53 protein-coding genes (2 of these 53 running past the window's edge) are annotated in these 54,752 nt (G+C 68.6%); 30 read left to right on the forward strand and 23 right to left on the reverse strand.

Going from position 1 to position 54,752, the window contains the following annotated elements; translation table 11 throughout:
• Positions 1-284 carry the 3' portion of a VF530 family protein gene (locus tag ACS5NL_RS02320; protein ID WP_439351965.1) on the forward strand. Its footprint begins 73 nt before the window's first position, so only the last 284 of its 357 coding nucleotides appear in the window; its start codon lies beyond the left edge, outside the window; its stop codon occupies positions 282-284.
• A gap of 100 nt (positions 285-384) precedes the next feature.
• Here the strand turns inward: ACS5NL_RS02320 and ACS5NL_RS02325 are convergent, their stop codons facing one another.
• Positions 385-1,146 carry a class II glutamine amidotransferase gene (locus tag ACS5NL_RS02325; protein WP_439351966.1) on the reverse strand — a complete coding sequence of 254 codons (762 nt, stop codon included), beginning with the start codon at positions 1,144-1,146 and terminating at the stop codon, positions 385-387.
• Between the two features lie 104 nt (positions 1,147-1,250).
• Between ACS5NL_RS02325 and ACS5NL_RS02330 the strand changes: the two genes are divergently transcribed.
• Positions 1,251-2,396 (forward strand): zinc-binding metallopeptidase family protein, encoded by a 1,146-nt coding sequence (locus ACS5NL_RS02330; RefSeq protein WP_439351967.1) that lies wholly within the window; start codon positions 1,251-1,253, stop codon positions 2,394-2,396.
• Between the two features lie 9 nt (positions 2,397-2,405).
• Here the strand turns inward: ACS5NL_RS02330 and ACS5NL_RS02335 are convergent, their stop codons facing one another.
• Complete coding sequence (locus tag ACS5NL_RS02335; protein WP_439351968.1) at positions 2,406-3,890, reverse strand: MFS transporter; 1,485 nt, start codon at positions 3,888-3,890, stop codon at positions 2,406-2,408.
• 134 nt (positions 3,891-4,024) lie between these two features.
• Between ACS5NL_RS02335 and ACS5NL_RS02340 the strand changes: the two genes are divergently transcribed.
• Entirely contained in the window at positions 4,025-4,684 is a 660-nt protein-coding gene (locus tag ACS5NL_RS02340; protein WP_439352039.1) for a response regulator, read from the forward strand.
• Complete coding sequence (locus ACS5NL_RS02345) at positions 4,681-6,003, forward strand: ATP-binding protein (protein WP_439351969.1); 1,323 nt, start codon at positions 4,681-4,683, stop codon at positions 6,001-6,003. Before ACS5NL_RS02340 ends, ACS5NL_RS02345 begins: the two co-directional genes overlap by 4 nt.
• Here the strand turns inward: ACS5NL_RS02345 and ACS5NL_RS02350 are convergent, their stop codons facing one another.
• Positions 6,004-6,693 carry a DUF1345 domain-containing protein gene (locus ACS5NL_RS02350; RefSeq protein ID WP_439351970.1) on the reverse strand — a complete coding sequence of 230 codons (690 nt, stop codon included), beginning with the start codon at positions 6,691-6,693 and terminating at the stop codon, positions 6,004-6,006.
• Positions 6,694-6,790: 97 nt separating this feature from the next.
• On the opposite strand from ACS5NL_RS02350, the gene ACS5NL_RS02355 reads away from it, so the two are divergent.
• On the forward strand, positions 6,791-8,272 hold the full coding sequence (locus ACS5NL_RS02355) for a Do family serine endopeptidase (RefSeq protein WP_439351971.1): 1,482 nt from the start codon (positions 6,791-6,793) through the stop codon (positions 8,270-8,272).
• Positions 8,273-8,282: 10 nt separating this feature from the next.
• A complete protein-coding gene (locus tag ACS5NL_RS02360) occupies positions 8,283-8,621 on the forward strand; it encodes a hypothetical protein (protein WP_439351972.1) in 339 nt (112 codons plus the stop codon).
• 2 nt (positions 8,622-8,623) lie between these two features.
• Here the strand turns inward: ACS5NL_RS02360 and ACS5NL_RS02365 are convergent, their stop codons facing one another.
• Positions 8,624-8,842 (reverse strand): cysteine-rich CWC family protein, encoded by a 219-nt coding sequence (locus ACS5NL_RS02365; protein ID WP_439351973.1) that lies wholly within the window; start codon positions 8,840-8,842, stop codon positions 8,624-8,626.
• A 59-nt stretch (positions 8,843-8,901) separates the two neighbouring features.
• On the opposite strand from ACS5NL_RS02365, the gene ACS5NL_RS02370 reads away from it, so the two are divergent.
• Genes ACS5NL_RS02370 through ACS5NL_RS02380 form a run of 3 tightly spaced genes read left to right on the forward strand, consistent with a single transcriptional unit; the run spans position 8,902 to position 11,764 of the window.
• Complete coding sequence (locus ACS5NL_RS02370; RefSeq protein ID WP_439351974.1) at positions 8,902-9,633, forward strand: c-type cytochrome; 732 nt, start codon at positions 8,902-8,904, stop codon at positions 9,631-9,633.
• Positions 9,630-10,892, forward strand: coding sequence for a cytochrome c (locus ACS5NL_RS02375; RefSeq protein WP_439351975.1), 1,263 nt, complete (start codon positions 9,630-9,632; stop codon positions 10,890-10,892). Before ACS5NL_RS02370 ends, ACS5NL_RS02375 begins: the two co-directional genes overlap by 4 nt.
• A 47-nt stretch (positions 10,893-10,939) precedes the next feature.
• Positions 10,940-11,764: a crotonase/enoyl-CoA hydratase family protein gene (locus tag ACS5NL_RS02380; RefSeq protein ID WP_439351976.1), complete on the forward strand. Its 825-nt coding sequence runs from the start codon at positions 10,940-10,942 to the stop codon at positions 11,762-11,764.
• Positions 11,765-11,770: 6 nt separating this feature from the next.
• Here ACS5NL_RS02380 and ACS5NL_RS02385 read toward each other — a convergent pair whose 3' ends face one another.
• Genes ACS5NL_RS02385 through ACS5NL_RS02395 form a run of 3 tightly spaced genes read right to left on the reverse strand, consistent with a single transcriptional unit; the run spans position 11,771 to position 14,217 of the window.
• Positions 11,771-12,064 carry a hypothetical protein gene (locus ACS5NL_RS02385; RefSeq protein WP_439351977.1) on the reverse strand — a complete coding sequence of 98 codons (294 nt, stop codon included), beginning with the start codon at positions 12,062-12,064 and terminating at the stop codon, positions 11,771-11,773.
• Between the two features lie 15 nt (positions 12,065-12,079).
• On the reverse strand, positions 12,080-12,769 hold the full coding sequence (locus ACS5NL_RS02390; protein ID WP_439351978.1) for a hypothetical protein: 690 nt from the start codon (positions 12,767-12,769) through the stop codon (positions 12,080-12,082).
• A 35-nt stretch (positions 12,770-12,804) separates the two neighbouring features.
• Positions 12,805-14,217, reverse strand: coding sequence for a cytochrome P450 (locus ACS5NL_RS02395; RefSeq protein WP_439351979.1), 1,413 nt, complete (start codon positions 14,215-14,217; stop codon positions 12,805-12,807).
• 101 nt (positions 14,218-14,318) lie between these two features.
• Between ACS5NL_RS02395 and ACS5NL_RS02400 the strand changes: the two genes are divergently transcribed.
• The 5 genes from ACS5NL_RS02400 (at position 14,319) to ACS5NL_RS02420 (ending at position 23,980) form a co-directional block, all read left to right on the forward strand.
• Complete coding sequence (locus ACS5NL_RS02400; RefSeq protein WP_439351980.1) at positions 14,319-15,230, forward strand: helix-turn-helix domain-containing protein; 912 nt, start codon at positions 14,319-14,321, stop codon at positions 15,228-15,230.
• Between the two features lie 125 nt (positions 15,231-15,355).
• Entirely contained in the window at positions 15,356-18,739 is a 3,384-nt protein-coding gene (locus tag ACS5NL_RS02405) for a helicase-related protein (RefSeq protein WP_439351981.1), read from the forward strand.
• A gap of 8 nt (positions 18,740-18,747) precedes the next feature.
• Complete coding sequence (locus ACS5NL_RS02410) at positions 18,748-22,263, forward strand: Eco57I restriction-modification methylase domain-containing protein (RefSeq protein ID WP_439351982.1); 3,516 nt, start codon at positions 18,748-18,750, stop codon at positions 22,261-22,263.
• Entirely contained in the window at positions 22,260-23,390 is a 1,131-nt protein-coding gene (locus ACS5NL_RS02415) for an AAA family ATPase (protein ID WP_439351983.1), read from the forward strand. The genes ACS5NL_RS02410 and ACS5NL_RS02415 overlap by 4 nt, the downstream gene beginning before the upstream one ends.
• Positions 23,387-23,980, forward strand: coding sequence for a DUF4276 family protein (locus ACS5NL_RS02420; protein ID WP_439351984.1), 594 nt, complete (start codon positions 23,387-23,389; stop codon positions 23,978-23,980). The genes ACS5NL_RS02415 and ACS5NL_RS02420 overlap by 4 nt, the downstream gene beginning before the upstream one ends.
• A gap of 185 nt (positions 23,981-24,165) precedes the next feature.
• Here the strand turns inward: ACS5NL_RS02420 and ACS5NL_RS02425 are convergent, their stop codons facing one another.
• From ACS5NL_RS02425 to ACS5NL_RS02435, 3 genes are all read right to left on the reverse strand, one after another.
• Positions 24,166-26,373 (reverse strand): malate synthase G, encoded by a 2,208-nt coding sequence (locus tag ACS5NL_RS02425; RefSeq protein ID WP_439351985.1) that lies wholly within the window; start codon positions 26,371-26,373, stop codon positions 24,166-24,168.
• 35 nt (positions 26,374-26,408) lie between these two features.
• Positions 26,409-27,107: a haloacid dehalogenase type II gene (locus ACS5NL_RS02430; protein ID WP_439351986.1), complete on the reverse strand. Its 699-nt coding sequence runs from the start codon at positions 27,105-27,107 to the stop codon at positions 26,409-26,411.
• A 76-nt stretch (positions 27,108-27,183) separates the two neighbouring features.
• Positions 27,184-28,104: a LysR family transcriptional regulator gene (locus tag ACS5NL_RS02435; protein ID WP_439351987.1), complete on the reverse strand. Its 921-nt coding sequence runs from the start codon at positions 28,102-28,104 to the stop codon at positions 27,184-27,186.
• A gap of 123 nt (positions 28,105-28,227) precedes the next feature.
• On the opposite strand from ACS5NL_RS02435, the gene ACS5NL_RS02440 reads away from it, so the two are divergent.
• The 5 genes from ACS5NL_RS02440 (at position 28,228) to ACS5NL_RS02460 (ending at position 32,748) form a co-directional block, all read left to right on the forward strand.
• A complete protein-coding gene (locus ACS5NL_RS02440; RefSeq protein WP_439351988.1) occupies positions 28,228-29,448 on the forward strand; it encodes a CaiB/BaiF CoA transferase family protein in 1,221 nt (406 codons plus the stop codon).
• Positions 29,449-29,455: 7 nt separating this feature from the next.
• The gene (locus ACS5NL_RS02445; RefSeq protein ID WP_439351989.1) at positions 29,456-30,373 is read left to right on the forward strand and encodes a hydroxymethylglutaryl-CoA lyase; all 918 of its coding nucleotides are present in this window, start codon (positions 29,456-29,458) and stop codon (positions 30,371-30,373) included.
• Between the two features lie 113 nt (positions 30,374-30,486).
• Positions 30,487-30,873 carry a DUF4189 domain-containing protein gene (locus tag ACS5NL_RS02450; protein WP_439351990.1) on the forward strand — a complete coding sequence of 129 codons (387 nt, stop codon included), beginning with the start codon at positions 30,487-30,489 and terminating at the stop codon, positions 30,871-30,873.
• Between the two features lie 83 nt (positions 30,874-30,956).
• Entirely contained in the window at positions 30,957-31,910 is a 954-nt protein-coding gene (locus ACS5NL_RS02455) for a LysR family transcriptional regulator (RefSeq protein WP_439351991.1), read from the forward strand.
• Between the two features lie 61 nt (positions 31,911-31,971).
• Entirely contained in the window at positions 31,972-32,748 is a 777-nt protein-coding gene (locus tag ACS5NL_RS02460; RefSeq protein ID WP_439351992.1) for a S1 family peptidase, read from the forward strand.
• On the opposite strand, the gene ACS5NL_RS02465 is transcribed toward ACS5NL_RS02460, so the two are convergent.
• Genes ACS5NL_RS02465 through ACS5NL_RS02475 form a run of 3 tightly spaced genes read right to left on the reverse strand, consistent with a single transcriptional unit; the run spans position 32,739 to position 35,807 of the window.
• Positions 32,739-33,479 carry a carbon-nitrogen hydrolase family protein gene (locus ACS5NL_RS02465; protein WP_439351993.1) on the reverse strand — a complete coding sequence of 247 codons (741 nt, stop codon included), beginning with the start codon at positions 33,477-33,479 and terminating at the stop codon, positions 32,739-32,741. The two genes, ACS5NL_RS02460 and ACS5NL_RS02465, sit on opposite strands and share 10 nt — an antisense overlap.
• A 4-nt stretch (positions 33,480-33,483) precedes the next feature.
• The gene (locus ACS5NL_RS02470) at positions 33,484-35,163 is read right to left on the reverse strand and encodes a flavin monoamine oxidase family protein (protein WP_439351994.1); all 1,680 of its coding nucleotides are present in this window, start codon (positions 35,161-35,163) and stop codon (positions 33,484-33,486) included.
• A gap of 14 nt (positions 35,164-35,177) precedes the next feature.
• On the reverse strand, positions 35,178-35,807 hold the full coding sequence (locus ACS5NL_RS02475; protein WP_439351995.1) for a LysE/ArgO family amino acid transporter: 630 nt from the start codon (positions 35,805-35,807) through the stop codon (positions 35,178-35,180).
• 111 nt (positions 35,808-35,918) lie between these two features.
• Between ACS5NL_RS02475 and ACS5NL_RS02480 the strand changes: the two genes are divergently transcribed.
• A complete protein-coding gene (locus tag ACS5NL_RS02480) occupies positions 35,919-36,824 on the forward strand; it encodes an HTH-type transcriptional regulator ArgP (protein ID WP_439351996.1) in 906 nt (301 codons plus the stop codon).
• A 130-nt stretch (positions 36,825-36,954) separates the two neighbouring features.
• Here the strand turns inward: ACS5NL_RS02480 and ACS5NL_RS02485 are convergent, their stop codons facing one another.
• Positions 36,955-37,389: a PsiF family protein gene (locus ACS5NL_RS02485; RefSeq protein WP_439351997.1), complete on the reverse strand. Its 435-nt coding sequence runs from the start codon at positions 37,387-37,389 to the stop codon at positions 36,955-36,957.
• A 146-nt stretch (positions 37,390-37,535) separates the two neighbouring features.
• Between ACS5NL_RS02485 and argS the strand changes: the two genes are divergently transcribed.
• The 8 genes from argS to ACS5NL_RS02525 all read left to right on the forward strand — a co-directional run bounded on the left by argS (position 37,536) and on the right by ACS5NL_RS02525 (position 45,741).
• A complete protein-coding gene (argS, locus tag ACS5NL_RS02490) occupies positions 37,536-39,209 on the forward strand; it encodes an arginine--tRNA ligase (protein WP_439351998.1) in 1,674 nt (557 codons plus the stop codon).
• 14 nt (positions 39,210-39,223) lie between these two features.
• A complete protein-coding gene (locus tag ACS5NL_RS02495) occupies positions 39,224-39,934 on the forward strand; it encodes an SPOR domain-containing protein (protein WP_439351999.1) in 711 nt (236 codons plus the stop codon).
• A gap of 74 nt (positions 39,935-40,008) precedes the next feature.
• Positions 40,009-40,647, forward strand: a complete 639-nt coding sequence (locus ACS5NL_RS02500) for a thiol:disulfide interchange protein DsbA/DsbL (protein ID WP_439352000.1) — start codon at positions 40,009-40,011, stop codon at positions 40,645-40,647.
• A 137-nt stretch (positions 40,648-40,784) separates the two neighbouring features.
• Positions 40,785-41,435: a lipopolysaccharide transport periplasmic protein LptA gene (gene lptA, locus ACS5NL_RS02505; protein WP_439352001.1), complete on the forward strand. Its 651-nt coding sequence runs from the start codon at positions 40,785-40,787 to the stop codon at positions 41,433-41,435.
• Positions 41,432-42,214, forward strand: a complete 783-nt coding sequence (gene lptB / locus ACS5NL_RS02510; protein WP_439352002.1) for an LPS export ABC transporter ATP-binding protein — start codon at positions 41,432-41,434, stop codon at positions 42,212-42,214. Before lptA ends, lptB begins: the two co-directional genes overlap by 4 nt.
• Positions 42,215-42,226: 12 nt before the next feature.
• Positions 42,227-43,852, forward strand: a complete 1,626-nt coding sequence (locus tag ACS5NL_RS02515) for an RNA polymerase factor sigma-54 (protein ID WP_439352003.1) — start codon at positions 42,227-42,229, stop codon at positions 43,850-43,852.
• 126 nt (positions 43,853-43,978) lie between these two features.
• Positions 43,979-45,307 carry a THUMP domain-containing class I SAM-dependent RNA methyltransferase gene (locus ACS5NL_RS02520; RefSeq protein ID WP_439352004.1) on the forward strand — a complete coding sequence of 443 codons (1,329 nt, stop codon included), beginning with the start codon at positions 43,979-43,981 and terminating at the stop codon, positions 45,305-45,307.
• Positions 45,304-45,741 carry a putative toxin-antitoxin system toxin component, PIN family gene (locus ACS5NL_RS02525; protein WP_439352005.1) on the forward strand — a complete coding sequence of 146 codons (438 nt, stop codon included), beginning with the start codon at positions 45,304-45,306 and terminating at the stop codon, positions 45,739-45,741. The genes ACS5NL_RS02520 and ACS5NL_RS02525 overlap by 4 nt, the downstream gene beginning before the upstream one ends.
• On the opposite strand, the gene ACS5NL_RS02530 is transcribed toward ACS5NL_RS02525, so the two are convergent.
• Together ACS5NL_RS02530 and ACS5NL_RS02535 are read right to left on the reverse strand one after the other, a co-directional pair.
• Complete coding sequence (locus ACS5NL_RS02530; RefSeq protein ID WP_439352006.1) at positions 45,704-46,309, reverse strand: class I SAM-dependent methyltransferase; 606 nt, start codon at positions 46,307-46,309, stop codon at positions 45,704-45,706. The two genes, ACS5NL_RS02525 and ACS5NL_RS02530, sit on opposite strands and share 38 nt — an antisense overlap.
• A 39-nt stretch (positions 46,310-46,348) precedes the next feature.
• Positions 46,349-47,968 carry an FMN-binding glutamate synthase family protein gene (locus ACS5NL_RS02535; RefSeq protein WP_439352007.1) on the reverse strand — a complete coding sequence of 540 codons (1,620 nt, stop codon included), beginning with the start codon at positions 47,966-47,968 and terminating at the stop codon, positions 46,349-46,351.
• An 86-nt stretch (positions 47,969-48,054) separates the two neighbouring features.
• Here ACS5NL_RS02535 and ACS5NL_RS02540 point away from each other — a divergent pair, with 86 nt between their 5' ends.
• A complete protein-coding gene (locus ACS5NL_RS02540; RefSeq protein WP_439352008.1) occupies positions 48,055-48,810 on the forward strand; it encodes a YecA/YgfB family protein in 756 nt (251 codons plus the stop codon).
• 33 nt (positions 48,811-48,843) lie between these two features.
• On the opposite strand, the gene ACS5NL_RS02545 is transcribed toward ACS5NL_RS02540, so the two are convergent.
• The 3 genes from ACS5NL_RS02545 to ACS5NL_RS02555 all read right to left on the reverse strand — a co-directional run bounded on the left by ACS5NL_RS02545 (position 48,844) and on the right by ACS5NL_RS02555 (position 51,577).
• Entirely contained in the window at positions 48,844-49,326 is a 483-nt protein-coding gene (locus tag ACS5NL_RS02545) for a hypothetical protein (protein WP_439352009.1), read from the reverse strand.
• Between the two features lie 187 nt (positions 49,327-49,513).
• Positions 49,514-50,683, reverse strand: coding sequence for a DNA alkylation repair protein (locus tag ACS5NL_RS02550; RefSeq protein WP_439352010.1), 1,170 nt, complete (start codon positions 50,681-50,683; stop codon positions 49,514-49,516).
• Between the two features lie 12 nt (positions 50,684-50,695).
• Positions 50,696-51,577, reverse strand: coding sequence for a LysR family transcriptional regulator (locus ACS5NL_RS02555; protein WP_439352011.1), 882 nt, complete (start codon positions 51,575-51,577; stop codon positions 50,696-50,698).
• Between the two features lie 71 nt (positions 51,578-51,648).
• Between ACS5NL_RS02555 and ACS5NL_RS02560 the strand changes: the two genes are divergently transcribed.
• Positions 51,649-52,614 carry an NAD-dependent epimerase/dehydratase family protein gene (locus ACS5NL_RS02560; protein ID WP_439352012.1) on the forward strand — a complete coding sequence of 322 codons (966 nt, stop codon included), beginning with the start codon at positions 51,649-51,651 and terminating at the stop codon, positions 52,612-52,614.
• Here the strand turns inward: ACS5NL_RS02560 and ACS5NL_RS02565 are convergent.
• The 4 genes in view from ACS5NL_RS02565 to tlpB are tightly spaced (at most 8 nt apart) and all read right to left on the reverse strand, a layout consistent with a single transcriptional unit that may run on beyond the window.
• On the reverse strand, positions 52,603-53,091 hold the full coding sequence (locus ACS5NL_RS02565) for a CinA family protein (protein WP_439352013.1): 489 nt from the start codon (positions 53,089-53,091) through the stop codon (positions 52,603-52,605). The genes ACS5NL_RS02560 and ACS5NL_RS02565 overlap by 12 nt on opposite strands.
• A 2-nt stretch (positions 53,092-53,093) precedes the next feature.
• Positions 53,094-53,624, reverse strand: coding sequence for a phosphatidylglycerophosphatase A family protein (locus ACS5NL_RS02570; RefSeq protein WP_439352014.1), 531 nt, complete (start codon positions 53,622-53,624; stop codon positions 53,094-53,096).
• A gap of 8 nt (positions 53,625-53,632) precedes the next feature.
• Complete coding sequence (gene thiL, locus ACS5NL_RS02575; RefSeq protein WP_439352040.1) at positions 53,633-54,616, reverse strand: thiamine-phosphate kinase; 984 nt, start codon at positions 54,614-54,616, stop codon at positions 53,633-53,635.
• 4 nt (positions 54,617-54,620) lie between these two features.
• Positions 54,621-54,752, reverse strand: the end of a protein-coding gene (gene tlpB, locus ACS5NL_RS02580; RefSeq protein ID WP_439352015.1) for a transporter-like protein TlpB. 1,908 nt of this gene lie beyond the right edge of the window; only the last 132 of its 2,040 coding nucleotides appear in the window; the start codon falls outside the window, past its right edge; it ends in the stop codon at positions 54,621-54,623.

Consider the following 54,752-nt stretch of genomic DNA (forward strand, 5'->3'; position numbering starts at 1 on the left):
CAGCGACCCGCCAAGCGGTGGAGCGTGGGGGCCAACAAGCCCAGGCTCGCAATCCGCTGCACGGCCTGACGCTCGAAGCCATCGTCACCGCGCTGGCCGATCACTACGGCTGGGACGAACTCGGGCACCGCATTCCCATCCGCTGCTTCAACCTGGACCCGAGCGTGGGCTCCAGTCTGAAGTTCCTGCGCAAGACGCCCTGGGCGCGCGAGAAGGTGGAGGGGCTCTACCTCTTCATGCTGCGCGAACAGCAGCGAAGCGGCGGCCAGGGCGCCCGGCGATAAGTCAACGAAGGGAAGCTCGGCCAGCACACGCCGCGGAACCGGCTTTGCCGGGCCAAGGCGTGATCCCCGTGAGGGGAAGACGCGCAGCGGCGCAGGGGGGTTACGTTTCCACGCCGTCGACGAAGACCTTCAGTTCACCTGGGGCAAACGCCGTCCACTGCTCGTCGCTGGTCAGCGGCGTGGTGACGATCACCGCGGCGCGGTCGCCCGGGTGGTTCACTTCGGCGAAGTTGACGGTCCAGTCCTGGTCCATCAGCGTGGCCTTGGAGAACGGGTACTGGCGCACGACATAGTGCAGCTTGGTGCTGCAGTGCGCCCACAGCGCCTCGCCGTTGGACAGCAGGAAGTTGAAGGTGCCGTAGGGCGTGACCTGCGGGATCAGCTCGCGCAGCGTGTGCGTCAGCTCGTCGACGCTGGGCAGGCTGGCGTGCGACTTGGCCAGCTCCTGCATCAGCCAGCAGAAGGCGCGCTCGCTGTCGGTGGTGCCGACCGGCCGGAAGGCGCTGTGCAGCTTGGGGAAGTAGTCCTTGAGGTCACCGTTGTGGGCGAACACCCAGTGCCGGCCCCAGAGCTCGCGCGTGAACGGGTGGGCGTTTTCCAGCGCCACCTCGCCGATGGTGGCCTTGCGCACATGGGCGATGATGTTTTTGCTCTTGAGCGGGTAGCTCTTGAGGAACTCCGCCATGCGGGAATTGGCCGCGCTTTCCTGGTCGATGAACAGGCGCAGGCCCCGGCCCTCGAAGAAGGCGATGCCCCAGCCGTCGGCGTGGTGGTCGGTGGCCCCGCCGCGCTGGCAGAAGCCGGTGAAACTGAAGGACGCGTCGGTCGGGGTGGCGCAGTTGAGGGCGAGCAGCTGACACATGGGTGTCATCTTGTCACAAGCTGGCAAGAGTTTTCGCGTTACGGGTGGTGGTTGTGGGTGTTTTGGCCCCAACATCCGTGCGATTGTTGTCACGCGTTTTCCCGATGTCCCTTTCCCCCGCGCCGGCCTTCTCTCACCACCCCAGTACCGCCCGTGCCTACCGCTGCGTCTGTGGCGCCCAGGTTTTCTTCCGCAACAGCGCCTGCCTGCAGTGCGGCCGTGCGCTGGGTTTCGACCCCTGGCTGGGCCAGGTGCTGGCGATCGAGCCCGAGACGGAGACCGGTCTGTGGCACGCCGCCGAGGCTGGCGGTGAGTCGCGCCGCTACCGCCGGTGCGACCAGAGCGATTCGCCCTCGCTGTGCAACTGGCTGGTGGTCGACCGGCCCGAGCTGGGGCCGGCACAGGCGCCTTGTTCCTGCGCCGCCTGCCGCCTGAACCGGACCATTCCCGACCTGCGGCTGAGCCAGAACCACGAACCCTGGCGCAAGGTCGAGCTGGCGCGGCGGCGCCTGGTGTCGCAGCTGATCGGGCTGGGGCTGCCGGTCGAACCGCGCTCACCCGACGGCGGCAACGGTGGCCTGGCGTTCGACACCCTGGCCTCGATGCAGGGGCAGCCGCTGGTCATGACGGGCCATCTGATGGGCGTGGTCACGCTCAACCTGGCCGAGGCCGACGACGCCTACCGGGAGCGCATCCGCACCTCGATGAACGAGCCGTACCGGACCCTGCTGGGACATTACCGCCACGAGGTCGGTCACTACTACTGGGACCGGCTGGTGCGCTTCGACCAGAGCCTCTGGGATTTCCGGGCGCTGTTCGGCGACGAGCGCCAGGACTATGGCGCCGCGCTGCAGCGCCACTACCAGGGCGTGCAGTTCGACTGGCGGCAGAGCCACATCACCAGCTACGCCTGTTCGCACCCCTGGGAAGACTGGGCCGAGACCTGGGCCCACTACCTGCACATGCGCGACACGCTGGACACCGCGGTGAGCTTCGGCCTGTCGCCCGACCGCTTCGACGTCGACGCGGCCCAGTACGACACCGCGGTGCTGCAGGGTGGCGGTGCACCGGGCGACCCCGAGGGCTTCCTGACCATGCTCAACGCCTGGACCCGGCTGACCGGCGTGCTCAACGAGCTCTCGCGCAGCATGGGCCTGCAGGACTTCTATCCCTTCGAGCTGTCACAGACGGTGGTGCGCAAGCTGCACTTCGTGCACGCCCGCGTCGCGCCCTTCGAGCGGCAGGGCTGAGCCGCGCGCTCAGCGGGTCTCGCGCACCCGCCAGGCCGCCAGCAGGGCCAGGGCGCAGATGGCCGCCAGCAGCAGGAAGGTCTCGTTGAAAGGCGCGAGGTGGCCCGGCGCGGTGTTGCCCGGGGCCAGCGTCAGGCCGTGCGCCGCCACGCGCCACTCCAGCACGATGCCGCACAGGCTCACCCCCGCCGCGCCGCCGAGCATGCGCAGGAAGTTGATGACGCTGGCGCCCTGCGGAATCTGTGCCCGGTCCAGCCCGCGCATGGCGCCGGTGTTGAGCGAGGGCAGGATGAAGCCCAGCCCGATGCGGCCCAGGGTCGCCCAGGCCACCAGCATGGTCACCGTCAGCGCCCGGTCGGTGAGGGCGATGGTGGGCATCAGGGCGAACGAGGTCGCCAGCAGCAGCAGGCCCAGGCTGACCAGCCGGTGCGTCGGCTGCCGGTCGGACAGGCGCCCGACCCAGGCGATGGTCACGGCCAGCACCAGCCCGGCCGGCAGCAGGATGGTGCCGACGAAGGAGGGCGAGAGGCCCAGGCCCAGCTGCATGTAGACCGGCAGCAGGTAGGTCGAGCCGAACAGCGCGATGCCGTAGATGAAGGCGACGATGCTGCCCATCGCGAACCGGCGGTCGCGGAACAGCGACAGGTTCATCAGCGGGTCCACGCCCTGGTCGGGGTGGCGCCGCCGCGCCAGCAGCATGCGCCGCTGCAGCGCCACGAAGCCGACCAGCGCCAGCGTGGCCGCCAGCAGCAGCCCGCCGGCGGTCAGCGGCGTGCCGCCCTTGAGTTCGACCAGGCCGTTGAGCAGGCACAGCGAGCCGCCGCTGGCCAGCAGCAGGCCGCGCCAGTCCAGCGCCGCGCCCTGCGGGTTGGCGGCGGCGCCGCCGGGCGCGGTGGTCGGCACGAAACGCCGCGCCATCCACAGCGAGGCCAGGCAGAACGGCACCACCATGAAGAAGATCGAGCGCCAGCCGAAGGCGTCGACCAGCAGGCCGCCGATGCTGGGCCCCAGCGCCGGCGCCAGCACCACGCCCATGCCGAAGATGCCGCTGGCGCGGCCCTGCTCCTGGGGTTCGAAGGCGCGCAGGATGATGATGGCCGGGATCGGCTGCACCACGCCGGCCGCCAGGCCCTCGGCCACGCGCGCGGCCAGCACCAGGGGGAAATGCTGGGCGAACCCGCCCGCGATGCCGCCGGCCATCAGCAGCCACATGCAGCCGGTGTAGGTGCGGCGGTAGCCGTAGCGCGCCAGCAGCCAGGGCGTGGTGAGCATGGACACGGTCATGGCGGCCATGAAGCCCGAGGTGGCCCATTGCGCGCGCTCCTGGCCGAGTGCGAAGTAATGGCTCATGTCCGGAATCGCCACGTTGACGATGGTTGAGGACATCACCGATGCCATCGTGCCCATCATCACCGACAGCAGGAGCAGCCAGCGGTAGCGCGGGCCGTGGCGCGCACGCAGGGCGGTGATGGAGTGGTCGGACGGTCGGTTCATGGGGGCTGCGGCAGGCATCAACGATAACCGCCATGGACCAACCTGGTGTTCAGCGGGGCCTAAGTTGGCGCGCCGCCGCGCTGGCAGAATGGGCCGGGCGGGTGGCCGGCACCCGCGCTGACGAGGACCTGGACGTGCGATTGCTGCTGGTGGAAGACGACACGATGATCGGCGAGTCCGTGCTCGACCTGCTACGTGCCGAGCAGTACGCGGTCGACTGGGTGCGCGACGGCGAAGCCGCCGACACGGCGCTGCGCACGCAGGAGTACGACCTGGTGCTGCTCGACCTCGGCCTGCCGAAGATCGACGGCCTGACCGTGTTGCGCCAGCTGCGCGCGCGCCGCCACCGGGTGCCGGTGCTGATCGCCACCGCGCGCGACGCGCTCCGGCAGCGGGTCGAGGGGCTGGACGCCGGCGCCGACGACTATGTGCTCAAACCCTACGAGATGGACGAGCTGCTGGCGCGCATCCGCGCCCTGCTGCGCCGCGCCGCCGGCCGCGCCGAACCGGTCTACGAGCACCAGGGCGTGTGCATCAACCCGGTCACGCGCGAGGCCTCGGTGAACGGCGAGCCGGTGGTGCTCTCGGGCCGCGAGTGGGCGGTGCTGGAGCCGCTGCTGGCGCGGCCGGGCCTGGTGCTCTCGCGCGCCCAGCTGGAAGAAAAGCTCTACGACTGGAAGCACGAGATCACGTCCAACGCGGTCGAGGTCTACATCCACGGCCTGCGCAAGAAGCTCGGCGCGGACCTCATCCGCAACGTGCGCGGGGTCGGCTACATGGTGCCGAAAGAATGAAGTCGCTGCGTGCCCGGCTGCTGGTGTTCGTGCTGCTGGCGATCCTGGCGACGGCCTTGCTGCAGGCGGGGCTGGCGTGGCGGGCGGCGCGGGCGGAGGCGGATGCGCTGTTCGACTACCAGATGCGCCAGACCGCGCAGTCGCTGCGCGCCGGCCTGCCCGAGGGGCTGGCGACCGGGGTGTTGCCGGTGCCGCCACCGCAGCAGGACTTCGATTTCGTGCTGCAGATCTGGTCGGTCGACGGCTCGCTGGTGCTGCGTTCGGCCGACCGGCCCGAGCTGCCGCCGCGGGCCGTGCTGGGCTTTGCCGATGTGGCGGCGCACGGCACGACCTACCGCGTCTATTCGGTGATGACCGGCGGCCTGGTGATCCAGGTCGCGCAGGACATGGCGGTGCGCCGGCGCATGGCCGGTGAGCTGGCGCTGCGCACGGCCGCGCCGGTGCTCTGGCTGGCGCCGCTGCTGATGCTGGCCGTGGGCTGGCTGGTGCGGTCCTCGCTGGCGCCGGTGGCGCGGGTGCGGGCGCAGCTGGCCGCGCGCAGCGCCGACGACCTCGCGCCGGTGGCCGAGCAGGACCTGCCCGACGAGCTGCAGCCGCTGGTGCACGAGTTCAACGCCCTGCTCAAGCGGCTGGGGCTGGCCTTCGAGGCGCAGCAGCGCTTCGTGGCCGACGCGGCGCACGAGCTGCGCTCGCCGCTGGCGGCGCTCAAGCTGCAGGTGCAGGGCCTGCGGCGCGCGCCCGATGGCGAGACGCGCGACCGCGCGCTGCAGCGGCTGGACGGCGGCATCGACCGCGCGACCCGCCTGATCGAGCAGCTGCTGGTGCTGGCGCGCCAGCAGGCGCGGCAGGCCGAAGGCGCCCCGGCGGTGGCGCTCGATCTGGTGGCGCTGGCGCGGCAGGGCGTGTCCGAGGCGGTGGCCGACGCGCAGGCGCGCGCGCAGGACCTGGGCCTGTCGGGGCTGGACACCGCGCAGGTCTGCGGCCATGCGGACGCCCTGCGCCTGCTGCTGCGCAACCTGGTCGAGAACGCGGTCAAGTACACGCCGGACGGCGGCCGCATCGACGTCAGCGTGTCGGCCGACGGCGCTGGTGGTGGTGTGACGCTGGCGGTGGAAGACAGCGGCCCGGGCATTCCCGAGGCCGAGCGCGCCCATGTGCTCGACCGCTTCGTGCGCCTGCCCGGTGCGCCGTCGACCGGCAGCGGCCTGGGGCTGGCGATCGCGCAGGCGGTGGCGCAGCTGCACGGCACCGCGCTGCAGCTCGATGCCTCGCCCTCGCTGGGCGGGCTGCGCGTGCGATTGAGCCTGCCAGCGGCCTGATCAGCCCAGCGTGCTGGCCAGCACGTTGACCGCCAGCGCCAGCACCGTCAGGTTGAAGAAGAACGACAGCAGCCCGTGCCAGAGCGCGAGCCGGCGCATGGCGCGGTCGCGGATCGCCACGTCGGAGACCTGCGAGGTCATGCCGATCACGGCGCTGAAATAGAAAAAGTCCAGGTAGTCGGGCGCCTCGTCGCCGGGGAAGGTCAGGCCGCCGGCCGCGCCGCCGTGGTGGTCCAGCGGGCGGTAGTAGCGGCGCGCGTAGTGCAGCGCGAACACGCTCTGGATCAGCAGCCAGGCGCCCACCAGCGAGCCCACCATCAGCGCCAGGTGCGCCACGCGCGAGAGGCCCCCCAGGTGGCGGCCCGCGTCGACCGCCATCGCCACCGCACCCAGGCTGGCGACCGCCGCCAGCGTCACCAGCACGAACAGCATGGCCGCGCCCGGGTCTTCCCAGCGCGCGCGGCGCTGCGTGTCGGCGGCGTTGAGGCGGTGCACCAGATGCCCGATCAGCGCCAGATAGACCACGCAGTAGCTGAGCCAGCCGCAGAGCAGGGCGGTGCTGGCCGGCGCGCCCGCCAGACCGGCGGCGCCCAGCCCGACCGCGAGCCCCGGCAGCAGCGCGGCCAGCTGGCGCTGCAGCGCGCTGAAGCGGGCCGACCAGTGCAGGCCGTGCAGGGGATGGGTGCTCATGCGGGCAGTGTGCCATGGGGCGTGCGGCCGGATTAAGCCCGGTCTAAGGGAGTGCGCCCACATTCGTTGCCAGTCCAACTTCTTTTCAGGAGCGCACATGAACTTCCAACAGCTCACCCCCACCCGCATGGTGCTGGCCCTGGCCGCCGCTGGCGTGATCGGCGGCGCCGGGGCCACCTGGTTGCACGGCGCCCACGCCAACGCGGCGGTGCCGCCGGCGCCGGTGACCCAGACGGCAACCGCCAGCACCGCGCCGGCCAGCCTGCCCGACTTCGCCCAGATCGCCGAGCGCCATGGCGCAGCGGTGGTCAACATCAGCGTCAGCGGCACCCGCAAGGTCTCCGACAACGGGGCGGCCGGCCTGCCGGGCATCGACCCGCGCGACCCGTTCTACGAATTCTTCCGCCGCTTCCAGGGCGGTGGCGGCCAGGGCGGCACGGTCGAACAGCCGGTGCGCGGCCAGGGCTCGGGCTTCATCGTCAGCAGCGACGGCCTCATCCTGACCAATGCCCACGTGGTGCGCGACGCCAGCGAGGTGACGGTGAAGCTGACCGACCGCCGCGAGTTCCAGGCCAAGGTGCTGGGCGCCGATCCCAAGACCGATGTGGCGGTGCTGCGCATCGAGGCCAAGGGCCTGCCGACACTGCCGATGGGCAGCGCCAAGGCGTTGCGCGCGGGCGAATGGGTGCTGGCGATCGGCTCGCCCTACGGTTTCGAGAACAGCGTGACCGCCGGCGTGGTCAGCGCCAAGGGCCGCGCCCTGCCCGACGACAGCATGGTGCCGTTCATCCAGACCGACGTGGCGGTCAACCCGGGCAACTCGGGCGGCCCGCTGTTCAATGCGCGCGGCGAGGTGGTGGGCATCAACTCGCAGATCTACAGCCAGTCCGGCGGCTACCAGGGCCTGTCGTTCGCGATCCCGATCGAGATCGCGACCCAGGTCAAGGACCAGATCGTGGCGACCGGCAAGGCGCGCCACGCGCGGCTGGGTGTGACGGTGCAGGAGGTGAACCAGGCACTGGCCGATTCGTTCAAGCTCGAACGCCCCGAAGGCGCGCTGGTGTCCGGCATCGAACCCGACGGCCCGGCGGCGAAGGCGGGCCTGAAGTCGGGCGACGTGATCCTGTCGTTCAACGGCCAGCCCATCGGCGGCTCGGCCGACCTGCCGGCCCTGATCGGCCAGTCCGCGCCCGGCGAGAAGGTCGCGCTGGAGGTGGTGCGCCAGGGCAAGCGCGAAACCGTCAGCGCCCAGCTCGGCGATGCCGGCGCGAAGAAGGGCGAGCCGGTGCAGGCCGAGTCGGGTGCCGCCGCGCAGGGCAAGCTGGGCCTGGCGCTGCGACCGCTGCAGCCGCAGGAAAAGCGCGAGGCGGGCGTGGACAGCGGCCTGGTGGTCGAGGACGTGGCCGGTGCGGCCGCCCGCGCGGGCGTGCAGCCGGGCGACGTGCTGATGGCCGTCAATGGCACGCCGGTGTCCAACGTCGCGCAGGTGCGTGCGGTGGTCGGCAAGTCCGACAAGTCGGTGGCCCTGCTGATCCAGCGCAACGGCGACCGCATCTTCGTGCCGGTCAAGCTGGGTTGAGGGAGTGCCGATGGCGCGCGAGAGCGACGAAGGGATGCGGCGGGAGACGGTGGGCCGGATGCCCGGCCTGTCGGCCCACATCCTGCCGACCTCGGCCACCATGATCGGGGTCTGCCTGACGGCGCTCTACATCAGCCTGCTCGGCCCGCCCAGCGAGCACCGCCTGCTGGTCGACAAGCTGCTCGCGCTGGACGGGCTGGTGTTCCTGGCCAGTGCGCTGCTGTCCTTCGTCTCGATGCGCGTGCGGCGGGGCGGCAGCCGCTACGAGCGCCTGGGTGAGAGTGTGTTCGTCGGCGGGCTGGGCCTGCTGGCGCTGGGCGGGGTGGCGCTGGCCTTCGTGGTCAGCTGAGCTCAGCCGCCGGCGGCGAACTTCGCCACGCAGGCCGCGCAGATGCAGGCCTTGCCCTCGGCCTCCGGAGGCAGGCGCGCCAGCAGGTCTGGCGGGAAGCGGGTGTCCACGCACCAGCAAGGTCCTTGCGGCACGCCGGTCTCGCGTTCGACTTCCATCGCGCAGCGGTTGTCGGCGCCGCACAGGGGACAGCGGCCCGGATCGGGGGTGGGATGGCTCATGCCCCACATGGTATGTTCAAACGCAGCCCGGTCGGCACCGGGACTTCCGCGATGGACCCATGTCACTCCTGTTCCTGCGACATCTGATTTCCGTGGCGGCAGCGCTGCTGCTGGCGCTGCCGGTGCATGCGCTTTCGCCACCGGCAAACACGCCGCCCGACATGGCGCAGCGCCTGCAGGCCTGCACCCTCTGCCACGGCAAGGAGGGGCGCGCGACGCCCGGCGGATTCTTTCCGCGCATCGCGGGCAAGCCGGCCGACTACCTCTATCACCAGCTGCTGAATTTTCGCGACGGCCGCCGCAACAACGACGGCATGCGCTACCTGCTCGACCACCTGAGCGACGACTACCTGCGCGCGGCGGCGCTGTACTTTTCCGGGCTCGACCTGCCGTACCCGCCACCGCTGCCGCCGCAGGCCGACGCGGCCACGCTGGTGCGCGGTGAGGCGCTGGTGCGCCAGGGCGATGCGGCGCGCGAACTGCCGGCCTGCACCGCCTGCCACGGTGCGGCGATGACCGGCACCCTGCCGGCCGTGCCCGGGCTGCTGGGCCTGCCGCGCGACTACCTGATCGGGCAACTGGGCGCCTGGCAGACCGGCCTGCGCAAGGCCTTCGTGCCCGACTGCATGGCGCATGTGGCGAACCGGCTCTCGCCGGCGGACATCGGGGCCGTGGCCAGCTGGCTGGCCGCCCAGCCGCTGCCGGCCGACACGCACCCGGCCCCGGTGCCGGCCAAACCGCTGCCGCTGCGCTGCGGGGCGGCGGCGCCGAGCGTGGGGACCCAGCCATGAACGCCCGGCGCTGGGGTGGGCTGCTGGCGGTGTTCGCGGCCGGCGTGGGCCTGCTGGCCGCGCTGATCGGCTGGGAACTGCGCGCGGGTGCGCTGCCGCCCGGGGCTGCCGGGACCGTGCCGCCCGACAAGGCCGTGACCGGGCGCGGGGCGGTGCTGGCGCGGGCCGGCAACTGCATGGCCTGCCACACGGTGCGCGGTGGTGCGCCCTATGCGGGCGGGCGCCGCATCGAGACTCCGTTCGGCGACCTCTACGCCAGCAACCTCACACCCGACGGCGAGACCGGCCTGGGCCACTGGTCGGACGAAGCCTTCCGGCGCGCGATGCAGCAAGGCATTGCCCGCGACGGTCGCCTGCTCTATCCGGCGTTCCCCTACCCGCACTTCACGCGCATGAGCGACGGCGATGTCGAGGCCCTGCGCGCCTTCCTGCGCAGCTTGCCCGCCGTGCGCCAGCCGAACACGCCGCACGCGCTGCGTTTTCCGTTCAACACGCAGGCCGCGCTGGCACTCTGGCGCCTCATGCATTTCGAGCCAGGGCGCCTTCAGCCCGACACCACGCAGAGCGCCGAATGGAACCGCGGCGCCTACCTGGTGCAGGGCGTGGCCCACTGCGCCGCCTGCCACGGCACGCGCAACGCCTGGGGCGCGACCACCGATCCGTTCGGCGGCGAGGCACTGCCCGACGGCCGCTGGCGCGCGCCCTCGCTGCACGACCCGCGGCAGGCGGGCGTGCAGGCCTGGCCGATCGAGCGCGTGGTGGCCCTGCTGCGCGACGGCAGTGTGGACGGCGCCAGCGTCGCCGGGCCGATGGCCGAGGTGGTGTTCCACGGCACGCAGTACCTGCCCGAGGCCGACCTGCGTGCGATGGCGACCTACCTGCGGGCGCTGCCGGTGCGCACAACGGTGGCGCCGGACTTCGTGTCGGCCGCCGGCGGTGTGCTCGCGGCCGGCGAGCAGCTGTACGGCCAGCATTGCGCCGACTGCCACGGCAAGGCCGGCGAAGGCAAGGCGGGTCAGTACCCGCCGCTGGCCGGCAACCGGGTGGTCACGGCCGATGACCCGACCAACGTGCTGCAGGCCATCGTCGGCGGCGGCTTCGCGCCCGCGACGCCGGGCCATCCGTACCCCTACGGCATGCCGCCGTTCCGCACCCTGCTGACGGACACCGAGATCGCCGCGGTCGCGAGTTACCTGCGCCAGAGCTGGGGCCACCGCGCCAGCGCCGTGCGTTCGCTGGAGGTGCAGCGCGTGCGTTGACGCGTGGGTGACGGACATGGTGGATGCGCCCTGCCACGATGGCGCGCATGAACACGCCACCGCTCCCCGACGCCACCACCCCGCCCGAGGGCCGCATCACCACCGTCGCGCGCGGCCCGCTGCTGCTGATCGGCATCGACCGGCCGGCCAAGCGCAACGGCTTCACGCCGCCCATGATGCGGGCGCTGGCCGAGGCCTACACCCGGCTCGACGACGATCCCGCGCTGCGCGTGGGCGTGCTGCACGCGCACGGCGACCACTTCACCGGCGGCCTGGACCTGCCGAGTTTCGCGCCGCTGATGCAGCGCGGCGAAACGCCGGTGCCGTTCGGCGCGGTCGATCCGCTCAACCTCGGCGACGCCGGCTGGCGCCGCCGCACCAAGCCGATGGTGGTCGCGGTCAAGGGCATCACCTTCACGCTGGGCATCGAGCTGATGCTGGCGGCCGACATCGTGGTCGCGGCCGACAACTGCCGCTTCTCGCAGCTCGAAGTGGCGCGCGGCATCATGGCTACCGGCGGCGCGACGCTGCGCATGGCCGAGCGCGCGGGCCTGGGCAATGCGCTGCTGCATCTGCTGACCGGTGACGAGTTCGACAGCGCCGAAGCCCTGCGCCTGCATTTCGTGCAGCGTGTCGTGCCGGCGGGACAGGAGCTCGACGAAGCCCTGCGCATCGCCCAGCAGATCGCGCAGCAGGCGCCGCTGGCGGTGATCGCCTCGCGGCTGAACGCGCTCAAGGCGGTCGAGCAGGGGCCGATGGTGGCGATGGCCGAGTTCGATGCGACGCAGCAGCGGCTCTCGCTCAGCGAGGACGCGGCCGAGGGCGTGGCGGCGTTCCGCGAGAAGCGCCCGCCGGTGTTCCGGGGGCGCTGACGCGCCTCAGGCGCCGAGGGCGGCCAGCAGCGCCTCGCCCCAGTCCCAGGGCCCGGTCAGCGTGAGCGTGACCTCGGTCCGGTCGCCGTCGTCGCGTTGCTGGGTGTCGGCGTCCCAGACGCCGCCCTCGTCCAGTGGGCCGCGTGGCCCGGGCGCCCGGCGTTCGGCGTGCTGCAGCACCGAGTCCACCTCGGCCATCACGGCGGGCAACTGGTCGCGGCGCACGCTGGCCACCGCCTCCCAGCTGCCGGTGCCTTCGCCGTCGTCGGCAGCGTCAAAGATCAAGTAGCTCAGGCGCATGTCGGATGTCCGGGTTCAGCGCGCGCCGTCGAGCACGCGGGCGATCTCGCCGCCGCAGGCGGTGCGGTTGCGGGCGTACTCCTCGGGCGTGTCGATCTCGCGGTGGCGCTGCATGGTGTGTTTCATCTGCGCGTCGACCCAGGGCAGCCATTGCTCGCGGATGTGCCGCGTCAGCCGGTCCTGCAGCTCGGCCGGTTCGCCGAAATAGACCTTGTTGCCGAACGAACTGCGCATGCCTTCGCGCATGCGGTCGGCGGCCGACTCCAGCGTCTGCCGGTTGACCTCGACGTGACGCATTTCGTGCGCGAGCACGTGGCGGTGGGCGCAGCTGCCTTCCTCGAACTCGCTGGCGACCGACACCACGTGCGGGTCCAGGCTCAGCGTGACCTCGATGCTGGGTCGCATGCAGGTCAGCGCCTCGCCGCGCCGCTGCAGCGTCGAGGCCCGGTACTGGATCGAGGTGCCCAGACGCACCTCGGTCAGGCCCAGGGTGCGCGCGTTGTCCTGGGGCAGGTGCTGCAGCTGCGTCAGGTCGTCGACGCTGCGGTTGCGCAGGTAACGGATCGGCGCGGGCACCGTGCGCACCACGATGCGGGTGGCCGGCAGCCGGGCTTCGCACAGCGCGGCCCACTCGGCCGAGGGCGACTGGGCCCGGGCGTGGGGGGCGATCAGCGAAAACAGCAGCAGTGCGAATGACAGGCGCATCGCGCGATTACACCGCACCCGCCGGTGCGCGCCGCTCAGCGCCGCGCCTGTCGCCGCTGCAAGGTCAGATGGATCGGCTGCGCCGACTTGAGGGTGACGTGCAGCAAGGGTTGCGGTGCGATGGCCCCGGGCGGCACCGAAAGACCGTAGCGCTGCAACAGCAGCGCACCGAGCAGCGCCATCTCCAGCAGCGCAAAGTGCTGGCCGATGCAGACCCGCGGGCCGACACCAAACGGCATCCACGCGCCTTTGGGAATCGGCGGGGCGCCGTCGAGGAAACGTTCGGGCAGGAAGCGCTCCGGCTGCGGGAACAGCTGTTCGTCGCGGTGCAGGGTCCTGGGGGTGATGCGCAGGATGTTGCCCCTCGGGACCGTCCAGCCGCCGAGCGTGACCGGGGCGGTGGTGCGCCGGCTCATCAGCGCGGGCGCGGGCGGGTACAGGCGCAGCGCTTCCTTGAGCGTGGCCTGCAGCCAGGGCAGGCGCGCCACGTCGTCGGCCGTTGGCGTGGCGCCGCCCAGCACGGCATCCACCTCGCCGGCGGCGCGCTGCGCGGCCTCGGGGTGCGAAGCCATCAGCCAGCTCCACCACAGCAGGCCGCTGGTGGTGGTGTCGTGGCCGGCCTGGAAGGTCACCATGCACTGGTCGAACACCTCCTGCGGCGTCAGCGCGGCACCGCTGTCTTCGTCGCGCAGCGACAGCAACATGCCCAGCAGGTCCTGCACCTCGCCGGCGGGTGCCGTGCCGGCCTGGCGCGCATCGATGTGGCGCCGGATCAGCGAACGCAGCGTGCGCAGCGCGGCCCGCTTGGCGCGTTTGCCCGGCAGCGGCAGCCAGTCGGGCAGGGTCATGGGCATGAACATCTCGCGAAAGCCGGTCTCGCCCAGCGTGCGGTTGGCCTCGGCCGCGCGCCGCGCATCGCCTTCGGCCGGGTGCGAGAACAGCACCTGCAGGATCACGTCCATGGTCGCCTCGCTCCAGAGCTCGTCCATCGCGACGGTGGCCTGCGCCGCGCCGGGCGGCAACTGGCGGTCGAGCACGCGCTGCGCGGCCTGCGCCATCAGCGTGGCGTAGCCGGCGACGCGGCGCGGCGTGAAGGCGGGCATCAGCATGCGGCGCTGGCGCTGCCAGGTCTCGCCCTCGCTGACCAGCACGCTCTGGCCCAGGACCTGCGAGAACACCTCGATGCCGCGTTCCCAGCGGACCAGGTGCGCATGTTCACCCACCAGCGCCTCGCGCACCAGCTCGGGCGACATCAGGTTCCAGGCCCGTTCGTACCCGAGCCGCAGGGTGCAGAGTTCGCCGTGCTCGCGGTGCATGCGCGCCTCGAAGGCCAGGTAGTCGCGCTGCATCTCGCGCAGCAGCGGCAGGCCCCACCAGCGGTCGGGCGGGCCGGGCGGCGTGCGTGGTGCATGGGGGGCGGAGAAGGTGGAGGTTGGGGTGTGTGACATGGCGGCCATGCTGGCGCGCTGCGGGGCGTCTGTCTTGAACGGTTGCGACATGCCGGGGGTTTGGCGCGTGCTGGTCGCCGGGCCACCTACACTGCCGCCCCATGGCCACCCCCAAGACCATCGCGCTCGACTTCGACCCCGCACTCATCCCCAGCGGCACGCTCTGGCTGCCGCGCGCTTCGCTGTCGGCCTGCCTGCGCGGGGTCATGGTGCGCAGCACCGTCGGTGCGCCGCTCAGCGATGCGCAGCGCCTCAACCACTTCCCGGCCACCCCGCTGTGCAGCCTGAGCTGGTGGTTCACCGGCTGCAGCCACATGCTGGAGCCTTCGCGGCCGGGCGGGATGGCACAGCTGACCGACACCCGCCGCCCGCTGGCCGGGCGCTGGGTGTTCGGTGGCCCTTTCACCCGGCCGACGTCGAGCTGGTGCCCGGGGCCGGTGCACGGGATGATGGTCATGTTCCTGCCCGATGCGCTGCACGCGCTCACCGGACTGGAGCCCGCCCGGTTCACCGACCAGCTGGTCGACGCCGCTGGTGTGCTGCCGCCCGACTGGCTGGCCATGTGTGAGCAGGTGCAGGACGCGCCCGACGACGCGCAACGCGTGGACCTGCTGGAGGACTTCCTGGAGCCGCGCTGGCAGGCCTGCCGGCCCGGACTGCCGCTGCAGGCGCACCGCTACGGCGACTGGGTCACGCACCTTTCGCAGCGCGCGGCCGTCTCCGGCCCGGGCCGCAGCCTGCGCCAGCTGGAGCGGCGCGTGAAACGCTGGACCGGCCTGCCTCTGCGCGAGCTGCGCGGCATGGCGCGCAGCGAACAGGCCTTCTTCGACGCCGTGACCGCCCAGGTGGAAACGGGCAGCATCCGCTGGGCCGACATCGCCGCCGACAACGGCTACGCCGACCAGTCCCACCTGTGCCGCATGTCCCGCCGCATCACCGGCTTCAGCCCCGAAGCCCTGCTCGCGGGCATCGAAAAGGAAGAGGCGTTCTGGGCCTATCGGATCTGGATGTGAAAGCGGCGCCCGATGGGCGTCTTCGTGTTCCTTTGAGCGGCGAATCTGACGGGGCTTGATTCGCGCGGAGCCAGTCGTCTGAGCAGGCACAATGTGCCGCAGAGGAACAAGACCCTGCGCCATTCATGTCCCGCATCTTCGACAACATTCAACAAGAACTGCTGAAGGCCTTGCGGGCGACCCTCCAGGTCTCCCAGCGTGCCGACTTCTGCATTGGCTATCTCAACCTTCGCGGGTGGCAGGCCATCGACGATCTCGTCACCGGTTGGGACCCTGCCTCCGGTCAGGTGTGCCGGGTCTTGGTGGGCATGCAACGACCACCTCACGACGAAATCCGTGAGCTGTACCGCCAGGCCAATGAAGAAGGCTTGATCGACAACGCCACGGCCAGTCGTCTCAAGGCCCAGTTTGCGGCCCATTTGCGCGAGCAAATCACGTTGGGCATTCCCACCGGACAAGATGAAGCAGGCTTGCGCCGCCTGGCGCGCCAGCTACGCGCTGGCCAAGTGGTGGTCAAGCTGTTCTTGCCCTATCCGCTGCATGCAAAGCTCTACCTGCTGTTTCGTGATGACGTGAACAACCCCATCACCGGGTTTGTGGGTAGCAGCAACCTCACGCTGGCCGGCCTGTCCAAGCACGGCGAATTGAACGTCGATGTGCTCGACCACTTGGGCACTGAAAAGCTGGCCAGTTGGTTCACCGACCGTTGGGGTGATCGGTGGGCGCTGGATGTTTCGGCTGATCTTGCAACGATCATCGAAACCAGCTGGGCGCGGGAAGACGCCATCCCGCCGCACCACATCTACCTGAACATCGCCTACCACCTCAGCACCGAAGCGCGCGCCGGTCTGAGCCAGTTCCGTCTGCCAGCCCGGTTCGAGCAAGAGCTGTTCGAGTTTCAGAAGAGCGCTGTCAAGATCGCTGCACGGCACCTGCACCGGCGTGGCGGCGTGATGATCGGTGACGTGGTCGGCCTGGGAAAAACCATGATGGCCACCGCTCTGGCCCGAATGTTTGAAGACGATCTGGGCTACGAGACGCTCATCATCTGCCCCAAAAACCTGGAACCCATGTGGGAGCGCTACCGAACCGAATACGGCCTGCGCGGCATGGTGTTGCCGGTGTCGCAAGTGACCAAGAAGTTGCCGGACCTCAAGCGCTACCGCTTGGTGCTCATCGACGAAAGCCACAACCTGCGCAACCGCGAAGGCCGCCGCTACAAAGCGATTGCTGACTACATCAAGAGCTGCGATGCGAAGGTGATCCTGCTCACCGCCACGCCCTACAACAAGACCAAGCACGACCTCTCTGCCCAGCTGCGCTTGTTCATCGACGAGAAAGCCAACATCGGCATTCGCCCCGAGCGGCACATGCGCAAATACGGCATCAGCGAAGCCGAGTTCGAACGCAAGAACCAGTGCCGGGTGAACTCCATCCTGGCCATTGAGAAGAGCGAAGAGTTTGACGACTGGCGTGAACTCATTCGCCTTTACATGGTGCGCCGCACCCGCAGCTTCATCATCCAGCACTACACCGAGGCCGACAAACACGGCCGCCGGTACATCGCCGGGCAAGATGGCGAGAAGCGGTACTTTCCGCTGCGCAAACCGTTGTCGGTCACCTTCCCGGTGGACGAGGCAGACCCAGCAGACCGCTATGCGCGCCTCTATTCCACCGAGGTGGTGGACCAGATCAACGCGCTGCACGTGCCGCGTTACGGCCTGGGCTTGTACTTAGACCTAGTCGCAGAAAAGCAGGCCACACCCGCCGAACGAAAGCTGATTGAGAACCTGGGTCGCGCCGGCAAACGCCTCATGGGGTTCTGCCGCACCAACCTGTTCAAGCGGCTGGAGTCCAACGGTTTTTCGTTCCTGCAGTCAATCGATCGGCACGTGCTTCGCAACCAGATCTACCAGTACGCCATTGAAAACGGACTGGACCTCCCGGTGGGCGTGCTGGATGCGGGCCTGCTGGACCTGGAGCGCGTGGACGAGGACGCCGAAGGCCTGGAGGGTGACCCGGAGGATTTGCTGGACGGTCTGTTGGAAGCCGTGGCCGAAGAAGACCACGCGCCCGACGGCATGGCCCGCGCCAAGGCCGTGTATGCCCAATACGCCAAGGAATACAAGCGCCGCTTCAAGTGGATTCGCTCCAGCCTGTTCAAAGCCAAGCTGGCCGAAGATCTGGCGCAAGACACGCAAACCCTGACCGAGCTGTTAAGCAGCCAGGGCGCTTGGGCCGCTGAAAACGACCTCAAGTGGCAGGCCCTGCGCCGCATGCTCACCCAGACACACGCCAAAGACAAGGTACTCATCTTCACCCAGTTCGCCGACACGGCACGCTACCTGGCACGTGAAGCCCGCAAAGCCGGCATCACCCATGTAGAGGTGGCCACCGGCGCCAGCGCTGACCCTTACGCACTGGCCTGCCGCTTCAGCCCCAAGTCCAACAACAAGACCGTGAGCAAGGCCGACGAGGTGCGCGTGCTCATTTGTACCGATGTGCTCTCCGAAGGTCAGAACCTGCAGGACAGCAACGTGGTAGTCAACTTCGATCTTCCCTGGGCCATCATCCGCCTCATCCAGCGAGCTGGCCGTGTGGACAGAATCGGCCAGCGGGCCGAAGAAATCCACTGCTACTCGTTCTTGCCGGCCGACGGTGTGGAGCAGCTCATCCAGCTGCGCTCGCGCATCCGCCAGCGCTTGCAAGAAAACGCCGAAGTCGTGGGCACCGACGAAGCCTTCTTTGAAGACGACGACGCCACCACCATCCGCGATCTGTACACCGAAAAGCAGGGTGTGCTCGACGACAACGACGACGAGGTGGACCTCGCCTCCTACGCCTGGCAAATCTGGAAGCAGGCCACGCAAGACAACCCCGATCTGGCCCGCGCCGTGGAATCGCTCCCGCCCGTGGTGTATTCGGCCAAAGCCTTCGCGCTGGACGAAAGCCGCTTCCCGCTGCTGGGGGCTGACGCAGCCAAAGGCGGCGCACTGGTGTACGTGAAATCACCCGAGGGCAACGACCACCTGGCTTGGGTGGGCACCAACGGCAAGACGGTCACCGAATCGCAGTTCACTGTGTTGCGCGCCGCCGAGTGCGAGCCCGACACCCCCGCCATTGCCAGGCTTGAAAACCACCATGACTTGGTGGCCACCGGCCTGCAGCTCGCCGTGAGCCAGGACAAAGCTGTGGGCGGCGGGCTGGGCCGCCCCAGCAGCCCGCGCCGCCGGGCCTACGAGCGATTGAAGCCCTATGCCACCGAACAGATGCAAACCCTGTTTCGCGACGACGAGCTGGAGCGTGCCCTGGACGACATGTATCAGCGCCCGCTGCTCGAAACCTCGGCCGATCTGCTCAACCGCCTCATGCGCAGCGGCGTGAACGACACTGAGCTGTCTGAAGCAGTAAAGTCGTTGCGCGAAGAAGGGCGGCTGACATACGCCGAAGACGATGCGTCATTGAGGGAGCCGCGAGTGGTGTGCTCCATGGGATTGATTGCTGAATAACGAAGAACATGGCCCAACTCAACTTCCTCGCCTTTGAAGAGCACCTCAAAGCCTTCGACTTCCAGCGCCTGTTTGTGGATGTGCTGGGCTGGAACCGGCCGGCTGCGGGCCGCGACTGGCAGGCCGACCACGCTGGCGACACCGCCTACAGCCACCGCACCGTGGCCGAGCTGGGCGGGGTGGTCGCTCTCCAGGTGGTGGTGGACGGCGGCTGGCCCGACGAAGCCCAGCGACTGAAGGTGTGGAAACACGTGGCCCACAGCCATGCCGAAAACCTGCTCATCTTTACCAACCAGCAGACCAACGCCAGCCAGAGCCAGTGGTACTGGGTCAAGCGCGACAAGCACCCCGAAACCGGCAAACCCCGCCTCACCTCGCGCCGGCACGACTACTTCAAAGGCCAGCCGGTTGACCTGTTCGCTTCCAAGCTGCAGGCCATGGTGGTCGAGCTGTCCGAGCTGGACACGGCGGGCCGACTGCCCGTGCTGGAAGCGGCGCGCCGCATCCAGGCCGCGCTAGACGTGGACAAAACCACCAAGAAGTTTTTCACCGCCTACCAGCAGCAGCACTTGGAGCTGCTCAGCCATATCCAGGGCATCGACAACGAACGCGACAAACGCTGGTACGCCAGCGTGCTGCTCAACCGGCTCATGTTCGTCTGGTTCATGCAGAAGAAGTTTTTTCTGGACGGCGGCAACGCCGACTACCTGCGCACCAAGCTGGCCGAGAGCCAGCAGCGCGGCGCCAACCGGTTTTTTGGCGAATTCCTCAAAGCCCTGTTCTTTGAAGCCTTCGCCAAACCGGCGGCTGATCGCAGCGTAGACGCCAAGGCCCTCACTGGCCAGATCCCTTATCTCAACGGCGGCCTGTTTCTGCCCCACAAGCTGGAGCTGGACGAACAACACGCCATCCGGGTGGGTCGTACCCTGCGCGTGGCCGACGCGGCGTTCGAAGGCATCTTCAAGCTGTTTGCAGACTTCTCCTGGCATCTGGACGACACGCCCCGTGGCGAGGCGGACGAAATCAACCCCGACGTGCTGGGCTACATCTTCGAGAAGTACATCAACCAGAAGGCCTTCGGCGCCTACTACACCCGGCCCGAAATCACCAGCTACCTGGCTGAGCGCAGCATCCACCAGCTGATCCTGGAGCGCATCCACGAGCCCGCCATGCCCGAGCTGGGCCTCAAAGAGGTGAAGTTCGACAGCGTGCCCGACCTGCTGGCCAAGATGGACGCGCGCACCGCGCTGCGGCTGGTCAACCAGGTGCTGCCCAGCATCACCATCCTCGACCCCGCCGTGGGTTCGGGCGCCTTTCTTGTGGCCGCGCTCAAGTGCCTCATCAACGTCTACTACGCCGTGGTCGGCCGGGCCGAGATGGGCGCCAGCAGCGAGTTGAAGAACTGGCTGGCCCTCATCCAGCAAGACCACCCCAGCGTGGGCTACTACATCAAGCGCCGTATCGTCACCGACAACCTCTACGGCGTGGACATCATGGAAGAGGCGTGCGAAATCGCCAAGCTGCGGCTCTTCCTATCCATGGTGTCCAGCGTGCGCCAGGTGGAGCACCTGGAGCCCCTGCCCAACATCGACTTCAACATCCTGCCTGGCAACTCGCTGGTGGGCCTGATGCGGGTGGACGAACACGAGTTCGACGCCAAGTACCGCCAGGGCGACATGTTCCGCAAGAGCTTTCGGGAGCTGGTGGACGAAAAGAACCGGCGCCTCGACAACTACCGGCATGCGGCCGACGCGGTGGGGCGCGATACCGACCTGCGCGCCCTGCGCGATGACATCGACACCGCCCTGCAGGAAGCCAACCAGGTGCTCAACGAGCTGGTGCACGACCGCTTCAGCGAGCTAAACATCAAGTATGAAGAGGCTACCTGGGATGCTGTGGCGAGAGACCTGGGCAAACCCAAGAAGCGGGCTGTCAAACGGGAAGACATCGAAGCCCAGGCACCCTTCCACTGGGGCTACGTGTTCGACGACATCATGCAAAGGCGCGGCGGCTTCGACGTGATCCTGGCCAACCCGCCCTGGGAGGGCTTCAAGCCACAAGCCAAGGAGTACTTTGCGCCCTTCTCGGAGAAGATCAGCAAGAAGAACATGTCCATCAAGGAGTTCGAGGTCGAGCAGGCGCGCCTGTTGCAGTACGAAGACATTCGCGCCGGCTGGCTGGCCTACCAGAGCCGCTTTCCGCACATGAGCGCCTACTTCCGCAGCGCGGCGGACTATCAGTACCAGTCGGCCGTAGTAGGCGGCAAACGCACCGGCTCCGACATCAACCTCTACAAGTTGTTCACCGAGCGCTGCTTTGCCCTGCTGCGCGACGGCGGGCACTGCGGCATCGTCATCCCCAACGGCATTTACAAAGACCTGGGCGCCACCGGCCTGCGCAACATGCTGTTTGACCACGCACAGGTCGATTCCATCATCGCGTTGGCCAACGAGCGCTTCATCTTTGAGGAGGTGGACCACCGCGTCTGCTTCGCCTTCCTCACCTTTGAAAAGGGCGGCAACACGCAGTCCCTGCGCGCCACCTTCCGCATCAACCCGCGCGAAGCCATCGCGGCGGACGACTTCACCAGCTTCGTGGAGAACGCCGACAACTTCATCGAACTCTCGGCCGCGATGATTGGCGCCATGAACGCCGAAACCCGCTCGGTGCTGGAGTTCCGCAGTGCCGCCGACGTGAGCATCGTGGACAAGATGCTGGCGTTTCCCGCGCTGGGCGAAAAGCGGGAAGGCGTGTGGAACCTGAAGCTCACCAACGAGTTCCACATGACCAATGACAGCAAGCTCTTTCACACGGAGCCTGCGGACGGTCGTCTGCCCCTCTATGAGGGTCGCATGATTCACCAGTTCACTTCTGACCAGGCTCCGCCGAAGTACTGGATTGAAGAGACCGAGGGGCGCGCCAGTATCTTGGGTACGAAGGCGAAAACTGCGCCAACCGAGAAGCTGGGCTACGAAAGCGCTCGGTTTGCGTTTCGGGAAATCGCGCGCAGCACCGACGCTCGCACGATGATCGCCTCCATGCTGCCGCCGCGGGTGTTTGCGAATCACAAGTTGATGGTTGGGCGTCCGGAATCGATGAGCGGCCCTGTGGCGCTGTACGTCCTCGGGATCGTCAACTCTGTGACCTTCGACTACTTGATTCGCCAGCAAGTAGCTTCTTCGATATCGATGTATGCCTTCTATCAGATGCCTGTTCCCAGGTTGATGGAGACGGATCTGAAACTGAAAGCGATCAGCGCTAGGGCCGCGCGGTTGGTTTGCACAAGCCCTCCGTTTGACGAACTGGCGAGACAGTGCGGGCTTGAAAGTCACAGGGAAGGTGCCCACGACCCCTCTGGTCGAGCCAGGCTGCGCGCCGAGCTGGACGGACTGGTGGCCCACCTCTTTGGGTTGAACGAGGAAGAACTTGCTCACATCTTCAAGAGTTTCCCGCTGGTTCCTGAGCCAGCCAAAGTCGCAGCGCTGAACGCTTGGCGCGATGTGAAGAAAGGGTTGATTTCATGAGCCTACAAAGCGTCCGCGTGCGCAACTTCAAGGCTGTCGTGGACAGCAAGGCCGTCAAGCTGGGGCCGCTGACTGCCTTCATCGGCAACAACGGGGCCGGCAAGTCGAGCCTTATCGAGGCACTGGAAACCTACCAAGCCATCTTGCGCGATGGGCTGGACGTGGCTATGCAGCGTTGGCTGGGTATTGAGCATGTTCGGCACAAAGGGCAGGAAGCCAAGGAGCGTATGGGTAAAGTGGTCAACGCGATTTCATGGGAAGTCGCTTTGGGCGAGAGCCGGCGCAAGGTAACCCGCTTGGCCATGACGGTGAACAACGATCCTGCAGCTAACCACATGTTCATTGCAAGTGAGCGAGTGACTGGTGTGGACGGCATCTGGGCCGAGCGAGACCAAGCGGCTGGCTTGCAGTCGTACGGACTTGGTCGCTCCATGTTGCCGTATTCATTGAATGAAGACCTCGTGCACGCTGCAGACGAGGTTCTGGCTTGGCAGTTTCTGACCTTGAGCCCCGAGCGAATGGGGTTGCCTGTGCCGCAGCAACGCACCAAAGGTCAGGTGCGACTGGCCAGCGACGGCTCAAACGTGGCGGACTTTCTGTTGGACCTGCGCCGCCAGAGCCCGAATGCGTTTGACGGCATCGTCGAGACCATGGCGTATGTGCTGCCCTACGCCAAAGACATTCAGCCCGCGCTGTCGTCGTCTGAAATCGAGCGCAAGGCCTGGCTGCAGTTGAGCGAAGACACGTACAAGGTGCCCGGCTGGTTGCTCTCCACCGGCACGCTGCGCATGCTGGCGCTGCTGGCTTTGTTGCGTCACCCGAACCCGCCGCCGCTGATCGTGGTGGAGGAGATCGAAAACGGGCTGGACCCGCGCAGCATTCACCTGATCGTGGAAGAGATCCGCAACGCGGTGCTGCCCGGCACCACGCAGGTCATCATCACCACCCATTCGCCGTATCTGCTCGATTTGCTGACGCTGGAGCACCTGGTGGTGGTGGAGCGCGATGCGAAGGGTCACCCGCGTTTCTCTCGACCCGCCGATCACGACAACCTGCAACGATGGGCGCAGGAATTCGCGCCAGGCAAGCTCTACACCATGGGCAGTCTGACGGGGTTGTCCGCATGACCATCGGTTTTGTTTTTGAGTGCGGGCCGCAAGGCGCCGACAAGGCGGTGTGTGAATACCTCGCGGGACAGTTGAAACCGGGCGAGAAGCTCATGTCACGAACCTTGGACAACAAACTCAAGCTGCTGGAAGGTGCGGCGCCTGTTGCCAAGCAGTTGCTGGCAGAGGGATGTCAAAAGGTGCTGATCGTTTGGGATTTGCGGCCTGCTTGGCCAGACAAGAAGGACAAGCCTTGTCGAGCAAAGGAACGCCAGACATTGCTGAAAGGGTTGGCCGACCACGGTCTGGCGAACGCACCGGTTTACCTGGTCTGTGTTGAGCAGGAATTGGAGAGCTGGGTGATCGCCTGTGACCACGCCATCAACGCTTTCTTGTCCACGCCGGCCCACTCCTACAGGGCCAAGCGGGTCAGGAGACCGGACCAAGAGAAGAACCCCAAGTCGGCCATGATGAAGCACTTTCAACAGGCACGAGGATGGAAGTACGAGGACCGAATACACGCGACCCAAGTGCTCAGGGCGGCACCTCTGGACCTGAATCGCTTGCGGTGTTCAGTCAGTTTCGAGCGGTTCGAAGCCAAGCTGCAGTGACGCGGTTCATTATTTTTCGGCTTGGATAATGAAATCCAAAACTCTAAAAAGTCTTTTCAAAACAAAGACTTGTTGACTGGCTCATTATCTTTTGCCTGATTTTTAAGCAAATTGGGCACTCCCTCACCCAAAGAAAACGGCGCCCCACGAGGCGCCGTTTCTGTCTACTCGGCTCGGTGTGACCGTCAGGCAGCCTTCACCTTCAGGCGCCAGGCGTGCAGCAGCGGCTCGGTGTAGCCGCTGGGCTGTTCCTTGCCCTTGAACACCAGGTCCAGCGCGGCCTGGTAGGCCTTGCTGGTCTTCAGGTTGCCGGCCATCGGCTGGTAGAGCTTGTCGCCGGCGTTCTGCTTGTCCACCTTGGCGGCCATGCGCTCATACGTCTCACGCACCTGCTGTTCAGTGACGATGCCGTGGTGCAGCCAGTTGGCCACGTGCTGGCTGCTGATGCGCAGCGTGGCGCGGTCTTCCATCAGGCCGATGTCGTTGATGTCGGGCACCTTGGAGCAGCCCACGCCCTGGTCGACCCAGCGCACCACATAGCCCAGGATGCCCTGGATGTTGTTGTCCAGCTCGGCCTGCTTCTCGGCGGCGCTCCAGTTCGGGTTGCCGCTCACCGGCACGGTCAGCAGGCCGGTGAGGATGTTGTCGCGCTCGGCGCTGGCGTTGATCTTTTCCAGCTCCTTCTGCACGTCGCTCACCAGCACCTGGTGGTAGTGCAGGGCGTGCAGCGTGGCGCCGGTGGGCGAGGGCACCCAGGCGGTGTTGGCGCCGGCCTTGGGGTGGCCGATCTTGACCTTCATCATCTCGGCCATCAGGTCGGGCATGGCCCACATGCCCTTGCCGATCTGCGCCTTGCCGCGCAGGCCGCAGGCCAGGCCGACCAGCACGTTGTTGCGCTCGTAGCTCTGGATCCAGGCGCTGGTCTTCATGTCGCCCTTGCGCACCATCGGGCCGGCCAGCATGGCGGTGTGCATCTCGTCGCCGGTGCGGTCGAGGAAGCCGGTGTTGATGAAGGCCACGCGGCTGGCGGCGGCTTCGATACAGGCCTTCAGGTTGACGGAGGTGCGGCGCTCTTCGTCCATGATGCCCAGCTTGACCGTGCTGTCGGCCAGGCCCAGCACCTTCTCGACGCGGCTGAACAGCTCGCAGGCAAAGGCCACTTCGCGCGGGCCGTGCATCTTGGGCTTGACGATGTAGACCGAGCCCTTGCGCGAGTTGCGGATCGCGTCTTTCTTGCTCTTCTTCAGGTCGTGGATGGCGATGGCGGTGGTGACCATCGCGTCCATGATCCCTTCGGGGATCTCCTTGCCGTCCGCACCCCAGAGGATGGCGGGGTTGGTCATCAGGTGGCCCACGTTGCGCACGAACATGAGCGAGCGGCCGTGCAGACGAACACCCTTCTTGCCGTTGGGTGCCGTGTACTCGCGGTCGGCGTTGAGGCCGCGCGTCAGGGTCTTGCCACCCTTCTCGAACGACTCGACCAGCGTGCCCTGCAGGATGCCCAGCCAGTTGCGGTAGGCCAGCACCTTGTCTTCGGCGTCCACGGCGGCCACGGAGTCTTCCAGGTCCAGGATGGTGGACAGCGCGGCTTCGACCACCAGGTCGCTCACGCCGGCGGCGTCGCTCTTGCCGATGGGGGTGGCGCGGTTGATCTGGATCTCCAGGTGCAGGCCGTTGTGCTGCAGCAGGATCGCGGTCGGCGCCTTGGCCTCGCCCTGGTAACCGATGAACTGGCTCTTGTGTCCCAGCTTGCTGGTGCCGCCTTCGGCCAGGCCGACGACGAGCTCACCGTCCTTGTTGACCTTGTAGCCGGTGGAGCCGAGGTGCGAACCCTTCTTCAGCGGGGCGCAGCGGTCGAGCACGTAGCGCGCGTACTCGATGACCTTGGCGCCGCGCTTGGGGTTGTAGCCGCCCTTCGGGCCGGCCTTGCCGCAGCCCTTGTCTTCGCTGATCACGTCGGTGCCGTAGAGCGCGTCGTACAGGCTGCCCCAGCGCGCGTTGGCGGCGTTGAGCGCGTAGCGCGCGTTCAGGATCGGCACCACCAGCTGCGGGCCGGCCTGGGTGGCCAGCTCGGCGTCCACGTTCTTGGTGGTGGCCTTGACCTTCTTGGGCTCGGGCACCAGGTAGCCGATGGTTTCGAGGAACTTGCGGTAGGCCACCATGTTGGTGATCGGGCCGGGGTTGGCGCTGTGCCAGGTGTCCAGCTCGGTCTGCAGGCGGTCGCGCTCGGCCAGCAGGGCGGCGTTCTTGGGCGCCAGGTCGGCCACGATGCCATCGAAGCCTTTCCAGAAGGTCTCGGCGCTCACGCCGGTGCCGGGCAGGACCTGGTCGTTGATGAACTGGTACAGGTCGGTGGAAACCTGCAGGCCGTGGATGCGGGTGCGTTGCGTCATGGAAGGACTCCGTCGGTTCAAAAGGAAAAAGGAAATCAGTCGAAGAAGGCGAGGACTTCGCGCAGGTGGCTGGCGGTGCGCGTGGGCTGCGTGCCCAGCTCCTCGAAGGGCAGGCCGTGGCGGTTCACCCACAGCGTGCGGTAGCCGAACCAGGTCGCGGCCAGCGCGTCCCAGCCGTTGCTGCTGACGAACACGATCTGCTGGCGCGAGAGGCCGGTGGCCTGCTCGCCCAGCGCGTAGGCGTCGGGGTGGGTCTTGTACTTGCGGATACCGTCGACGCTGATGACGTGGTCGAGCAGGCCGTCGAGCCCGGCGCTGCGCACGGCGATGCCCAGCATCTGCGGCTCGCCGTTGCTCAGGATGCCCGTGGCGATGCCGCGGCTTTTCAGGGCCTGCAGCACCTCGCGGTTCTCGGGGAAGGCCGACAGGTGCCGGTACTGGTTCATCAGCTGCGTGGCCTTGCCCTCGAAGGCGGGCCAGTCGGCGCGCGCGGCCGGCTCGACCAGCTTGATCGCGAAGGCGAGCGCGGCCTGCGTCAGCTCCCAGAACGGGCGGTAGTGCGCGCCGTGGTCGCTGGTGGTCACCAGGCGGGTGTATTCGATCTGCTTGTCGCGCCAGACGGTGGCGAGCCTGTCGCCGCGGCCGGGGAACAGCTGTTCGGCAAGCAGGCCCACGCTGTACACATCGAACAGCGTGCCAAAGGCGTCGAACAGGACCGCACGGGGTTTTTCCATCCCGTCACTGTATTCGATACCTGTCTTCTGATTGATGGGCTAATTTTTGATTTATCTGTGACTTTTTTGAGTGTAATCAGTCGATCGCCGGGGCCGCCTGGAGCGCCAGGTGGTCCCGCAGCAGGCGGGCCGCCGGGGTCAGGTCGTTCTCGTTCCGGAAGCACATCGCAAACCGGCGGTCGGCCCAGTCTTCCTCCAGCGGAATCACGGCCAGCCCGTAGTCCGCGGCGCGGGGGAGCGCCACGTCGACCGGCATCACGCTGACCGCCAGGCGCGCGCGCACCACGTGCAAGGCCGCCTCGAAGTCGGTCACGATCATGCGGTAGCGCAGCGACCGGCCCAGTTCGGCCGCCGCGCGCACCATCAGCGCCTGCACCGCGCTGTCCACCGGCAGGCCCACGTAGTCGCAGTCCAACGCCTGCGCCAGCCGCAGCCGTTCGTGGCCGGCGAGTTCGTGCCCGCGGGGCACCACCAGCCCCAGCCGGTCGCTCCGGTAGGGCACCTGCGCCAGGCCGCCCAGGTCGGCGCCGTGCGGGCTGTGCCAGCAGATCCCCAGCGAGGCCACGCCGTCGCGGATGCCCTGCACCACCTGCGCGCTCGACCGCGCCTCCAGCTCCACGCGGATGCCGCCGTGGGCTGGCTGGGCCAGGAAGGCGGCCACGTCGTCGGCCAGGTGCGCGGCCATCACCGAGGTGGTGGCCAGCAGGCGCACCTGCCCCCGCACCCCGGCGGCGAAAGCCGCCATGTCGCGCTCGATGCGCTGGGCCCCGAGCAACAGCTCCCGCGCGTGCTCGCGCAGGCTCTCGCCGGCCGGCGTCGGCTCCACGCCGTGCCGGCGTCGGGTCAGCAGCGGTGTGCCCAGCCGGGCCTCCAGCTGGGCCACGCGCTTGCTGACCGCGCTGGCGGTCAGGTGGGCCTCGGCGGCGGCGCGGACAATGTTGCGGTGGTCGCAGACGGCCACGAACAGCCGCAGGTTGGTGAGATCGAGGTCGTGCATGGTTTGAGATTTTCCCAAATGGAAAACCATGACGGCAAAAATACCGCTTTGACTGATTTTGGTAAAGCCTAAACTTCCCATCCACCGGGGCAGACACCGAGGCCCCCGGAACGGAGACATTGCATGAACCCCATCGCCGGGGGCCACACGGCCCCTTCCCCCGCGCTGCCCCTCGACGGGTTGCGCGTCGTTGAATTCACCCACATGGTCATGGGGCCGACCTGCGGCATGGTGCTGGCCGACATGGGCGCCGAGACCATCAAGGTCGAGCCGATCGAGGGCGACCGCACCCGCCACCTGCTGGGCTCGGGCGCCGGTTTCTTCCCGCTGTTCAACCGCAACAAGAAGAGCATCGCGATCGACCTGCGCCAGGCCGAGGGCGCCGAGGTGGCGCGCCGCCTGGCCGCCAGCGCCGACGTGGTGGCCGAGAACTTCAAGCCCGGCACCATGGGCAAGTACGGGCTGGACTACGCCGCGCTCTCGCAGGTCAACCCGCGCTGCATCTACATCAGCCTCAAGGGCTTCCTGCCCGGGCCGTACGACCACCGCACCGCGCTGGACGAGGTGGTGCAGATGATGGGTGGCCTTGCCTACATGACCGGCCGGCCGGGCGACCCGCTGCGCGCGGGCACCAGCGTGAACGACATCATGGGCGGCATGTTCGGCGCCATCGGCGCGCTGGGCGCGCTGATCCAGCGCGGCATCACCGGCAAGGGCCAGGAGGTGCAGAGCGCGCTGTTCGAGAACAACGTGTTCCTGGTCGGCCAGCACATGCTGCAGTACGCCATCACCGGAAAGCCCGCTGCACCGATGCCCGAACGCATCTCGGCCTGGGCGGTGTACGACGTGTTCACGGTGAAAGACGGTGAGCAGATCTTCCTGGCCGCGGTCAGCGATCCGCAGTGGGCCACCTTCTGCGATGCGCTGGGTTTCGCCGACCTCAAGGCCGACCCGCAGTACCCCGACAACAACGCCCGCGTGCGGCTGCGGCCGACGCTGCTGCCCATCCTGCGCGAGCGGCTGGCGGCCTGGCGCGCGGCCGATCTGGCGGCGCTGTTCGAAAAGGTGGGGCTGCCGTTCGCGCCGATCCGCAAGCCCGAGGAGCTGTACGACGACGAGCACCTGCTGGCCACCGGCGGCCTGGCCGACATCACCCTGCCCGACGGCGAACGCGCCGGCCAGACCGTCAAGACCACGCTGTTCCCGTTCACGCTGGACGGCCAGCGGCCGGGCGTGCGGCTGGACCCGCCCGCCATGGGCGCGCACACCACCGAGTTGCTGCACGGCCTGGGCTATGGGGCGTCCGACATCCAGCGTCTGCGCCAGCAGGCGGCGGTGGCGTGAGGCCGGCATGAAGACCCCGGACATCCACATCAGCGAAGTCGGTCCGCGCGACGGACTGCAGTCCGTCAAGGCCACCATGCCCACGGCCGACAAGTGCAGCTGGATCAACGCGCTGGCCGCCGCCGGCCTGCGCGAGATCGAGGTCGGCTCCTTCGTGCCCGCGAAGCTGCTGCCGCAGATGGCCGACGTGGCCGAGGTGGTGCGCCACGCCATCACGCTGCCGAGCCTGACCGTGATGGCCCTGGTGCCCAACCGGCGTGGCGCCGAGGCCGCACTGGCCGCGGGCGTGCACAAGCTCACCCTGCCGGTCTCGGCCAGCGAGGCGCATTCGCTGGCCAACGTGCGCAAGACGCGCCAGCAGATGGTCGCAGAGCTGCGCGAAGTGGTCGCGCTGCGCAACGAGGTCGCGCCCGGCGTGCCGGTGGAGGTCGGCCTGTCCACCGCCTTCGGCTGCACGCTGCAGGGCGCGGTGGCCGAAGACGAGGTGATCGCGCTGGCCCTGGCCTGCGTGCAGGCCGGCGTGGACGAGGTCGGCCTGTCCGACACCACCGGCATGGCCAACCCGGCGCAGGTGCGGCGCCTGTTCACCCGCCTGCGCGCCGAGCTGGGCGACCGGGCCGGTGCGGCCCACATGCACAACACGCGCGGCCTGGGTCTGGCCAACTGCCTGGCGGCATACGACGTCGGCGTGCGCAGCTTCGACAGTTCGCTCGGCGGCCTGGGCGGTTGCCCCTACGCGCCCGGCGCCAGCGGCAACGTGGTCACCGAAGACCTGGTCTTCATGTTCGAGGCCATGGGGCTGTCCACCGGTGTCGACATCCCGAAGCTCCTGGCGGCGCGCGAGCCACTCCAGACCGGCCTGCCCGGTGAACCGGTCTACGGCATGACGCCCGAGGCCGGCCTGCCCAGGGGATGGGGCCACTGAGTCACACCTGCTTGCGATCTGGACCAAGACGCGGCTGTCCGGCTGACATAGACTGTTTGCCGTGGCTGCATCCGGCGGTCACCTTGATCAATTGAATCCGGTGGAGGTTTCCCATGAAGAGAGTCTGGACCTGGGGTGCGGCGCTGATGGCTGCGGCGGTGCTCGTGGCCTGCGGTGGTGGCGGTGACAGCAATGGCTACGGCGCGGTCGCGGTCAGCGTGTCGACCAAGAAGCTTGCGATTTCCTCGGAGGCGCTGACCCAGTCGAGCGCCAACGACGCGGCACGGGACAAGTGCGATGCCAGCGACTGCACGGTGATCCTGCAGTTCGAGGAATGCGGGGCTGCCTCGGAAGGGCTGAACGCCAGTGGTGGCTGGGTGATTGCCGCGGGAGCGGGCAACACCGCCTTCGACGCCCAGACGGCGGCCAACAGTGCCTGCTCGGCCAAGGGCGGCACGGGCTGCTCGCCGGTGCCGAACCTCGAAGCCCAGTGCAACTGAGTCGCCGGGCATCACGATTCGGTAAAAGATCCATGGGTTAGATCCGTTGATTGCCTCCTTTTGATGGGGTAATCTGCGGTCCCATGGACAAGCTCAAGCAGCTCGAAACCTTCGCCTCGGTCGCCACGCGCGGCAGCCTCACGGCCGCCGCCAAGGCCGAAGGTGTGGCCCCGGCCATCATCGGCCGGCGGCTGGATGCGCTGGAGGCGCGCCTGGGTGTCAAGCTCATGGTGCGCACCACACGGCGCATCTCGCTGACCCACGAGGGCAGCGCCTTTCTCGAAGACTGCCAGCGACTGCTGACCGACCTGGCCAACGCGGAAGCCAGCGTGAGCGCGGGCGGTGTCAAGGCCTCGGGCCATTTGCGCGTGACCGCGCCGGCCGGTTTCGGTCGCCGCCATGTGGCGCCGCTGGTGCCGCGGTTCCGCGAACTGCATCCCGAAGTCAGTTTCTCGCTCAACCTCAGCGACCGCGTGGTCGATGTGGCGGGCGAGGGCTACGACTGCGCGGTGCGGGTGGGGGACCTGCCCGACTCCTCGCTGGTGAGCGTGCGGCTGGCCGACAACCGGCGCATGTGTGTGGCCGCACCTTCCTATCTGCAGCGGCACGGCCGACCGAGCACGCCGGCCGATCTGGCGCACTTCGACTGCCTGACCCTGTCGTCGGATGCCTCGCAGACGCGGGGCTGGGCGTTTCGCGTGAACCGTGGCGAGGCGGCCGCGGGCGACGCGGGGCCCGCGGACGCCGACATCGTGCACCTGCGCCCCGGCGGCCCGCTGGACTGTTCCGACGGGCAGGTGCTGCGCGAATGGTGCCTGGCGGGTTACGGCATCGCCTGGCGCAGCACCTGGGAGGTCGAGGCCGACATCGCGGCCGGGCGGCTGGAGACCGTCCTGGACGAATTCGCCGCGCCGCCCAACGGCATCTACGCGCTGTTCCCGCAGCGCAAGCACCTGGCGCTGCGGGTGCGGCTGTGGATCGATTTCCTCAAGCACCATTACGCCCAGCCCGATTTCTGGGCCGGTGCCAGGGGCTGATGCCGCCGCCGTTTGGCGCTACATTGCAAACACTTTTGTTGTCTGTTCCAAGGGAGGTTTCATGAAGCGTTGGATTGGCGGGCTGCTGGCCTGCGTGGTGATGGTGGTGCTGGCGGCCTGCGGCGGTGGTGGCAGCGACGCGCCCAGTGCGCAGACCCTGTGCAACAGCATCGGGACCCAGCCCAAGATCTACAACGGCACCGCCTGCGCGCAGCCGGAGGCCTCGTCGGTCATCCTGCTGCAGATGGAGATCGGGGGCTCGCTGTTCCGTTGTTCCGGCACCCTGATCACGCCGACCAAGGTCCTGACGGCGGCGCACTGCCTGCCCGCCGGCACCGGCCAGGTGCTGGCCGGCGCCTGGGGCGCGGATGGTTCGGTGGTGGGCATTCCCGCCAGCAGCTGGAGCGTGCACCCAGGCTTCCAGCGAACGCCGACGGCGCTGATCAACGACGTGGCGGTGATCTTCCTGTCGGCCCCGCTGCCCAATTCCACCATGGGCATCCTGGTCAGCGAGCCTTCGGCCGCCGGTCAGACGGTCTTCATCGCCGGCTGGGGCGAGCCCGGGTTCGACCTGGTCGTCGGTGCGGCGACGCTGGGCCTGGTCGACGGCGTGAGCGTGGGCTACACCTTTGGCGGCAGCGGCGCCAACACCTGCGGCGGCGACTCCGGTGGGCCGGCCTTCCGATCGGTGGGCGGCCGCTCGGGCGTGGTCGGCATCACCTCGACCGGCACCACCGCGAACTGCGGCACCGCGGACAACGCGCTGTTCACCAATGTGCAGGCGGGCTCGGTGATCGATTTCGTCCGTTCGCAGGCACCGGACGCGGCCTACTTCTGACCGCGGGCGCGCAGCGCCGTGACCAGCAGGCTGGCACGGCGCCCCGCGCGCGCCAGGCACGTGCCATCCGGGGCCGCGACCGTGCTGAGCCCACCATAGTGCAGGCCCGGTTCGCGTCCGCACGCGTTGGCATAGGCCACGGCGATGCCGTTGTCGCCGGCCCGCGCGGGCACCATCTGCAAGGGCACCTCGTCGAATTCGCGCATGTTGGCCGTCGGCACCAGCAAGGCGTCCAGCCCCTGCCGCGCCAGCGCTTGCACGGTATCGGGAAACTCCACGTCGTAGCAGATCAGCAGGCCCAGGCGCCAGCCGCGCCAGGCGAACGGTGCCGACGGCACGTCGCCTGCGCTGAACTGCGCACGGTCCATGTCGCCGAAGAGGTGGGTCTTGCGGTGCTGGCCGATGCGCCGCCCGTTGGCGGCGATGCACTGGGTGGCGTTGAACGGGCGGTCGCCGCCCGGGTGCTGTTCCGGGTAGCCGTAGACGATGGCGATGCGGTGGCGGCGCGCGATGCGGGCGACCGCGTGGGCCAGCGGGCCGTCGGCCGGTTCGGCCAGCGCCGCCACGCGCTCGGGCCCGATGGCATAACCGGTCAGGCCCATCTCGGGGCAGACCAGCAGGTCGGCGCCTTGCGCGCGCGCCTGAGCGGCCGTGTCGTCCAGCCCTTGCAGGGCCGCGGCCACGGTGGGTGCGTACGGCGTCTGCCAGAGCGCCAGCGTCAGGTCTTTCATCGTGTCAGTCCGCCAGGGCCACCGGGCCAAGGCTTGGAAACAGTTCGCCCGGCCCGGGGTTGTCGGCCGCGCAGCGCCCGCCCAGCTGGTGGACGATGCCCCAGACCGCGTTCAGCGAGGTCTGCACCGCGCCCTCGACCCACGCCGGCGTGAACGAGATGTCGTCGCCGGCCAGGAAGATGCCGCGCTCGGCGGCGGGCAGCGTGTCCTGCATGAAGTGGCCGTACATGCGCTGGTTGTAGCGGTAGTGGCCGGGCAGGGCGCCCTTGAAGGCGCCGAGGAAATAGGGGTCGGCTTCCCACGAAATCGTGATCGGGTCGCCGACGATGTGGCCGGCGATGTCCACCGTGGGATAGATCTTGCGCAGCGCGTCCAGCGCCAGCTGCACGCGCCGGGCGGGCGGGTGCGGCAGCATCTTGAGCGCGTCGCTCATCCACGCGTAGGAGAGGCACATCACGGCCGGCTGGTCCGGCCCGTGGTCGAACAGGTAGGTGCCACGCGTGAGCCGGTCGGTCAGCGTCATGCTCATCGTGTCGCGGCCGGTGGCGGGGTCCAGGTCCTTCCAGAACGGGCGGTCGACCATCACGAAGGTCTTGCTCGACTGCATGTAGCGGGTGCGGTCCAGCGCCATCCACAGCTTCTGCGAGAACAGCGATTCTTCGACCGCGATCTGCGTGGTCAGCAGCCAGCTTTGGCAGGTCACCAGCACGGCGGGGTAGCGGCGCTCGGTGCCCCAGCTGTCGGTGATGGCCAGCTGGCCGGCGGCTTCGCCCTCTTTCACGCGCCGGATGGCGGTGACGCCCGGCCGCGTGGCGCCACCGTGCAGGCGGGCCAGCGTGGTGCCGGCCGGCCAGTGCGCGATTTGCGCGGGCGCGTGCGCCCACAGACCCAGCGGCACCTGCTGCACGCCGCCCACGATCAGGTGCTGGTCTTCGTCGCAGCCGGTCAGCACCACGCGCAGGATTTCCAGCATGGTGTTGGGAAAGTCCGAGTCCCAGCCGCCGGTGCCGAAGCCGACCTGGCCGAACACCTCGCGGTGGCGGAACGAGAGCTTCGAGAACGCGTCGGACTGCGCGACGAAGTCGTAGAAGGTGCGGTCGTCCCAGAGCGGCACGAGGCGGTCCCACAGCGCCTTCAGCGTCGGCACATCGCGCTGGCGCAGCGCCTGCTGCAGGTCGCCGAAACCCAGCTCTGCCAGCGCGCCCGCCCAGGCCTCGGCCACCTCGGCAAACAGCGGCGGCAGGTCGGCCAGCGTGCGCGCGTAGTGCGTCTGGCCTTCCAGGTCGACCACGGTGCTGCCCGCGGCGGGCGTGAGCGGGTTGGGGAAGGGTTTCGTCTGCAGGCCCAGCAGGTTCACGTAGTGGAAGAAGGCAGTGGATGAGGCCGGGAAGCGCATGCCGCCCAGCTCGGCCACCACGCCCTGGCCGCCTTCGAAGGGTTGCGAGCGCAGGCGCCCGCCCATGCGCGAGGCTTCATAGATGACGGGCTTGAGGCCGAGCTTCATCAGCTCGTAGGCCGCGGTCATGCCGGCCATACCGGCGCCGACGATCGCGACCTCGGTGCCGTGCGCGCTGGCCGGCAGCGTGGCCAGGCCCTGCGGGTGCGCCAGCCAGTCGTCGTAGGCGAAAGGGAAGTCCGGGCCGAAGATGGTGACGGGGGCGTCGGCGGGGCGGGTGGTGGTCATCGCAGCTCCTTCGGTCAGATCAGTCCGGCCAGCAGCCAGGCGGCCGTGCCCCACATCATCAGCGCAACCGCGCCGTCCAGCACACGCCAGATGTGCAGCGAATTCAGCCGGCGTCCGAGCCAGAAGGCGGCGGCGCCCAGCAGCAGGAACCACACCAGCGAGCCGGTGGCGGCGCCCAGGCCGAACACCTTGCTGCCCTGGCCGTAGGCCAGCGAGGCGGTGCCGATCAGCACGGCGGTGTCCAGCCAGGCGTGCGGGTTGAGCCAGGAGAACGCCAGCGCCGACAGGATGGCCTGGCGCTGCGTCACCGGGGCGGGGGTGTGGTGACCCTGGGAGGCCTCGGCGGGCTGGCGCGGATGGAGGAAGCGCTGGAACGCCTGCCAGCCGTACACCCCCAGGAACAGCACACCCGCGCCGACCAGCGCGCCCAGCAGCTTGTCCGACAGGCCGCCGAGCTGGGCCAGACCCAGCACGCCCAGCGAGATCAGCACGACGTCGGCCAGCGCGCAGACGGCCACGGTGAGCCAGAGGTGCTGGCGCTGCAGGCCCATGCGCAGCACATGCGCGTTCTGCGGGCCGATCGCCATGATCAGCGAGAGGCTCAGCACCATGCCGGAGGTGAAGGTGGGAAAAGCGAGGGTCATGGTTCTGGAATCCGTGGAAAGAAGGAATGCGATGGCGGCAGTGTGTGCCTTTCCGGTCTTTTGTTAAATGGATTCAACTTAAAATGAGATCACTCAAGAAATAATTGATTCATGCTAGACGCCCGCCCCCTCGATGCCCTGGCCGCCGTGGTCGAACACGGCGGTTTCGGGCCGGCCGCCCAGGCGCTGAACCTGACCCTGGCGGCGGTGTCGTTGCGCATCAAGTCGCTGGAAGAGCAACTGGGCCAGCGCCTGCTGGTGCGCGGCAAGACGGTGCGTCCGACCGTGGCCGGGCAGGCCTTGCTGGCGCATGTGAAGCAGGTGCGGCTGATGGAGACCGATCTGCTGGCCGGACTGCGCGGCGATGCGGCGCGGGCCGGCGATGGCTGGCAGAGCCTGAGCGTGGCGATCAACGCCGATTCGGTCTCCGGCTGGTTCCTGCCCGGCGTGGCGCCGCTGCTGCAGCGGCACCGCCTGTTGCTGGATGTGGTGATCGACGACCAGGACCACACGCACGCGCTGCTGCGCAGTGGCGATGTGATCGGTTGCGTGACGGCGCTGGCCGAGCCGATGCGCGGCTGCGTGGCCGAACCGCTCGGCGTGGCGCGCTACTGCTGCGTGGCGGCGCCCGAAATGGTCGCGCAGTGCCGCACGCCTTCCGGTGCAGTGTCACCGCACCAGCTGCTGGCCCTGCCGGCCATCATCTTCAACCGCAAGGATGCCTTGCAGGACGCGTTCCTGAAACAGCACTTCGGCCTGAGCCAGCCCAATTACCCGCGCCACTACGCACCGGCGGTGGACGCCTTCGAGAAAGCGATCGAACTGGGACTGGGCTGGGGCATGGTGCCCGAACAGCATCTGCCGGGGCGGCCCGGGATGCAGGAACTGCTGCCGGGCGCGACGGTGGACGTGGCCCTGTACTGGCAACACTGGGCGCGCGAACCGCTGTCGGCACAACGGCTTACACAGGCGGTCAAGGACGCGGCGCACGCCGCACTGCCGCAGAAATCAAACTAGTGGTCTGCACGGCAAGGCGCAGCAGGAGCGAGGTGCCTTGCCCAGTCACACCGCGGAACCGGCTTCGCCGGGCCGCAGGTGTGGTCCCCCCGCGCAGCAGGGGGGAAGCCGCGTCAGCGGCGCAGGGGGGTCAGCCCTTGAGGCAGGTGCTCATGAACTTCTTGCGCTCGTCGCCCTTGAGTGCCTTGGTCTTGGCGTCGGCGTTGCAGGTCTTCATCTTGTTCTGCTGGCTGTTGCCACCGGCGGCGGCTTCATCGCCGGACAGGCAGCCCTTCATGAAGGTCTTGCGCTCGTCGCCCTTGAGGGCCTTGGCCTTCGGGTCGGCGTTGCAGGTCTTCATGCGGTTCTGTTGCTCGGTCGGCTTCTTTTCGGCGGCCGGGGCAGCTGCAGCGGCGGCAGCCGGTGCGGCGGCGGGCGCGGCCGCCGGGGCCTTGGCGGCGGGTGCTGCCGCAGCGGCAGGAGCCGCGGCAGGCGCCTTGGCCGGGGCAGCAGCGGGGGCTGCGGTCTGGGCCATGGCCATGGAAAGGGAACCAGTCAGGGCGATCAGGGTCAGCAGATGTTTCATGTCTTGCCTTTGGGTAGGGATGAGCCCGGGATCGGGCGCAGGCACGATACACCTTTTTTTCTTAAGGCTTTCTGACGGGGCGCCCCGGGTTTTCCAGTGCACCGTCCGGCGGTGTCGGCCCGCCCGCCACCTAAAATCGCTGCCCTATGCTCAAGATCAAACAGGAACTGCTGGCCGGCCTCGCTCATGCGCTGGACCAGCTCACGCCCGGCGCCGGCGACAAGGCCGCCTTCGAATCGCCCAAGGTCGCTGCCCATGGCGACTACGCCATCACGGCCGCCATGCAGCTGGCCAAGCCGCTCAGGCTCAATCCGCGCCAGGTCGGTGAATCGCTCAAGGCCGCACTGCTGGCCCTGCCGGTCTACCAGCAGTGGGTGGCCGACATCGAGATCGCCGGTCCCGGCTTCCTCAACCTGCGCCTGAAGCCCGCGGCCAAGCAGCAGATCGTCAGGGAGGTGCTGGAGGCGGCGCAGGGCTTCGGAGTCCAGCCTTCGAACGGCCAGCGCCTGATGGTCGAGTTCGTCTCCGCCAATCCCACCGGCCCGCTGCACGTGGGCCACGGCCGCCAGGCCGCGCTGGGCGATGCGATCTGCAGCCTCTACAGCACCCAGGGCTGGAACGTCCACCGCGAGTTCTATTACAACGACGCGGGCGTGCAGATCGGCACCCTGGCCACCAGCACCCAGCTGCGCGCCAAGGGCTTCAAGCCGGGCGATGCCGAATGGCCCGAAGCGGCCTACAACGGCGACTACATCCAGGACATCGCCAACGACTTCCTGGCGAAGAAAACGGTGCACGCCGACGACCGCGAATTCACCGCCAGCGGCGACGTGAACGACCTCGACAGCATCCGCCAGTTCGCCGTGGCCTACCTGCGCCACGAACAGGACCTGGACCTGCAGGCCTTCCAGGTCAAGTTCGACCACTACTACCTCGAATCCAGCCTCTACACCAGCGGCCGCGTGGACGCGACGGTGAAGAAACTGGTCGAGGCCGGCAAGACCTACGAGCAGGACGGCGCACTGTGGCTCAAGTCCACCGACTACGGCGACGACAAGGACCGCGTCATGCGCAAGGGCGACGGTTCGTACACCTACTTCGTGCCCGACGTGGCCTACCACATCAGCAAGTGGGAACGCGGTTTCAGCAAGGTCATCAACATCCAGGGCACCGACCACCACGGCACGATTGCGCGGGTGCGCGCCGGCCTGCAGGCCGCGGGCGTGGGCATCCCCGAGGGCTACCCCGACTACGTGCTGCACACCATGGTGCGTGTGGTGCGTGGGGGCGAAGAGGTCAAGATCAGCAAGCGCGCGGGCAGCTACGTGACCCTGCGCGACCTGATCGAATGGACCAGCAAGGACGCGGTGCGCTTCTTCCTGCTGTCCCGCAAGCCCGACACCGAATACACCTTCGACGTCGATCTGGCGGTGCAGAAGAACAACGACAACCCGGTCTATTACGTGCAGTACGCCCATGCGCGCATCTGCTCGGTGCTGGCTTCGTGGGGCGGTGACGCGGCCACGCTGGCGGGTGTCGACCTGTCGCCGCTGGACTCGCCGGCCGCGCAGTCGCTGATGCTGCTGCTGGCCAAGTACCCGGCCATGCTGACCTCGGCGGCCACCGACTTCGCGCCGCACGATGTGACCTTCTACCTGCGCGAACTCGCCGCCGCGTACCACAGCTACTACGACGCCGAGCGCATCCTGGTGGACGACGAAGCGGTCAAGCTGGCGCGCCTGGCGCTGGTCCGGGCGACCGCGCAGGTGTTGCACAATGGCTTGGCAGTGCTGGGCGTGAGTGCCCCGCAGAAGATGTGAGATCCCCCGATTCCATGAAAAAACTTCTTTCTCAGGCGCAAGCGCAAGGCGGCGGAACCCTGGTCGGCTTCGTGGTCGGCCTGCTCATCGGTCTGGGCCTGGCCCTGTCGGTGGCGGTGTACGTGACCCGCGTGCCGGTGCCGTTCGTGGACCGGGGCGTGACGCGCAAGCCGGCCGAAGATGCCGCCGAGGCCGAACGCAACAAGGGCTGGAACCCGAACGCCGGGCTGGTCAACAAGGCTCCGCCACTGCCCACGCCGCCGGCTCCCGCCGCGACCACGGAGACCGAGGCCGCTGCCGTGGCCAAGGATGGCAAGGACAACAAGGACGGGAAAGACGCCGCCAAGCCCGACGCAGCCAAGCCCGATGCCGCCAAGGATGGCAAGGACACCGCGTCTGCCAAGCCGGGTGCCGACCCGCTGGGCGATCTGGTGAAGGCCAAGACCGGTGCGCCGGGTGCCGATCCGGCACCGGCCGCGGGTGCCGATCCGTTCAGCTACTTTGTCCAGGCCGGCGCCTTCAAGTCGCCCGAAGAGGCGCAGGCGCAGAAGGCGCGCCTGGCCATGCTGGGCATGGAGGCCTCGATCACCGAACGCGAGCAGAACGGGCGTCAGGTGTACCGGGTCCGCATGGGGCCCTTCAACCAGAAGGGCATGGCCGACGCGACGCGGGAGCAGCTCGAAACCAATGGCGTCGAAGCCGCGCTGGTGCGGGTGCAGCGCTGAGCCTGCGCCGGCCCCGGGGGAACTTTTCCCGGTCGGGCGAGCCTGAACCGGGTCTTTTCAAGGAGTTTGAATCCATGCAACGTCGAGAATTTTCCCGCGGCCTGATGGCCGCCGGTGCCGCCGCCGCGGCGGGTCTGGGCCTGTCGCCCGCCCTGGCCCAGCGCGTGGCCTTCAAGGAAGGCACGGACTACACCAGGCTGGCCAAGCCGGCGCCCACCGACAGCCCGGCGGGCCAGGTCGAAGTGGTCGAGTTCTTCGCCTACAGCTGCATCCACTGCTTCAATTTCGAGCCGGTGTTCAGCGAGTGGATCAAGAAGCAGCCGCCGCATGTGACCGTGCGCCGCATGCCGGTGGCCTTCAACCAGAACTTCGTGCCGATGCAGCGCCTGTACTTCACGCTCGAGGCCATGGGCCTGCTGGAGCAGCTGCACGGCAAGGTGTTCAAGGCGTACCACGAAGAGCGCCTGCCGCTGACCACGACCCCGGCCATCCTGGCCTGGGTGGAGAAACAGGGCGTCAACCGCGAGAAGTTCACTGCCATCTACGACGGCGCGGCCGTCAAGTCGGCCCAGAAGGCCGTCGGCCTGCAGGACGCCTACCAGGTCGAGGGCACGCCGGCCCTGGGCATCGCCGGGCGTTTCTACATCCCCGGCCAGGGTCCCAAGACCCTGCTGGTGGCCGATTCGCTGATCGCCGAGGCCCGCAAGGGCTGATCGTCGGTCCGCCGGCACCGCACAAGGCCCGCCCTGCGCGGGCCTTGCCGTTTCCGGACAGGAATCGTCTCTTGTCAAGGGCACGAATTGCGCTTGGCACCGCTACAATGAATGCAAGATCTGTGCCCCCAAAAGCCATGCACCAACACGTCAAACCCTCCCGTCCGATCGCCTGGTTGTTTGTTGCGGCCGCCGGCCTGCTGTCCCCCTGGGCGGCGCAGGCGGAAAAAGCCGACAAGGACAAGCCCATGAACGTGGAGGCCGATGCCCTGCGTTACGAAGAGAACCGCCAGACCAGCGTGTTCAATGGCAACGTGGTGCTGACCAAGGGCACGATCGTGATGCGCGGCTCCAAGCTGGACGTGCGCCAGGATACCCAGGGCAACCAGCTCGGCCTGCTGGTGGGCACGCCCGCCACCCCCGGATTCTTCCGCCAGAAGCGCGAAGCCCTGGACGAGTGGATCGAAGGCGAAGGCGACCGCATCGAATACGACAGCAAGGCCCAGACCGTGCTGTTCACCGGCCGCGCCGTGCTGCGCCGCTACCGTGGCACGCAGCTCAATGACCAGAGCGTGGGCAGCGAGATCCTCTACAACAGCCAGACCGAGGTCTTCACCGTCAAGGGCGGCGCCGAGAGCAAGACGGCGGCCAACCCGTCCGGCCGTGTGCGCGCCATGCTGACGCCGATTCCCGAAGAGGAAAAAGCGGGCAAGACGCCGCCTCCCCAGCCGTCGGCCGAGCCGGCCACGCTGCGCCCCAGCGTCAAGATCACCGAGCCCAAGAAGTGAGCGGAACCTCCGCCAGCCCACCGGGCGCCGTGGCGAGCCAGAGCCGCCTGGAGGTCCATGGTCTGAAGAAGGCCTACGGCAGCCGCAAGGTGGTCAAGAACGTCTCGCTGTCGGTCGACAAGGGCGAGGTGGTCGGGCTGCTCGGACCCAACGGTGCCGGCAAGACGACGTCGTTCTACATGATCGTGGGCTTGCTGCGGGCCGACGGCGGCGAGATCCTGCTCGACGGCGCCCGCATCGAATCCCTGCCGATCCACCGGCGCGCCCGACTGGGTCTGGGCTATCTGCCGCAGGAAGCGTCGATCTTCCGCAAGCTCACGGTCGAGCAGAACGTGCGCGCCGTGCTGGAGTTGCAGCACAACGAGCAGGGTGAGCGGCTGTCGGAAGACGAGATCCGTGGCCGCCTCGACGAGCTGCTCAAGGACTTGCGGGTGGACCATCTGCGTCTCTCGCCGGCGCCCGCGCTGTCGGGCGGCGAGCGCCGCCGGGTCGAGATCGCCCGTGCGCTGGCGACCCGTCCGCGGTTCATCCTGCTGGACGAACCCTTTGCCGGCATCGACCCGATCGCGGTGCTGGAAATCCAGCACATCATCAGCTTTCTCAAGTCGCGTGGCATCGGTGTGCTGATCACCGACCACAACGTGCGCGAGACACTGGGCATCTGCGACCACGCCTACATCATCAGCGATGGTCAGGTGCTGGCCAGCGGTACCACCGCCGAGATCGTGGAGAACGCCGAGGTGCGCCGCGTCTATCTCGGCGAAAACTTCCGCATGTGATGCCCTGAGCGGATGAAGCAAGGTCTCTCGCTGCGGGTCTCGCAGCATCTCGCCCTCACCCCCCAGCTGCAGCAATCGATCCGGCTGTTGCAGCTGTCGACGCTCGAAATGGCCCAGGAAGTCGAGCAGATGCTCGACGAGAACCCTTTCCTCGACCGCGGGGAAGAAACGGCCGAACGCGAAGAGTTCGGCGTCGAGGCTGCCGATGCGCCGGTCGTGGCCGCCGACCAACTGGCGGAGGCGGCACAAACCGCGCCGGAGCCGCGCCTGCCCGACGCCGACACACGCAGCTCGTCCACGGAGTCGTCCGAGAGCGGGGGCGCCGACGAGGTCGAGAGCCGGCTCGACGGCGCGTCCCCGGTGGAAGAGAGCTGGGAAGGCGACGGCACGGTCGAGATGGCGCCCGACGACAGCGAGTGGGGCGGCGACGCGCCGGCGCGCAACAACAACGCGTCCGGCGGCGACGACGAAACCGCGACCGCGGCCGAACTGGCCCGCGAGCCGGTCAGCCTGCAGGACCACCTGCACGAGCAGGCGCGCTGCCTGCGTCTGTCGGACGAAGATGCTGCGGCCCTGTATTTCCTGATCGAGTCGCTCAACGACGACGGTTACCTCGACGAGAGCCTGCACGATCTGGCGCGGGCCTGCTGGCACCTGACCGCCTCGGCGCCGGCCGAAGCCGAACCGCCGTTCGAAGAAGTCGAGGCGATCGAGCAGCGGCTGGGCACGGCGCTGCAATGGCTGCAGCAGATGGAGCCCTCCGGCGTCGGCGCCCGCGATCTGGGCGAATGCCTGCGGCTGCAGATCCTGGAACTGCGCAACACGCCCGCGGCGCGGGCCGCGCTGGCGATCTGCGAGCAGCCGCTGGAGCTGATCGCCAAGCGCGATGTCAAGCGCCTGTGCGCGAGCACCGGACAGGACGACGAGGCCGTGCGCTCCGGCCTGGCGCTGATCGCGCGGCTGGAGCCCAAGCCTGGCCGGCGTTTTGTCGATGTCGAACGCAACGTGGTGGTGCCCGACGTGATCGTCACGCGCGCCGGCCGCGGCTTCAAGGTCACGCTCAACGCCGAGGTCATGCCGCGCCTGCGGGTGCACGACGTCTACGCGAACGCCATGCGCGGGCGCGGCCGCGACGGTGGCGGCGAAGCCGGTCACGCCGCGATGCAGCAGCGCCTGCAGGAAGCACGCTGGTTCATCAAGAACATCCAGCAGCGCTTCGACACCATCCTGCGCGTGTCCTCGGCCATCGTCGAGCGCCAGCGCAACTTCTTCATGCACGGCGAACTGGCGATGCGCCCGCTGGTGCTGCGCGAGATCGCCGACGAGCTGGGCCTGCACGAATCGACCATCAGCCGCGTCACCACCGCCAAGTACATGGCCACGCCGTTCGGCACCTACGAGCTGAAGTATTTCTTCGGCTCCAGCCTGGGCACCGAGACCGGTGGCAACGCGTCGAGCACGGCGGTGCGCGCCCTGCTCAAGCAGTTCATCGCGTCCGAAGAACCGTCCAAGCCGCTGTCGGACAACCAGCTCTCGGACCTGCTCAAGGAGCAGGGCATCGAGTGCGCGCGCCGCACGGTCGCGAAATACCGCGAGGCGCTGCGCATCGCGCCCGCGAACCTGCGCAAAGCTTTGTAACCCCCTGCGCCGCTTCGCGTCACCCCCCAGGGGGCTGCACCAACGGCCCGGCAAAGCCGGTTCCGTGGTGCACGCTGGAAGGGGTCTGTGCCGAACGTGCTGTGTTTGTCCATTAGGTTTCCATTCATGAACCAGCTTCAACTCTTCCTCCCCTGCGCCGCGGGCGTGGAGGACTACCTGGCCGCCGAGGTCACGCGCATCACCGGCGAGACCGAGGTGCAGAAGTGGCGCGCCGGGGTGGCGCTGCAGGCTTCGTGGCGCGACGCGCTCAAGCTCAACCTGCATTGCCGGCTGGCGCAGCGCGTGCTGGTGCAGCTCTGGCACGGCGGCTACCGCAGCGAGAACGACCTGTACCAGGCCGCCGGCGAGATCGCCTGGGAAATCTGGTTCACGCCGCAGCAGACCATCAAGGTCGAGATCACGGCGCAGCACAGCCCGCTCAAGAGCCTGAACTTCGCGGCGCTCAAGATCAAGGACGCGGTCTGTGACCGCTTTCGCGACAGGCGCGGCGAGCGGCCCAGCGTCGACACCACCTGGCCCGACGTGCGGCTCTACGCCCACCTGACCACCGACACCGTCAGCCTCTACATCGACACCTCGGGCGAGCCGCTGTTCAAGCGCGGCTGGCGCGAGGACAAGGGCGATGCGCCGCTGAAGGAAACCCTGGCGGCGGCCATGATCGCGGCGACCGGCTGGAACGGCGCCGAGGCGGCCACGCTGGACGACATCGTGCCGCTGTACGACCCCTGCTGCGGCAGCGGCACGGTGGCGATCGAGGCGGCGCAGATCGCGCTGCACGTGGCGCCGGGCCTGCAGCGCCGTTTTGCGTTCGAGAAGCTGCTGCCGTTCCAGCCGCACGTCTGGCACGCGCTCAAGGACGAGGCCGCGAAACAGCGCCGCGACTGGCCGGCCGGGCGCAAGCCCATCGTGTTCGGCAGCGACGTCGCGTTCCGCATGGTCGACTTCGCGCAGCGCAACGCCGAACGCGCGGGCGTGGCGTTCGCGATGGAATTGCGTGGCGGCGACGCGCTGCAGCGCATGCCGCCGACGGATCGACCCGGCGTGATGCTGCTGAACCCGCCCTATGGCGAGCGCATCGCGGCCGCCGGTGTGGCCGGACAGAATGCGCAGGAGCGCGCCGTCGAGCGCGGTGGCCGCGCGCCACGCACCTTCACCGTGGGCGCCAAACCTGCGCCCGAGGCGGGCCTGGGCCGCGAGAGCGCGCAGATGGCCGATGGCAGCGACGGCAGCGATTTCTTCCAGCAGCTGGCGACGCACTGGAAGAGCCACTACGCCGGCTGGAGCGCCTGGCTGCTCACGCCCGACCTCAAGCTGCCGGGCAAGATGCGCTTCAAGGAGTCGCGCCGCGTGCCGCTGTGGAACGGGCCGATCGAGTGCCGGCTGTTCCGCTTCGACCTGACCGCGCGCCGCGCGCCGGCCGAGCCATCGGCATGATTCCCGCGTCGACGGTGCTGGTGCTCGACACCAACATCGTGCTGGACCTGTTCGTCTACGAAGATCCGGCGACGGTGCCGCTGCGGGAGCGGCTGGCCGATGCAGAGGCCCGCTGGCTGGCCACCTCGGTGATGCGCGAGGAGCTGCGGCGGGTGCTGGCCTACCCGCAGGTGGTCAGGCGCCTGGAAGCCCGATCACTGGATGCCGGGACCGTGCTGGCGGCGTTCGACGGGCGCGCCCAGATCGTGGAGGTTGCGCCCAAGGCGCCCTACACCTGCAAGGACCCCGACGACCAGCAGTTCATCGACCTGGCCGTGGCGCACGTGGCCACGCTGCTGAGCAAGGACAAGGCCGTGCTCTGCATGGGCAAACGGCTGGCGCGGCTGGGTGCGACGGTCAGCCGGCAGTGGCCGCCTGCCGACCGGGCAGGTTGAGCTGCTGCGCCACCGCTTCGGACGGCGGCTGCTTGAAGGCGTAGGCCTGCACTTCCAGCTGGCCGGTGCCGGTGAAGACGATCGGGAAACCGTTGGCGCGCAGGATCTTGATCAGCGACTGGCGGGTGAAGCCGGTCTTGTGGGCGTAGTAGGGGTTGCCGCTGCGCTCGATCTCGACACCGTAGCCGTACATCACGTCGCGCACCATGATCGGCCCGGCGGGCGACTGGTAGAGCACGTCGTCGATGTCCAGCTTGCGCTCGACCACGGTCGCCATCAGTTCCTGCATGTCGGGCACGCGGACGAAGGCAAAGCCGTCGGGCTTGAGCACGTGGGCGAAGCCCTTGAGCACCTGCTGCGCCTCATGGTGGAAATAGTGTTCCAGGTTGTGCGAGCAGTAGACCGAGTCGTAGGTCGCCGCAGGCAGCGTTTCCAGGGTGCGGGCGTCGCACACCACGTCGGGATTGCCGCGCGGGTCGATGTCCAGCAGGACATGCTCCCAGTCCGCGTAGAAAGGGGGGACGGGGATCTTCTTGCTGTTGCCGCCGACGTTCAGGAATTTGGGCACGTGTTTCTCCGTGGATGTCTTTGAAAGGGATGACCGGCTTCAGGCCGGTGCGAACTGTTCGGCGCGGGCGCGGTGCCAGTAGGTGGTGAACACCGCGTGCTGGCCCTGCAGGTCGCCCAGCAGGGCGCCCGGCGCCGTGGTCGGCAGCAAATTGGCCAGCAGCCGCACTTCGTTTTCGTTGACGCGGCGCACGATGTGGTGGGCGCTGATCTCGCCCGGATGCTGCAGTCCGGCGGCCTGGACCAACTCCTGCAGCGCCTTGAGGGTGTTCTGGTGGAAGTGCAGCACGCGCGTGGCCTTGTCGGGCACGACCAGGGCCTGCTGGCGCAGCGGGTCCTGCGTGGTGACGCCGGTCGGGCACTGGCCGGTGTGGCAGGTCTGGGCCTGGATGCAGCCGAGCGCGAACATGAAGCCGCGCGCGCTGTTGCACCAGTCGGCGCCGATCGCCATGGAGCGCGCGATGTCGAACGCACTGACGATCTTGCCGGAGGCGCCGATCTTGATGCGGTCGCGCAGGTTCACGCCGACCAGGGTGTTGTGCACCAGGCGCAGGCCTTCCTGCAGCGGTGCGCCGACGTGGTCGGTGAATTCCAGCGGCGCGGCGCCGGTGCCGCCCTCGGCGCCGTCGACGACGATGAAGTCGGGCGTGATGCCGGTGGCGAGCATGGCCTTGACCAGGGCGAACCATTCCCAGGGGTGGCCGATGCAGAGCTTGAAACCGGTCGGTTTGCCGCCCGAGAGCTCGCGCAGGTGGTCGATGAAGCGCAGCATCTCGATCGGCGTCGAGAAGGCGCTGTGGGCGGCGGGCGAGACACAGTCCTGGCCGACCGCCACGCCGCGCGCCGCCGCGATCTCGGGCGTGACCTTGGGGCCGGGCAGCACGCCGCCGTGGCCCGGTTTGGCGCCCTGGCTGAGCTTGAGCTCGATCATCTTCACCTGCGGGTCCAGCGCGTTGGCCTTGAAGCGGTCGGCGTTGAAGCGGCCGTGTTCGTCGCGGCAGCCGAAGTAGCCCGAGCCGATCTCCCAGACCAGGTCGCCGCCGTGCAGCCGGTGCCAGTTGCTGATCGAGCCTTCGCCGGTGTCGTGGGCGAAGCCGCCCTGTTTCGCGCCGCTGTTGAGCGCCTGGATGGCGTTGGCCGAGAGCGCGCCGAAGCTCATGGCCGAGATGTTGAACACGCTGGCCTCGTAGGGCTGCGTGCAGTCGGGACCGCCGATGGTCAGGCGGAAGTCGTGCGAGGCGACGTGCGTGGGCGCCAGCGAATGGTTGATCCATTCGTGCCCGTCGGCCGTGACATCGAGCTGGGTGCCGAAGGGGCGCTTGTCGGTTTCGTCCTTGGCGCGCGCGTAGGCCAGGCTGCGCTGGCTGCGCGAGAACGGTGTGGCCTCGGTGTCGCTTTCGATGAAGTACTGCCGCATCTCGGGCCGGATCTTTTCCAGCATGAAACGCAGGTGGCCGATCACCGGGTAGTTGCGCAGCACCGCGCTCTTGGTCTGGCGCAGGTCCCAGGCGCCCAGCACCGCCAGACCGGTGAAGAGCAGGAACCAGAAGCCGCCGATGCCGAACCCGACCAGGGTGAACAGGCTCAGCAGGGCGCAGACCACGCACAGCGCGAGCGCGGTGTACCGCACGGGATAGATGGCGTTCAGTCTGTCGAGCATGGCGGTTTCCCAGGGTGGCGCGGCTACACTGGCCCGCATCTTAAGACCCGCTTCCAGAACCGATGAGCCCAGATACCCTGCCCCCGATGGACAACGCCGAATTTGACACGCTGGAGGCCAGCCTAGATGACCTGCGCGAACGCGACGACGAGGTGCCGCAGTGGGAATTCTGCGAGGGCGCGATCGCGGCCCTGCTGTGCACGCGCCGCCCCGTGTCCGCCGACGAGGCGCTGCCGGTGGTGGTGGGCGTGGGGGACGAAGAGGGGGATCTCGCGTTCGCCGACGCGGCGCAGGAAGCGCAGTTCAGGGCGCTGTGGGAGCGCCGCTGGAACGAGGTGGCCGAATCCCTCGCGGCACCGGTCGAGACACTGGACGATGAACGCGCCTACCACCCCGAGGTGATGGACGTGCGCGGTGCGGTGGCGATGCTGCCCGAGACCGAGCGGGCCGAGATGGCCGGTCAGGCCCTGCCGGCGTTTGGCCAGGTCTGGGCGCTGGGCTTCATGTTCGTGGTCGAGAACTGGGAAGAAGACTGGACCCCGCCGCGCGACGGCGAGACCGCGACCTGGATCGATGAGGCGCTGGACGCCATCGTGGTGCTGACCGAGGACGACACCGGCAGGCCCGAGTTCAACATGCATGCCGAAGAGGGCCCGCCCAGCGTGAGCGACGCCCGCGCCAATGCCTTCGGTTCGGCGATCTGGGCGGTCTACGACCTGCACCAGATCTGGAAGAGCCTGGGGCCGCGCGTGGACCCGGTGCGCAAGGTGGCCGAGCCAGGGCGCAACGACCCCTGCCCGTGCGGCAGCGGCAAGAAATACAAGAAGTGCCACGGGGCTTGAAGCCCCCTGCGCCGACTGGCGCCTTCTGGTGTTTCAGCTGCGCTGCATCCGGCGCAGCATGTCGAGAATGCGGGCGCGGCTGCGTTCGAACTCGGTGTTGAGCAAGGTGCTGGCCAGGTCCATGCGCTGGTTGCGCGCGTGGTCCAGTGCCTGCCGGGCCAGCGCATGGAAGCGCAGGTGTTCCTGCTGGAGTTCGACGAAGTGCGGATGCTGGCCGATCGGGCGCTGCGCCATGCGCGCAAGCCACTGGCCCAGGGCGCTGTCGGGGGCCTCAGGCAGCAGCGACTGGTGCTGCGCGTGAGCGCCGTCCACCGACAGGTGCTCGTTGAACAGCACGCACCACTCCAGGTGGTGAATGATGGCGGCCTGCAGGTCCAGCCGGTCGATCGGCGGCATCGGGCGCGACTCGGCGACGGCCCTGGCGGTCGCGGGCGATGAGGGCGGTGTGTTGCCTGGTGTCGACAGGTTGCGCGAACGCGACCAGGGCAGTCGATCCAGCAGTTTTTGCAGGTTCATGGCGGAGGCGGCGCGCGCCGGGCGGAGAGGTCTGGCGGCGGTTAGGGGCATTCAGCTTAGGGGCTGAACCGGGGTGCCGACCCTGCACTGCATCAAATGAATTACTTTCCGGTGGATTGCACCCGCTGGATGTGCGGTCTTGCATCAAAAATGTGCGTTAGATCACACTTTTTTGTGCCTGCCGGGATCAGGCCGCGAGCTCGAATGCGTTGCCGCCGCACACCCGGCCGTTGATCTGGATCTCGACCCGGTGCTCGCCGGGGTAGAGCGTGCGGGTGGTGACCGGGCGCAGGCTGTGGGTTTTGGTGAGCGTGAGGCTGTCGCCGGCGGCCAGCGTGGTCTTCCAGCCCTTGAACACCTTGGGGCTGGTGCGGCCGTTGGCGCGCTGGTGGTGGACGAGGTAGTCGATCACCAGCGTCTGCGGGCGCGGGCTGGTCGAGCGCAGCAGCAGCGTCAGGCCGATCTCGCCGCCGACGCGGGCCCGCCGGGCCGACAGCGCCAGGCTGGCCTGGCCGTCGAAGCCGTGCTCCAGGTCCCAGGCCGCCAGGGTCGGTGCGTGGCCCTGCTTGATCAGGCCGCGGCTGGCGTGGCGCAGCAGCGACACCCGCTGGGCGCCCGCGCCGCGCCGGTGTTCCTGCACCCAGGCGGCCACCAGCTCGGGGTGGTCCTTGGCGATGTCGTTGAGGTGGTTGGCCACGCTGCGCCGCACATAGGCGCTGGGGTCGTCCTGCAGCGCGCGCAGCAGCGGCAGCGTGGGCGACGGATCGGCCACCAGCGCCTGCAGCCGCAGTCCCCAGGGCAGGCGAGGGCGGCTGCCTTCGCTGACCAGGCGGCGCACATGGGCGCTCGGGTCGTCCAGCCAGCCGTGCAGGATCGGGAACACGGCGTCCGGCTGGCGCTGGATGAAGGGACGGATCGCGAATTCGGCCGAGAAGCGCTGGGTCAGCGCGTGCAGGCAGTCCAGCGCGCGCGGCACCTCGTCCATGCCGCGGCGGGCCACGAATTCGGCCAGCGACCAGACCACCCATCCGCGCAGGCCGGCGTCGCCGTCGGCCTCGCTGTCGGCCTCGCTGTCGCCGCTGGCCAGCCCCTCCGGTTCCCCCTGCGCGTCCAGCGGCGTCGGTGGCGCGAGGCTGGCTTCGATGAGCCCCGCCGCGCGGGAGAAGTCCGGCGGCAATGTGGCTTCCAGCGCGTCGGCCAGCTGCATCGCGCGGGCCTTGAACTCGAGGGCGTCGAGCCCGGAGGACGCGTGCTGCTCAAAGCGGCGGCGGTCGAAACCGGTCCACACGCGCTGGAGATGCCGCCCGGCCAGATCGACCGTGCGGGCGTTGATGAGGTTCTTGAAGGCTTCGGCCATGGGGCGATCTTGTCAGAACAGGCCGGGCAGTTCGCGCGCCAGGGCGTCGTAGACCGCTCGCACCCGGCGCACGCTGCGGATCTCGCGGTGCACCACCAGCCAGACCGGCAGCGCCGGCAGCGGCAGCCCGGGCAGCAGCGCCTGCACATTGGGGTCTTCGCGCAGCATGTAGCGCGCCACGAAACCGATGCCCATGCCGGCGCGCACCGCCGACCAGTACGCAATCATGTCGTCGGTGCGCAGGGCAATGCGGGCGGGGTCGAGCGGGTGACCCATGGCCGCGAAGCCGCGTTCGATCTCGCCCGTGCGGTCGTCGCCGACCAGCTCGTGGTCCAGCAGGTCGGCCGGTTCGCGTGGCGTGCCGTGGGTGTGCAGGTAGTCGCGGTGGGCGCAGACGGTCAGGGCCACCTGGCCGATGCGCCTGGCGACCAGCGAGCCCTGGGTGGGCTTGACCATGCGCACGGCGATGTCGGCCTCGCGCCGCATCAGGTCGCTGATCGCGTTGCTCGACACCAGCTCGATCTGCACCGCCGGCATCTCGCGACGCAGTCGGGTCAGCACCCGTGGCAGCAGCACGCAGGCGACCGGCTGGCTGGCGGAGATGCGCACCGTGCCCGACAGCGCGGTCTGCGACTGCTGCGCGCCGCGCACCAGCGACTGCGCGCCGGTCTCCATGGCGCGCGCCGCGTCGGCCAGCCGGCGGGCGGCGGCGGTCGGCACCAGACCACGCGGCGTGCGTTCGAACAGCGGCGTGCCCAGCTGCGCTTCGAGCTGTGCAATGTGGCGGCCCACGGTGGGCTGGCTGATGCCCAGTTCGCGCGCCGCGCCCAGCAGACTGCCCTTGGCGTGGGCGGCGAGGAAGGACGGGATCAGCGCCCAGTTGAAGTCGGACATATTCAGAATTGCATAGCAGGACTGCACATCCGGCGATTGTGTGGCCTGCCATGCCGCCACACAATGGCCGCATGTCCACACCCCCCACCCCCCAGTCCAAGGCCGTCGGCGGCGACCTCCACACCGTGCTCGGCGCCGGCGGCGTCATCGCACGCGAGCTCACCGCATCCCTGCTCGCCCAGGGTGTGCGCGTGCGGCTGGCCAGCCGCCATGCGCACCCGGCGCCGGCGGGCGCCGAGACGGTGACGGCCGACCTGCTGGATGCCGCCGCCGTCGACCGCGCCGTCGCGGGCAGCTCTGTGGTCCATCTGGTGGCCGGCCTGCGCTACGACACCACCGCCTGGCAATCGGAATGGCCGCGCGTGATGGCCCACACCATCGAGGCCTGCCTGCGCCACGGCGCCCGGCTGGTGTTCTTCGACAACGTCTACGCCTATGGCCAGGTCCAGGGGCCGATGACCGAGGACACGCCATTCAACCCCTGCAGCCGCAAGGGCGAGGTGCGCGCCGCCATCGCCACCACGCTGCTGGACGCGGTGCGCCGCAACGGACTGACCGCGCTGATCGCGCGCTCGGCCGATTTCTACGGACCGGGCGCGACCAACAGCCTGGTCGAATCGGTGGTGGTGGCGCGGCTGCGGGCCGGCAAGACGCCGCAGTGGGTCGGCAAGGCGAACGCCGTGCACAGATTTACCTACACGCCCGACGCGGGCGCCGCGCTGGGCCGGCTGTCGCTGGAACCGTCGGCCTGGGGCCAGACCTGGCACCTGCCGACCTCGGCCGAGGCCATGACCGGCGAACAGCTGGTGCGGCTGGCCAACGAACTGGCCGGGCGGCCCCACCGCCTGCAGGTGGCGCCGCGCTGGCTGCTGCGGGCGATGGGCTGGTTCGTGCCCATCCTGCGCGAGAACGACGAAATGATGTACCAGTTCGAGCACGACTACCGCTTCGACAGCCGCAAGATCGAACGCGCTTTCGGCCTGCGCGCGACCGGCTACCGCGAAGGCATGGCGCGCACGCTGGCCTCAGCCGCCTGAGGCGATGCGCTGCAGCAGGCCGGCCAGTGCGTGGGCGACGGTGGCCTGGCGCACGGCCGTGCGGTCGCCGCCGAAGCGCTGGTGTTCGGTGAACACGCCCTGCGGCGTGGCCCAGCCGAACCAGACCGTGCCGACCGGCTTGTCGGCGCTGCCGCCGGTGGGACCGGCGATGCCGGTCACCGCGACCGACCAGTGGGCGTGCGCATTGGCGACGGCGCCGGTCGCCATCGCGCGCGCCACCGCCTCGCTGACCGCGCCGTGGTCGTGGATCAGCGCCGCCGGCACGCCCAGCAGCTCGCTCTTGGCGGCGTTGGAATAGGTCACGAAACCGCGTTCGAACCAGTCGCTCGATCCGCTGATCTCGGTGCAGGCGCCGGAGATCAGGCCGCCGGTGCAGCTCTCGGCCGCGGCCATCATCTGGCCGCGCGCCTTGAGGGCATCGGCCAGCTGCCGGACCAGGGTGTCGATGGTGGCCATGATCAGTATCTCCAGACAGCGATGACCAGCAGGGTGCAGAGCGCGGCGGCGAAGTCGTCCAGCAGGATGCCGAAGCCGCCGCGTGGCCCGAAGCCCTTGAAGGTCTTGTCGGCCCAGGCCATGGGCCCGACCTTGACCGCATCGAACAGCCGGAACAGCGCAAAGGCGCCGAGCTGCCCCCAGAAGCTGGCCGGCGTGACCAGCCAGAGCACCAGCCAGAAGGCGACCACCTCGTCCCAGACGATGTGGCCGGAGTCGGCGATGCGCATGTGCTGTGCGGTGACGGTGCAGGCCCACCAGCCGGCGAGGGTGGACAGGGCGATCAGCGCGGCCCAGCGCAGGTCGCTCATGTGCGGCTGCAGGATCACGAAGGCCGCCCAGGCCCAGAGCGTGCCGACCGTGCCGGGGGCTCCGCGCGACAGGCCGGAGCCGGCACCCAGCGCGATGAAGTGCGCGGGATGGGCCAGCAGGAATTTCAGGGTGGGACGCAGCACGACCGGTGGTGTTGCGTCGGCGGTCAGGGTCTCGGACATGCGGCCGATTATGAAACCGGGGCCGAACCCGGCGCGAAGTGGTCGAAGCCGCGGGCGTGCAGGGCCTGCGTGCGGCCGTCGGGGCCCAGCAGGCGCAATCTGGCGTCCGGGGTGGTGCGGCCGATGCGCTGCACCGGCGTGCCACTGGCCTGCGCCGCCCGGGCCACGGCCTCGCGGGCGTCGGTGGGCGCGGTGAACAGCAGCTCGTAGTCGTCGCCACCGTGGAGCAGGCATTCCAGCCGGTGTGCTTCCGGCAGGGCCTGCAAGGCGGGTGCGACCGGCAATGCGGCCTGTTCGATCTCGGCGCCGACGCCGCTGGCTGCCAGGATGTGGCCGAGGTCGCCCGCCAGGCCGTCGCTCAGGTCGATCGCCGCGTGCGCCAGCCCGGCCAGCGCGGTGCCCAGTGCCAGCCGGGGCGTCGGGCGTTCCAGCCGCTGGCGGCAGAGGGTGTCGTCCGACCGGTCGGCCAGCGCCCAGGCCGTGCCGCGCAGCCGTTCCAGCGCCAGCCGCGCCTCCCCGGTGCGGCCGCTGAGCCAGAGGTCGTCGCCGGCCCGGGCCGCGTCGCGCCGCAACGCCTGGCCGGCAACCACCTCGCCGAAGACCGTGATGCAGATGTTCAGCGGGCCGCGCGTGGTGTCGCCACCGACCAGCGGGCAGCCGTGCGCGTCGGCGAGCGCGTGCAGGCCGCTGGCGAATCCGCGCAGCCACGCATCGTCGGCGCCCGGCAGCGCGAGCGCCAGCGTGAAGCCCAGCGGACGCGCGCCCATCGCGGCCAGGTCGCTCAGGTTGACCGCCAGCGACTTGTGGCCCAGGGCTTCGGGATCGACGTCGGGGAAAAAATGCCGCCCTTCGACCAGCATGTCGCTGGAGACAGCGAGTTGGTGGCCGGGCGTGGTGCGCAGCAGGGCGCAGTCGTCGCCGATGCCCAGCGCCACACCGGGGCCGCCCTGGCCGCGCACGAAGTGGCGGCGGATCAGTTCGAATTCGCCCATGTGCTCAATGCCGGGAAGCATCCACTTCGTTGCTGTCGGCGTTCAGGTCGTCGACGCGGTGGTCCGGCGGCGGTTCGTCGCCAGGACGCGGCGGCAGCAGGAAGCTCAGCGGCGCGTGCCGCAGGCGGTAGCGGAT

The organism is Hydrogenophaga sedimenti (genome assembly GCF_051857515.1).
Taxonomy (GTDB): domain Bacteria; phylum Pseudomonadota; class Gammaproteobacteria; order Burkholderiales; family Burkholderiaceae_C; genus Hydrogenophaga.

Bases quoted from the DNA above. Each gene is read 5' to 3' on its own strand.
- ACS5NL_RS02355 (WP_439351971.1), top strand. From the start codon at position 6,791: ATGAACTTCCAACAGCTCACCCCCACCCGCATGGTGCTGGCCCTGGCC.
- ACS5NL_RS02325 (WP_439351966.1), bottom strand. From the start codon at position 1,146: ATGTGTCAGCTGCTCGCCCTCAACTGCGCCACCCCGACCGACGCGTCC.
- ACS5NL_RS02335 (WP_439351968.1), bottom strand. From the start codon at position 3,890: ATGAACCGACCGTCCGACCACTCCATCACCGCCCTGCGTGCGCGCCAC.
- ACS5NL_RS02370 (WP_439351974.1), top strand. From the start codon at position 8,902: ATGTCACTCCTGTTCCTGCGACATCTGATTTCCGTGGCGGCAGCGCTG.
- ACS5NL_RS02480 (WP_439351996.1), top strand. From the start codon at position 35,919: ATGCTAGACGCCCGCCCCCTCGATGCCCTGGCCGCCGTGGTCGAACAC.
- ACS5NL_RS02455 (WP_439351991.1), top strand. From the start codon at position 30,957: ATGGACAAGCTCAAGCAGCTCGAAACCTTCGCCTCGGTCGCCACGCGC.
- ACS5NL_RS02380 (WP_439351976.1), top strand. From the start codon at position 10,940: ATGAACACGCCACCGCTCCCCGACGCCACCACCCCGCCCGAGGGCCGC.
- ACS5NL_RS02565 (WP_439352013.1), bottom strand. From the start codon at position 53,091: ATGGCCACCATCGACACCCTGGTCCGGCAGCTGGCCGATGCCCTCAAG.
- lptA (WP_439352001.1), top strand. From the start codon at position 40,785: ATGCACCAACACGTCAAACCCTCCCGTCCGATCGCCTGGTTGTTTGTT.
- ACS5NL_RS02535 (WP_439352007.1), bottom strand. From the start codon at position 47,968: ATGCTCGACAGACTGAACGCCATCTATCCCGTGCGGTACACCGCGCTC.
- ACS5NL_RS02515 (WP_439352003.1), top strand. From the start codon at position 42,227: ATGAAGCAAGGTCTCTCGCTGCGGGTCTCGCAGCATCTCGCCCTCACC.
- ACS5NL_RS02570 (WP_439352014.1), bottom strand. From the start codon at position 53,624: ATGTCCGAGACCCTGACCGCCGACGCAACACCACCGGTCGTGCTGCGT.
- ACS5NL_RS02330 (WP_439351967.1), top strand. From the start codon at position 1,251: ATGTCCCTTTCCCCCGCGCCGGCCTTCTCTCACCACCCCAGTACCGCC.
- ACS5NL_RS02385 (WP_439351977.1), bottom strand. From the start codon at position 12,064: ATGCGCCTGAGCTACTTGATCTTTGACGCTGCCGACGACGGCGAAGGC.
- ACS5NL_RS02420 (WP_439351984.1), top strand. From the start codon at position 23,387: ATGACCATCGGTTTTGTTTTTGAGTGCGGGCCGCAAGGCGCCGACAAG.
- ACS5NL_RS02375 (WP_439351975.1), top strand. From the start codon at position 9,630: ATGAACGCCCGGCGCTGGGGTGGGCTGCTGGCGGTGTTCGCGGCCGGC.
- argS (WP_439351998.1), top strand. From the start codon at position 37,536: ATGCTCAAGATCAAACAGGAACTGCTGGCCGGCCTCGCTCATGCGCTG.
- ACS5NL_RS02485 (WP_439351997.1), bottom strand. From the start codon at position 37,389: ATGAAACATCTGCTGACCCTGATCGCCCTGACTGGTTCCCTTTCCATG.
- thiL (WP_439352040.1), bottom strand. From the start codon at position 54,616: ATGGGCGAATTCGAACTGATCCGCCGCCACTTCGTGCGCGGCCAGGGC.
- ACS5NL_RS02400 (WP_439351980.1), top strand. From the start codon at position 14,319: ATGGCCACCCCCAAGACCATCGCGCTCGACTTCGACCCCGCACTCATC.
- ACS5NL_RS02345 (WP_439351969.1), top strand. From the start codon at position 4,681: ATGAAGTCGCTGCGTGCCCGGCTGCTGGTGTTCGTGCTGCTGGCGATC.
- ACS5NL_RS02520 (WP_439352004.1), top strand. From the start codon at position 43,979: ATGAACCAGCTTCAACTCTTCCTCCCCTGCGCCGCGGGCGTGGAGGAC.
- ACS5NL_RS02415 (WP_439351983.1), top strand. From the start codon at position 22,260: ATGAGCCTACAAAGCGTCCGCGTGCGCAACTTCAAGGCTGTCGTGGAC.
- ACS5NL_RS02435 (WP_439351987.1), bottom strand. From the start codon at position 28,104: ATGCACGACCTCGATCTCACCAACCTGCGGCTGTTCGTGGCCGTCTGC.
- ACS5NL_RS02525 (WP_439352005.1), top strand. From the start codon at position 45,304: ATGATTCCCGCGTCGACGGTGCTGGTGCTCGACACCAACATCGTGCTG.
- ACS5NL_RS02555 (WP_439352011.1), bottom strand. From the start codon at position 51,577: ATGTCCGACTTCAACTGGGCGCTGATCCCGTCCTTCCTCGCCGCCCAC.
- ACS5NL_RS02465 (WP_439351993.1), bottom strand. From the start codon at position 33,479: ATGAAAGACCTGACGCTGGCGCTCTGGCAGACGCCGTACGCACCCACC.
- ACS5NL_RS02470 (WP_439351994.1), bottom strand. From the start codon at position 35,163: ATGACCACCACCCGCCCCGCCGACGCCCCCGTCACCATCTTCGGCCCG.
- ACS5NL_RS02495 (WP_439351999.1), top strand. From the start codon at position 39,224: ATGAAAAAACTTCTTTCTCAGGCGCAAGCGCAAGGCGGCGGAACCCTG.
- ACS5NL_RS02430 (WP_439351986.1), bottom strand. From the start codon at position 27,107: ATGGAAAAACCCCGTGCGGTCCTGTTCGACGCCTTTGGCACGCTGTTC.
- ACS5NL_RS02350 (WP_439351970.1), bottom strand. From the start codon at position 6,693: ATGAGCACCCATCCCCTGCACGGCCTGCACTGGTCGGCCCGCTTCAGC.
- ACS5NL_RS02410 (WP_439351982.1), top strand. From the start codon at position 18,748: ATGGCCCAACTCAACTTCCTCGCCTTTGAAGAGCACCTCAAAGCCTTC.
- ACS5NL_RS02445 (WP_439351989.1), top strand. From the start codon at position 29,456: ATGAAGACCCCGGACATCCACATCAGCGAAGTCGGTCCGCGCGACGGA.
- ACS5NL_RS02540 (WP_439352008.1), top strand. From the start codon at position 48,055: ATGGACAACGCCGAATTTGACACGCTGGAGGCCAGCCTAGATGACCTG.
- ACS5NL_RS02545 (WP_439352009.1), bottom strand. From the start codon at position 49,326: ATGAACCTGCAAAAACTGCTGGATCGACTGCCCTGGTCGCGTTCGCGC.
- ACS5NL_RS02395 (WP_439351979.1), bottom strand. From the start codon at position 14,217: ATGTCACACACCCCAACCTCCACCTTCTCCGCCCCCCATGCACCACGC.
- ACS5NL_RS02560 (WP_439352012.1), top strand. From the start codon at position 51,649: ATGTCCACACCCCCCACCCCCCAGTCCAAGGCCGTCGGCGGCGACCTC.
- ACS5NL_RS02390 (WP_439351978.1), bottom strand. From the start codon at position 12,769: ATGCGCCTGTCATTCGCACTGCTGCTGTTTTCGCTGATCGCCCCCCAC.
- ACS5NL_RS02360 (WP_439351972.1), top strand. From the start codon at position 8,283: ATGGCGCGCGAGAGCGACGAAGGGATGCGGCGGGAGACGGTGGGCCGG.
- ACS5NL_RS02425 (WP_439351985.1), bottom strand. From the start codon at position 26,373: ATGACGCAACGCACCCGCATCCACGGCCTGCAGGTTTCCACCGACCTG.
- ACS5NL_RS02460 (WP_439351992.1), top strand. From the start codon at position 31,972: ATGAAGCGTTGGATTGGCGGGCTGCTGGCCTGCGTGGTGATGGTGGTG.
- ACS5NL_RS02500 (WP_439352000.1), top strand. From the start codon at position 40,009: ATGCAACGTCGAGAATTTTCCCGCGGCCTGATGGCCGCCGGTGCCGCC.
- ACS5NL_RS02450 (WP_439351990.1), top strand. From the start codon at position 30,487: ATGAAGAGAGTCTGGACCTGGGGTGCGGCGCTGATGGCTGCGGCGGTG.
- ACS5NL_RS02405 (WP_439351981.1), top strand. From the start codon at position 15,356: ATGTCCCGCATCTTCGACAACATTCAACAAGAACTGCTGAAGGCCTTG.
- ACS5NL_RS02440 (WP_439351988.1), top strand. From the start codon at position 28,228: ATGAACCCCATCGCCGGGGGCCACACGGCCCCTTCCCCCGCGCTGCCC.
- ACS5NL_RS02550 (WP_439352010.1), bottom strand. From the start codon at position 50,683: ATGGCCGAAGCCTTCAAGAACCTCATCAACGCCCGCACGGTCGATCTG.
- ACS5NL_RS02475 (WP_439351995.1), bottom strand. From the start codon at position 35,807: ATGACCCTCGCTTTTCCCACCTTCACCTCCGGCATGGTGCTGAGCCTC.
- ACS5NL_RS02365 (WP_439351973.1), bottom strand. From the start codon at position 8,842: ATGAGCCATCCCACCCCCGATCCGGGCCGCTGTCCCCTGTGCGGCGCC.